The sequence below is a fragment of the Rothia sp. P5764 genome, from assembly GCF_048512965.1.
GTDB lineage: Bacteria > Actinomycetota > Actinomycetes > Actinomycetales > Micrococcaceae > Rothia.
Genome location: NZ_JBLXXQ010000005.1, coordinates 1 through 56915, shown reverse-complemented (window position 1 = coordinate 56915; position 56915 = coordinate 1). Strand labels below are relative to the sequence as shown.

The following is a 56915-nucleotide window of genomic DNA, read 5'->3' as shown; positions in this document are numbered from 1 at the left end:
CTACTTTGACCCTGAGGCTGATGATGCCGTTAATTACGGTGCAATCGGCGGTGTGATTGGGCACGAGATTGGGCACGGCTTTGATGATCAGGGTTCTAAGTACGACGGCACCGGTGCCCTCAATAACTGGTGGACGGACGCTGACCGTTCAGAGTTCACCGAGCGCACTAAGGCCCTGGTGGAGCAGTACAACGCCTACACCCCCACCGGCCTTGACCCCGAAAAGTTTACGGTTAATGGTGAGCTGACCCTGGGTGAAAATATTGGTGACCTGGGTGGTCTTTCTATTGCCTTGAAGGCCTACAAAATTGCGCTTGATCGTCAGGGCCTGACCCTGGAGACTGCCCCGGTGATTGACGGCCTGACCGCCACCCAGCGTGTCTTTGTGGCTTGGGCGCAGGGCTGGCGTATGAAGACCCGCCCCCAGACCGCAGAGATGTTCCTGGCTATTGACCCGCACTCCCCCGAGGAGTTCCGTGTCAACGGCGTAGTGCGCAATATTGACGAGTTCTATACGGCCTTTGATGTTCAGCCGGGTGATGCCCTCTACCTGGCCCCCGAAGAGCGGGTTAAGATCTGGTAGAGCTACTGCCATGAATGCTTGGTGCTAGAACGATAGCGGTTGACCTCAGGTGGCGGTTGGTAACTAGCCAACCGCGCAGAGACTATACCTGCTGTATCTAGCACCTTGTAGCTCGGCCTATTCTCACCCCCCGGTCTCCTATGGGGTCTTTTCAGCTTTTGCTGTTATATCACCCGCTCTGTGGCCCTGGCTCAATTGAGCCAGGGCTTTTTTTGGGTAAGTACTTGCCCTAGGCATCCGACCCAAAACAAGAAATTACTTTACAAAGAAAGTATTTTGGTTTAGAGTGGGGGCTATACAAGAGATAAAACTCAAAAAGAAAGGCGTCCATCATGCAATTTGGCATCTTCACAGTAGGCGACATCACCCCAGACCCCCACAGCGGCAAGGCCCCCAGCGAGTACCGGCGCCAACGCAATATCGTCGAAATGGCTCAAAAAGCCGAAGAGGTAGGGCTAGATGTCTTCGCAGTAGGCCAGCACCACAACCCACCCTTTATAGCCTCCTCTCCTACCACCACCCTCGCCTATATTCCAAATACCCAAGAAACCCTCAATGCAGGGTCCTTCTTTGGTATCGCAGGTCAGAAAAGACCCGGGCCTCAAGCCGCTCAGGTAACTCGGCCACAGGGGTCAGTTGGGCTCTCTGTCACCCCTTTTGAAGAGCTCCTGAGAGCGGATTAGGTCTCTGGTGCTCATCTGTAGCCTGTGAAGGCAACTGCCACATATGCCCTTATCTCACTTCTGCAGCAGTAGGTAAGGGCTTGTGCGGTCTCTGGGCTATTAGCTCAAAGGTGTGCCAGAACTTCTCCCCCGAAAAAGTCTTACCCCAGTAGGCCTGTTCCTTAAGTCGATGCACTTGCATGCCGCGTAGGCTCTCCTCCAACCAGGAACGCTCAACACTAGAAATATCAGATTCCTGCGCCCAACTATCATCGGGGCCAAAGAGGTCCACAGCAATCAGCCCGCCAGGGGCAAGACTCTTCAGGAGCCGACTCCACACATCACCAAAAACCTCCGGTGGGCAGTACGGCAGGGAAAAGCCTGCATAAATACAGCAAAAATACGATGATTCTAAACCCACATCTTGAATAGGCAAGGTTGCAAGTTCCCAGCGGCTCAACCACTCGGGGTTCGACCGAACTATCTCTTGTGCGATGAGTTTCCCAGAGTCAGGAGTAGGCTCCACTGACAGAACATCAAACCCTTGAGCCAACAGTGCTTTTGTTTCAATGCCAGCTCCAGCCCCCACATCAAGAGCCTTGCCCCCGCAAACATCTAGGAGTGAGAGGGCATCAGTCAGTAAAGAGCGCACAGGTCTGCCCACCTGGGCTTGATTGTACCCACTCCAGTGTCCCGCATCATGTGAAAGCATAGTTTTATACTATCCAAATTCTGTGTGATTCACGCCCCATAAAAATGCACCTGCTCTCTCGTCCCAGCGAGAAGATAGGTGCTCACCCCCCAGGGAACTAGCTCATAGCAGGTGTTTCCCACAGGTTCAGCACGGTGCCGATCCCCTTCTTGACCGCCTTGCGGTAGACCACGGTGCCCCAGGCAATATCCTTAATAGGTATACCTCCCACCGAGTAGACCGTAATTTTCTCTTCTTCATCCTCGGGGGCGGGGGGGTGGTTCAAAGCCAGCCCCATACCGCGCAGTTCAGAGGTGTCCATCTGCCCGTTATGGATACGGTCGTTGAACTTGCACCCAATAATGGACAGGTGGTTGTGCGACTTGCCTGGCTCGGTTTCCTCGGCCCAGGTATGGTACATGCCGGCATTATCCACCAGTTTGCCAATCTCAGGGCCAAACATTCCCTAGTCCAGGTGCTCGGCCAGTAGGGTAGTCACCGCGCGCCTGGAGGGCAGGGGCTTCTTCCATGGCGTCAGTGCAGGCGGCGACATCTTCAACACCAGCTAAATGGTATTCACGGTATCTAGGCAGGGTCTAACCTGCCTGGAGAAGTTTCCTCTTCTTTCGGACCCAGCCAGGTTCACTTGTGCATATTTTTGCAGGGTACAGCTGGCCAGCCGCCCTGGGCGCTAGGCTTATCTTTAGTCACCGAACTCAAGCTGAGGAGAGCTATGGCAACCCCACCCCGCGTCCTTTTTGTCTGCCAGTCCAACAAGGGAAAGTCACAGATGGCGCAGGCCCTGATGAACCTGCACGCCCAGGGGCAGGTGGTCGCCACCTCAGCGGGAACTCAGGCCGCGGTTGGTGGTGCTGTAAACGCTGAGTCTGCTGAGTCACTAGCTGAGCTAGGGGCCGATATGAGCACCGGCTACCCCAAGTACGCGAGCGAGCAGGAGCTACAGGAGGCCGACCGCATCATTATTGTTGGTACCGCCGCCCACCTTGAAGGGGTCAGCCCCGAGATTGAAGCTAAGACCGAGCGTTGGGAAACCGATGAACCGTCCCTGCGCGGGATTGAGGGAGCTGAGCGCATGAAGCTGATCCGTGATGACATCAACCAGCGTGTCCTGGCCCTGCTGGACGAGCTGACCGGCTAATACCTACCTTTCATCCGTGGTAGCAGAAGGCTCACAGCGAAGTTGCTGGCTCGGAGCGGGTGTGAATCGCCGTGTGAGCGATAGCGAACCAGGTGAGAAGGTCAGCAAGGAGCATGAGTCTGGCCTACCCCTTATAAGGGAAAGGGACTGGAAGGCACCGCATTAGCCCGGTGCTTCCAGTCCCTTTGAGCGTTAAAGGCCTACTAGCTCAGGACCTTGATGGCCATGGGGTAGTCGTAGACCTGCCCGTTATTTGCCTTAACAGCGGCAATAATGTGCAGAACAATGAGGGCTACCCAAACAGCAAGCAGGATAATCCAGGTAAATACCGCTGCTATACCAAGCGTGGCAATGGTAAGAATCCAGACAGCCACGTTGATAAGCCACATGGTGAAGGAGAAGTTAAAGGCCCCAGCCGCTGCGTAACGCACGAACTGGTAGCCGGGCTTGTCCTTGTAAATGAACCAGAAAATCAGAGGCCCAATAAAATTAAGGGATGAGACCGTAACTACCAGCCCAATCAGACCTGAAAGGTGGGCGAACAACGCCATAGATTTGGCATCAGAAGGAATCTGGTTGCCGTAGGCATCAAAGGTTGGCTGACCAACGCCCGGCTGGCTGGGGCCGGACTGACCGTAACCAGGTGCGCTGTAGGCACCAGCCTGACCGGGAGGCTGTTGGCCGTAACCGGGTGATTGCGGTGCGGAGGGGTCAGCTTGGGCAGAATCGGGTTGCCGAGCGGTGTAGTCCTGTGTCTGCTGGCTGGGCTGACCGTACACCGGGGTGTCCTGCTGGGGGGCGTTGGGGGCCTGCTCGACTGGTTCCGGCTCAGCCCGGTGGTTCGGTGACTGGGGAGCCTCACCCTCAGGGCCGATTGATGAATTGCTGTTCTGGTGGGGCAGGTGAGGATTGTTCTGCTCAGTCACGCTGAAGCCTTTCGCGGGATTTTTTACTTCTACCTAATACTCTAAGTCAACCCCGACAGGTTTATACCGTTGAGGGGCCTCATCTGCTCTGAAATCATCCTCACAGATGAGCATATAAGACCTCTTTCTCATTCTCTGGGGCTAGATAAAGCGCAAGGAGAGGGCTCCCGAGTAGCATGGAGTCATGCGCGAACTACAGGCTCACATTATTGAAGAACTGGGTGTTAAACCCACTATCGATCCCACCGAGGAAATCCGCAAACGCGTGCAGTTCCTGGTTGACTACCTCAAAATTACCGGGACCCGCGGCTTCGTGCTGGGCATTTCCGGGGGACTAGATTCCACCCTGGCGGGCAGGCTCTGCCAGCTCGCGGTGGAGGCGCTGGAACTTGAGGATATCCAGGCCGAGTTTATTGCCGTGCGCCTACCCTATAAGGTGCAGGCCGACGAGGAGGACGCCCAGGCCGCCCTGCGCTTTATCATGCCCCAGCAGACCGTGACCTATAACGTTGCGGCGGCTGTTGATGGTTTCGAGTCGGCATTTGCCGATGCCACCGGCCAGCCGATTTCGGACTTCAATAAGGGCAACGTCAAGGCGCGTGCGCGCATGATCGCCCAGTACGCCCTAGCCGGTGAGAGGAACCTGCTCGTGGTGGGGACCGACCACGGGGCGGAGGCTGTGACCGGCTTCTTTACCAAGTTCGGGGACGGCGGGGCCGACATAATGCCTCTCTTTGGCCTCAACAAGCGCCAAAACCGTGAGCTGCTCAAGGTTCTGGGGGCTGAAAAGAGGCTCTGGGAGAAGGTGCCCACCGCTGACCTGCTCGATAGCAAACCGGGCCGTACCGATGAGGACGAGTTGGGTGTCAGCTACGACCAGATTGATGACTATCTTGAGGGTAAAGAGATTGACCCTGCGGCTGCTGAGAATATTGAGGGCCGTTTCTTGCGCTCACGCCATAAACGCACCACCCCGGTCACCGTCTTTGATACCTGGTACAGGTAACACTTTTGCTTGAAGTCAGCCCCGCCCGGCTTGGTGCGGGGCTGACTTTTTAAAGTCTTATCGGAGCGGAACCTTGAGCGCTGTGCCCTTGGCTGAGCCAACTGGCTCGGGGCTGGCGTTAAGGGTCTTGGAGAGCTTGGTGTCTTGGGCGCTGTGCCCTTGGTTGAGCCAACTGGCTCGGGGCTGACGTCAAGGGTGTTGGCATAGGCCTGGTATTCAAGCTCTGTGCCCTTGGTTGAGCCAACTGGCTCGGGGCTGGCGTTAAGGGTGTTGGCGAAGCCAAGGGCACAGAGAATTAGAGGCGGTAGAAACCCTCAATAGCGCGGGCCAGGTAGGCCATATCAGCTACGGTGGTCAGCTCCCGGGCCGAATGCATAGACAAGAGTCCAACACCCACATCGACAGTTCGCATACCCAGGCGGGTGGCGGTGATAGGCCCAATGGTAGAGCCGCAAGGAACATTGTTGTTCGATACGAACTCCTGGTAGGGAACCCCAGCGAGCGCACAGGCCTGAGCGAAGATACCGGCCCCCACCGCATCGGTAGCGTAGCGCTGGTTGGCGTTGATTTTGAGCAGGGGCCCGCCACCGGGTAGGGGGCGAACGGTGGGGTCGTGGTGGCCGGTGTAGTTGGGGTGGACCAGGTGCCCCGCATCGGATGAGAGGCAGATGGAGGCGGCCAGGGTTCGGCGGTAGTCCTCAACAGTTTCTCCCCTGGCCTGGGAGAGTCGAACCAGTACGTCTTCGAGGAAGGGCCCGGCGGCACCGGAGCGGCTTTCTGAGCCGATTTCTTCGTGGTCGAAGGCGGCCAGCATGACGGTGTGCTGGGGGTTGTTCGGCTGGTGGGCGGCGTAGCGGGTGAGGGCGGTCAGCCCGGCGTGCACGGAGCTGAGGTTATCCAGACGGCCCGAGGCAAAAAGTTCCTGGTTTTCGCCGAAAACGCTGGGGGGTGTTGCATCGGCGAACATGAGGTCGTAGCCCACGATGGTGGCGGGGTCTACCGGCCCGCCATCGGCGTGTTCTGCTAGGTAGGCCAGGACGTCTCCGGTGGAGTCCCCGAAGCCCCAGAGCGGGTAGAGGTTGCCCTGCTTATCCAGCTTAAAACCGTTGTTGGCTTCTCGGTCCAGGTGGATGGCGAGCTGGGGTAGGCGGGCGATGGGTCCGGTGGCGACCAGCCGGTTTTCTAGGTGACCGTCGAGCAGTAGGGTCAGGCGTCCGGCTAGGCGCAGTTCTCTGTCGAGCCAGGAGTTGAGTAGGGGTCCGCCGTAGACTTCGACTCCTACCTGGTTCCAGGTCAGGGTGCGGATGGATGACTTAGGCTTGACTTTGAACCCCGGTGAGTCGGTGTGGGCACCGAGCACACGGTAGCCGGTATGGGATTGGGTACCAGCCCAGGCGATGATCGCTCCGTCGCGCACCACAAAGTGTTTGCCGGTTGCTGCGGAGCTATCCCAGGTTGCTTCTTCATCAAGCGGGGTGAAGCCGGCGGTGCCTAGGCGGCGGGCGGCTTCTGCGGCGGCCTGGAAGGAGGTGGGTGAGGCGGTAATAAAGGCCGCCAGGTCATCGATGTTGGTGCGGGGGTCAAGCGGGGTATCAGCCGGAAGAGTCATGGGACACATTTTACCGGACGGGGGCGGGGCGGGGTGTTGGCTGTTCTTTGACCCAGACCTGCGCGGGGCGGGTGCGGGCTAGGTTCTTCTTCTTGGCAAGGAGCACAACCACAAGCACGAAAATACCGTTGGTGATCAGTGATGAGGTAAAGCCTGCTAGGTTAGAGCCTTCTTGCAGGAAGGGGTCAGCCAGGCCAAAGACCCCGAAGGTCATAGCGACGAGGTTATTGACCGTGTGCAGGGCGATTGCGGCTTCAAGCCCGCCGGTGCGCCAGGTGATGTAGCCTGCGGCGATCCCCAGTGTCAGGACGGACAGCTGACCCCAGAGGTCGTACATGTGGCCCAGCATGAAGAGTGGGGCGGGCAGGACGATAGCCCAGGCCGGGTGTTTGAGCCAGCGGCCGATGCTTTGCATGAGAAAACCCCGGAAGACCAGTTCTTCGGCATAGGCCTGAAAGGGAACAACGAGGCCAATACAGATCAGGAGCACTATGAGGGTTGTGCCCTGAGCTTGGGGTGCGAGCTGGTAGGTGCTCCCGGTAGCTGCATCAAGGGCCAGGGGGATCAGAACCATGATGAGTGTGGACAGGCCCAGGCATACCATGAGCCAGCCCCAGCGCAGACGGCCCGCAACGGAGTGAATCAGACCCCAGGGCTTGGGGCCCATGATGAGGCGGGCCAACCAGAGGCAGGGGAACATGAGCGCTACCGACCCGAAGAGCACTGTGAAGATAAGGGGGTCTGTAAGGGCCTGGGCTTGGAGCTGGGCGGTCATGTCGCTGGCTGTGGCGGTGGCATCGATGGTCATCTGCCCGGAGGTGGCCTGCTCCTTGAGGGCGCTCATCAGGCTGGGTATGAGCAGGGCTATGCTCAAGATAAGGGCCAGAACAAGGTAGAGGGGAGCACCAATTACTGCCTCAACCAGGGGTTTCCACCAGCGGCTCTTGGGGTCGGTCAGGGCTAGGCGGTGGTAGCCCAGCTCTTGGTGCTCTTGCCGGTAGCCGGGCCGCCAGCCTACCGGGGGTAGGTAGGGTGGCGGCTGGGTGTTCGGGGTCTGCGGAGTGACGGGGGCACACCAAGGCACCGCTTGCTGTGTCTGAGCAGGGGGTGTGGTTTCTTGGGCGGGTCCGTATTGGGGAGGCATCTGCGAACTAGTCATAGTATCTACCCTAGGTATTTTTGGGGAGGCCCGTAGGGGCTTGACCCTAGATTTTGGTTTGGGTGCTCGCTAACTGTTGACGGTAGCGGAAGGCCACCAGAGCCCAGAGCAGCACCAGGGCGCTCAGGCAGATGATGGGCAGGGCGGAGAGGCTCAGCGCCAGGTGGCTGAGCTCGTCCAGGTTGTGGGTGGCCGGGTCCATGCGGATACCGATGCGCATCGGCCCGTAAATCAGACCGGCACAGCCCAGTACCGCTAGACCTGCCGCCAGCCAGCGCACCGGTTTGGTAGCTAGGGCGAAGAAGACGGGGAAGGCGTCCAGCCACAGGCCCGCCATGAGCAGGGGTAGCCAGATGTTGTGGTGGGACCAGGAAATCGGTGACATGGCCAGCATGAGGAAGCCGTTGAGGGCTATCTGTGACAGCACCATGCCCCGGCGGTGAAGAACCGGAATCAGGTAGGCAACCCCCGCCAGTAGGGCCACAATAATGCTGCCGCGCAGGGCGGTCAGCAGGGGGCCTTCGGTCAGACCTAAGTGCAGGAGCCAGCCCAGGGTGGAGATGTTGTCCACGTAGTTGATGTTTCCCACGCGGGAGGGGTCAGAAATGGCGTAGAACCAGAACTCGCGGGCGGCGGCGGGCATAAAGACGAAGCCCGCGGCTACCGTAGCCAGGAAGCTAGCGCCCAGGGTGAGCAGGCCCTTGATGTCCCGGCGCATGAGTAGAATCAGCCCAAAGGCCAGCGGGGTGAGCTTGATACCGCCGGCAATACCGATCAGGACACCGCGCGGCAGACGACTGGCAGGGCGGAGCAGATCAGCCATGACCAAGAGCAGAATCAGGGCGTTAATCTGGGCTAGGCCGATGCTGCGGTCCCAGGGGCTGAACATGGTGATACAGGTAGCCAGAACAAGAACCAGTGAGCGGCTACCGAGGAGGGCCTCACCGGGTACGGTTACCCCGCGTAAGCGGGCGTAGTTGAGCACCAGAACCGAAATCCACAGGGCTGCACTCATGGCCAGGAGCGTCATCACTCCAGCGCCGACGCCCAGGGGCAGGAAAGCAAAGGGGGCAAAGACCATGACCGCAAAGGGCGGGTAGGTAAAGGGCAGGGCAATAGGCTTGCCCTCTTGCAGGTAGTAGTTATAGAGGGTTTTACCCGGGTAAAGGTCGCCAAAGACCACGCCTGCGCCGGTGCGGTAGACCTCGAAGTCCTGGCCGTTGAGAAAGATGGAGTGGCGAATGTGCCACTGCATGACCGCTAGGCAGAAAATAGCGGTCAGGATCGGCCAGATACGGTGGCGAGCCGGTAGCGTGGCGCTCAGGCGAAGAATGTTCACAACTAGCTACTCCTGGGGGTCCGCAGCCGTTCCCCGGTCCCTGGTGGCCGAGTCTTTGCGGACGGCGACCAGCTTGGTTCCCCTGCGGGTTTTGGCTCTACCGGGTAGGCGCTTGTCCACCCCTTCTTTCTTACTGGTTTCCTTCTTGGGTAAAGCCGCTATGCGCAGGGCTAGTTCTAGCACCAGGAGCCCCAGGGCCGCGTAGAAGACGTAGTAGGAGGGGTAGAAGTAGTAGAGGCTGGCGTTCCATCCTGCAACCGTTGCGCCCAGGGCAACAACGGCCAGGGCAAGAATAATGATGTGGGCCAGTGAAAACTTACCGGTGCCCTCACGGTTACGCCAGCTGATGTAGATAGACATGAGCGCAAAGAGGACGGGGAAGAAGATTTGGCCAGAAAGCGCCATGGTGTCATCGGTGTACCGGAAGATACCGAGAGCTTGGATGATTGCGGTGGCGGCCAGGATCAGGGAGGCAGGCAGAGTTTTCACGAGAGATTACTTTACCGTTCTTTAGGCAGTGACGAAGTAGATGATGGCGGTAACGGTGAAGATACTGCCAGCGGTGAGGGCGGCGGCTAGTTCGATGAGCATACCTAGACCCATAGATTTGAGGGCGGCCCAGGTGCTTGCCAGCGAGGTAGTAAGGTCACCGCCGCTGCGGGTGGTTTCGCTCAGGAAGAGGGCAAGTGCGAACCCCACGAACAGGCCAACCACGGGGATAAGGAACATGCCGGTTACGGCACCGACCACTCCCCAGAGGATAGATGAGTTGGGGATAGCCCTGCGTTTGAGGGTGCGCCCAGTCAGGAGGGCTTGAGCCATCATACCGGCAAGGACGATGGGTGCGCCCAGCCCTAGAAGCCACCACCCTTCGGGGCTCCGCAGGGTGAGGCTCCAGAGCAGGATTCCTGCCAGGACGGCCAGGGAGCCGGGCAGAACCGGGTAAACAATACCGATACAGCCTAGGGCAATGAGCAGAGCGGCCCCGAGAGTGATAAGGAAAACGAAATACATGCCTCTAGTTTATGGAATTTTTATACAAAAAATCCTAACGTGCGTGGGGCGAGCCCAATTTCCATGATAAAATTGGTGTTTAAAATATACTCCCTCAGCTAGTATTTAAAAAAGATAAAATTAAATTTTTAAGAAATCCCAGCCACCTCCAAACAGCACCTTGAACCCTAAATATAAAACTAAGGATTTTAAATTGAAAAAAACGCTAACAACATTATTCCTCATAACTTCAACTGTCATGGCTACCGGTTGTGGTGCGGAAAATACCAATGTCAACGCAAGCCCTTCAAGCGATCAGAAAATTGGAAAAGAGCAATCTTTCGAGAATAAAAAATATGTAATTTATATTGACGAAGGTAGTATATCGAAGGATGTATCAACCCTAGGCGGTGACTACGATAAATATTATGATAAGTACATTAAATATATTGCTCCAAACGGTAAACCCATTACCATAGTTGCTGCTAGCCAAGTTACAAATGAGCAAGTTCTGAAAGCATACAATATACTGAGTTTTTATCTTACAAATACAGCAAAATACGATAAAACTGCAGTGGCTAATTCCATGGCCGACAACGGAGCGGTTCTTGTAATGCCAAACGGATCTGATGGGGATGGAAAAACACCTGAAGATGCCCTACTGGGACAACCCCTCTATCAGATGGAAACGCCTACTGCAGGCAGCAAATGGTACATGGACAATGACTATTCACACAGGGATGCCTCCTACGAAGAAATCTTTCATTTAGTCCACGGTGAAGGCATAGGCACAACTACAAGGCCTGCCGCTGAATCTGAACTAGCTCAAAAAATAAAATCGGGAATGGATAAAGCTCTCCCGCAGAATAAAGCGGACTGGGGCCAGAAAGGCCTGTGGGGGCTAAATTCTCTTGACTGGCTCAAAGAGCTAGAGGCCGAGGGTAGCTTGGAGAACGAGTATATAGTTTCTGGGATCGACTCCTATTATGGCCTCTGGGAAGCATATACCGAAAATGATAAGGGGATGTGGGGAATTTACATTCCTAAAAATAGATCTCAAGTACAAGAAAAGGACCCGGCGGCGTACGAAGTCATCACTGATTTTGTCGGCCCAGAGCTATCCTATATGGAAAGAATTTCACCGGATTTTGACGGAACATTCAAACTCTACTTGGATCAGAACGAAACTTACACCTTCAAGTCACAATATAATCAAAATGCTAGACTTACAGGTGCCAAAAATTCTAATCTTGAGGGCAACAACCTAGACAACATCTTATTGGGGAATAAAGGTAATAACATTATCGATGGCAAAGATGGCAATGATGTAGTTCAGCTATCTAGTAAATCGACTGAGTACGTTCTTACCCGAGATGGCGAGGATATCTTAATCAAAGATAAAAAATCTAGAGATGGCGAGGACACCCTCAAAAATATAGAAATTTTAAGATTCACTGATAAAGATATTCCAGTAGATGAAATTTCATAACTAAAAGCCCGCATCAGCCGTAGGGCATAGGCTTCCTATGGCGACGAACCGCCTCCAGTTGATATAATCCGCATAGGATATACGATATTTTGGAGTGATGATGGCGGAGCCCACCCCCCAGCAACCAGAGAACGCACCTAAGCCGCATCAGGCACCAGGCCCGCAGGGGTCAGGGAACTCCCCCACCGCACCCACCCGTGGCTACCGGCAGGAACTCAGCATCGGGACCCGCCCCGTAGATGCACCCGGCGCCCCTATCAGCGAGCGCCAGGCCCGCGATATAGCTACCGGCCGAGCAACATGGCACCGCAAGGCCTCCAAACCCGTCTCCCTCTGGATGTTTGCGCTTTTTGCGGTGCTCATGACCCACCGGTGGATTCCCGAGTCGCTCTGGCTGATGGTGCACATGGTGACCCTGGGGCTGATAACCAACTCTATTCTGGTCTGGTCCCAGCACTTTACCGAGGCCCTGCTCAAAAACAAGCTGCCCGACAGCGCCCGCCCGGTTCAGCTGGTGCGCATCTACACGCTCAACGCTTCGATAGTTGTGCTCATGGTGGGGGTCATCTTCAACCTCTACCCCCTGACCCTGATTGGCTCGACCGGGGTGGGGCTTGTGGTGGCCTGGCACGGGCTGGCCCTACTTCAGCAAATGCGTTCTGCCCTGCCTGCCCGTTTCGGTACCAGCATTAGGTACTACATTGCCGCCTCCTGGCTCCTGCCCCTGGGTGCTACTTTCGGTGCACTCCTGGCCTACGACGGCACCAGTGCCACCTGGCATTCCCGCCTACTTTTAGCCCATGAGGCAGTGAACGTCCTAGGCTTTGTGGGCATCACCGTGGTCGGCACGCTCATGACGCTCTGGCCCACGATGCTCCGCACCGTCATGCTCCCCGATGCTGTGGCACGTTCTTCCCGCGCGCTGGTGCTCATGTGCGCCGGGCTCACGCTCACCGTCACCGGTGCCCTCATGGGGAATGTTCCCCTGGCTACATCCGGCCTGATACTGTACGCCGCCGCCCTGATTCTGGTGGGTGTGCTCATGGTAGGAACCACCGCCGCCAAGAAACCCTCTGACTACCCCACCTTCTCGGTGGCTGCCGGTATGGTGTGGCTGCTGGTGGGTGTCCTGTGGGCCGCCGTCCTGGTACTCACCCAGGGCTTAGAGAGCCTGAGCCTACGCCCCATCACCCCCGTCTTTGTGGCAGGCTTCTTAGCCCAGGTGCTGTTGGGCGCCATGAGCTACCTGCTCCCCGCGCGGATGGGCGGTGGGCCTAAGGCTGTGCGTGCCTCTAACCGGGAGTTCAACCGCTTCTCAGCCGGCCGAGTCACCATGATTAACCTGGCTCTTCTGGTCTTTATTCTGCCCGTGAACATCACCGGCTCATGGGTACGCACAGCGGCCTCCCTGCTGGGAGCTTTCACCCTCTTCGCTTTTATCCCGCTCATGCTACGCGGGGTCAAACAGTCAGTAGCTATCCGCAAAGCCATGATTCAGGCCCGCGCCCGGGGTGAAGCCCCCGTCCCAGACCCGGAAGCCCAGCGCCCCCAACCGGTACCCCACCTGCGCCATGCCCTCATCGGTGCGCTGGCAGTGGTGCTGGTTGTAGGCCTGGGAGTGGCAGCTGATCCCGCCGCACGGGCACGACTGGCGGCAGGCGGGACCGGTTCCGCCGCTACCGGCCAGACCACCACCCTGACCGTTGAGGCAACCGCCGACATGCGCTTTACCCCCAACACCGCCGAGGTACCCGCAGGCAACCGGCTGGTCATCGAAGTCCACAACACCGATACCAAGAACGCCCACGACCTGACCTTTGCCAACGGCACCTCCACCGGGCGCATCAACCCCGGGGAAACAAAGACCGTAGAGGTCGGCACCATCACCCAGGATCTGGAAGGCTGGTGCTCCGTCATGGGCCACCGGGCCATGGGCATGACCTTTCAGGTAACTGCCACCGGCGCTACCAGCACTCAGGGCACCGGCGGTCAGCAGGCCGGGCACACCGCCGCAGGCCAGGTACTCTCCCCCACCGACATTGACCTGCAAGGCGACATCTCAGCAAACTACCAGAGCCGGGACGCCGCCCTAGCACCCATCCCCGAGGGCGAAAACATCAACGGGCGCACCGTCCACCGCCAAACCTTCGAGGTTCAAGAACTCACCCGCGAAATAGCCCCCGGCACCACCCTGAACGCCTGGACCTACAAGGGCTCCTACATGGGCCCCACCCTGCACGGCAAAGTCGGCGATATTTTTGAAATTACACTGGTCAACAATGGCAGTATGGGGCACTCCATCGACTTCCACGCCGGCACCGTAGCCCCCGACCAACCCATGCGCACCATAGCCCCCGGTGAAACCCTGGTCTACCGCTTCGAGGCTGCCGCCTCAGGCATCTGGCTCTACCACTGCTCCACCATGCCCATGAGCACCCACCTAGCCGCAGGCATGTTCGGCGCGGTAGTCATCGACCCACCGGACCTGCCCCCGGTAGACCGCGAATACCTGCTCGTCCAAAGCGAAGTCGCGCTCACCCAGGCCGGTAACACCCCCGAAGGCATACTGACCAACATCTCACCCGAAGGCCTGGCGGCAGGCACCCCCACCCTCACCCTCTGGAACGGCCACGCCACCCAATACCTACGCGACCCCCTGACAGCAAAAACCGGTGAGCGCGTGCGCATCTGGGTACTCAACGCCGGCCCCGGAGGCGACCTCAGCTTCCACATAGTCGGTAGCCAATTCGACACCGTCTACAAGGAGGGCGGCTACCTACTCCAAGGCGGAGGGGACGCTTTCGGCAGCACCAAGGGGGCCTCCCAAGCCCTTGACCTAGCCCCCGCCCAAGGTGGCTTCGTGGAGATGACCTTCACCGAGGCAGGCACCTATACCTTCGTCAACCACGACTTCGCGGCCGCCGAACGTGGCGCTCGCGGTCAGATTAAGGTCACCGACTAGTCATTCGATAAGAAACCTGATGCCCCCGGCTCTACTAGAGCCGGGGGCATCTTGTGGGGGTTGGGTACGTCACCTTCGGGGGTATCAGGGGGCTTTTGGCCCGCTCTCAGGGTCGGTTTTCAAGTAGGCTGTTACTAATGACTACTGAACGCACCAAGCCCAAAATCGCCCTGCGCATCGGCGCGGGGTTGCTTGCGCACTGGCACATTCTTTCATCAGCGGTGCTGATGGGTGTCGGTGTCGTGGGGCTTTCTGCTACCTACGAGGACTACTGCGGGCGCACCGATTTGACCTACGCCCCCACTGAGCTTCGTGATGATATTGAAGGGGCCGCTCAGGTAGCCGGTTTGCGACCGGGTGTTTTAGCGGCCCAGCTCGAAACCGAATCTGGTTGGCGGCTGACCGCGCGTTCCCACGCGGGTGCGCACGGCCTGGCCCAGTTCACCCAGGACACCTGGGACATCTGGGGCAAGGGCGATATTGATAGCCCCGAAGATTCTATTGCCGCGCAGGGCCGCTACCTGGCCTATCTTTCAGAGCGGCTAGCTCCTTACGCTAAGGACCAGACTCCTCTGCAAGATCTCGTCTTAGCTGGCTATAACGCTGGCCCCGGCGCGGTAGAAGAATACGAGGGTATTCCCCCCTACTTTGAAACCCAGAACTATGTGGCAAAAATTGATGAACTGGCCGCCACCAAATATGCAGTGACCTGCTCCCCCTCCCCTGAATTTACACAGGCCAGGCTGGTTGGCTAAAACCTGCCGCACCTGCCTGCAGAACACACTGAGCAGAGCATGAAATAGAGTGCCTAGGCTAAGTCAGCGCGGGATAATGGAGCTAAACCTACTGTAAGGAGATCCCATGACTGATTCCCTCTTCCCCCTGGGCAAGCCCGCACCCGAAGGCGCTTTTACCGGCAAAGCCTACATGCACCCGCTGGCCCCCAGTAGCCAGCTCCAGTCACTAGCCGTCACCTTTGAAGCTGAGGCACGCACTAACTGGCACACCCACGATGTTGGCCAGCTCATTGTGGTGACCTCCGGAAGCTGCATCTACCAGCTTGAGGGCCAAGAACCCCGCACCCTCACCCCGGGCGAGGCTTTCTTCTTTGAACCCGGTGTTAACCACTGGCACGGGGCCACCGCAGAAGGGCCCATGACCCACATTGCGGTGACCCCCTTCAACCAGGCCGGTGAGTTCGTCACCTGGGGTGAACCCGTGGACGACGCCACTTATCGGGGTTAGTTATACAGCAAAGGCCCCGCCCGGTCTTCTGCACCGTGCGGGTGCCAGAATAAGGGGCGGGGCCAGCTCACTCTATGAGCGCTCAGAATCTAGCGCTTCTGGTAGAGCGACTTCTTCTGAAACTTAGGGTCGCTGGTCACCAGCATGCCCAAGGAACGGAAAATACCCTCATCCACAGATCCAAGAATCGTGGTGGTGTGAACATCCACCCCACGCAGGTTCTTAAGCTGCTCTAGGGCGGCGCGGGCATCCTCATCATGGGCCGCTGACGTTGAGAGAGCAATCAGCACCTCATCGGTATGCAGGCGCGGGTTCTTGCTACCCAGGTGCAGGGTCTTGAGACGCTGGATGGGTTCTAAAGCCTCGTTGGACAGCAGGTGCTTGTTATCGTCCAGCCCGGCCAGGTGCTTAAGAGCGTTCAGCAGGGCAACAGCCGAACAGCCCAGAAGATCGGTGGTCTTACCGGTGATGATGGTGCCATCGGACAGTTCCAGGGCGGCGGCGGGTGCGCCGGTGGACTCCTGGCGGGCACAGGCAGGCTCTACCACCGGGCGATCGGTAGGCTTAAGCCCGGCCTTAGCCATAACCACAGCGGCACGATCCGACTGGGTGGAGTCCAGGCCACCGCGAGCCTCATCGACCAGGGCCTTAAAGTAGCGGCGGATAATCTCCTGCTCCGAAGCGTAGCGGCAGGCGGCATCGTCAGTGATGCAGTTACCGGCCATATTCACGCCCATGTCGGTGGGTGACTGGTAGGGGCTGGTGCCGGTCATTTTTTCCAGGAGCACCTTCAGCAGGGGGAAGGCCTCAACGTCACGGTTGTAGTTAACCGTGGACTGGCCGTAGGCGGTCAGGTGGAAGTGGTCAATGACGTTAGCGTCATCAAGGTCCACAGTGGCGGCCTCATAGGCCAGGTTGACCGGATGTTCTAGGGGCAGGTTCCAGATAGGGAAGGTTTCAAACTTGGCGTAGCCCGCCTTAACCCCACGCCTGTTCTCGTGGTAGACCTGCGAGAGCGCGGTAGCCAGCTTGCCAGAACCAGGGCCGGGTGCGGTGACAACCACCAGATCACGGGTGGTTTCCGCGAACTCGTTACGGCCCAGCCCCTCTTCGGACACAATCAGGTCGGTGTTGGTGGGGTAACCAGGAATGACGCGGTGGCGCGAGACCCTCAACCCCAGTCGCTCTAGGCGTTGCTTGAAGGCAAGAGCCTGGGAGTTATCGTCCTCCATCTGGGTCAGCACAACGTGCTCAACCAGAAAACCGCGGTCGCGGAAGACATCGACCAGGCGCAGAACATCGTCCTCGTAGGTAATGCCCAGGTCGGCGCGAATCTTGTTGCGTTGCAGGTCCTTGGCGTTTAGGCAGATCAGGATTTCTACCTCGTCGCGTAGCTGCTCCAGCATGGCAATTTTGTTGTCCGGGGTGAAGCCCGGCAGGACGCGGGAGGCGTGCATATCGTCAAAGAGTTTGCCGCCCATTTCTAGGTAGAGCTTGCCGCCGATGTGCTCGCGGCGCTCCTGGATGTGCCGGGACTGCATCTCAATGTATTTTTCACGGTCAAAACCAATTTTGTTCACCATGGAATTCAAGCCTAGCAAGCCCGCACCGCCCAGGGCAGGGACGGCGCGGTGAGAGTAGGCACTCTAACCCCGTGGTGGGTCGGGACTAAGCTAACCTCAGGCCTGTTCCGGCCTAGCTTTCCAGGTGCAGAAGCCTCTCCGGGTAGTCAGTGAAAACGCCCGTGGCACCCCAGTTTTTGAGCTCATTGGCGCGGGCGGCGCTATTGACCGTCCACACATTGACCCCGTAGCCGGCCTGGCGCAGGGCTCTCACGCTTGCGCAGGTCAGACCCCGGTCCTCCAGGTGGGCGGCTTGAGCATCAATTAGCTCTAGGACCGAGAGCCAGTCAGGTTGGAAGGTCTCGGCCACAAAGAGCGCCCCCACGGCGTACTGCGGGGCGCGGCGTTTGAACTCAGCTAAGAGCAGGTGATTGAAGGAGGACACGATAACCTGCCGTGCGGGGTCAAGGTGAGCCAGCTCAGCAATGACCCGGTCAATGAGCAGGTGGGAGCGTTCTGCCCCCTGTTCGTTGGATTTAAGTTCGATGTTGAGGCTCAGCCCGCGCTCGTTAGCCAGGGTGACGAGATGGTCCAGGGTGGGTACAGGCTCACCGGCGTAATCGGGGCAGAACCAGGAGCCGGCGTCTGCGGTGGCAAGCTGGGCGGCGGTGTAGGTGTAGAGGGAGCCGGTCAGGTTGCTGGTGCGGTCTAGGTCGGTGTCGTGCAGGAGGACGGGGGTGCCGCAGGCGGCTAGGTCTACGTCGGTTTCGACCCAGGTGGCACCGGCGTCAGCGGCGGCGGTGAAAGCGGTGAGGGTGTTTTCGGGGCGGGTTCCGGAGGCTCCCCGGTGGGCAAAGATACGCATAGCACCATTATGGGGCAGGGCGGCGGTGGGGACGCTCACGTGCGGGCAAAGCGCGGGTGAACGGTGGGTGGCAGTTCAGTGCCGGAGCCGCCTGCGCTGGCCTACCCATGCCCACATAGCTCATCTACGTCTCCTTGCAGGCTTAGCCTTCCCCCCACCCACCACAAACTGAATGCGGTGAAAACCTTCACCAGCGTGTTCAAAGCACACGCGCATGAAGGTTTGCGCCGCACACTAAGCACCGGGTCCGCAGATCAGAGCTTCGCCACGGCATCAACATGCCACAAACGAGACCCAAGTCACGCCATACTGTAGGTATGAGATCAAAAGTATCGCGTGTTCTAGCAGTTGCCTGGGTCCTCTCACTGGCTGGCATATCTGCAGGGTTCAGCTTGCTGAACCGGCCGGATGCCGACCCGAGCCTTGGCTCTTTCCTCGCTGTAGCCTCATTTGGCCTGGCTTTTGCCACAACCCTGGCGGTGGCCTTGGTCGCCCCATCATCACACCAGGCTCCGGAGCTGTAAGCTCCCAGAAACCCAGGTGTCTTCCCCTCTTACGAAAGGTTGGCCTCATGCATCAGAAACTGGATATGGGCCACATGTTTACTTACTCAGCTTTTCTTGCGGCCGCAGTGATTGCACTACTGGCGGTTGAGTGGCTGCTTATTTCTGCCATAGCCAGTGACCCGGTCGCTATTTTTACCCCCGTCTCGGTCATCTCTGCGATGGGGCTGGGGGTCGTCTTTGCTCCCTCTCTCCGGAAGCACGCGCAGAGATCGGAGCGGACTCCTTAAAACACCGCATGAAAGGATGTAGGTATGCGCAAACCGTATATGTTCTACGTTCTCTGGACTGCCTTCATTTTGGCAGGCTTTTCACTCCAGATGATTATCCGCGACCCCGGCCACGGGCACATCATTTTTGGGATTCTCATGACGGCTGCCGGAACCGCAGTTGTGTATGCCGTTGGCAGGCTATCAAGCAAAGCAAGAAACCGGGACTCATAAAATGTTAGCGGTAGCTCCCGCCCTCCCTTTACCTGCCGCTACCTAGAGCCAGCCCTTCACATAGGCCATCAGACCCAGAACTGCACCGACTGCCATACCGAAGTAAATCGGGCCGTTACCTTCCCCGTGAGGCTCTTTTGGGGTGACCTCCGGCGTTTCTGTTTCAACAATCCGGAGGTAATTTTTTACTCCCCCAATAGCGCTACCCGATAACATGCTAGGTATGAATGAAAAGAATCGGGCCAAGATCAGCAATAGTATTGTTGCCTGGGTTCTTGTTGCCCTCCTGGCAATAATCTTTGTCGTTGTTGCTTTTGTTGACCAAAGCTACAGGTCTGTTGTCCTGTATGTTGCCTGCCTTGCCTCTCTTGTTGCTCTAGCTTTCATTGCTTACCGGAACCGGCAGGACACCTAGCAGGTAAGCTACGGGAGCCCTGGGCTCCCCCGCTCTTTGAAGTTTGCGTTGCCCACGGATATGGAGGTCCTCATGGGTGCTCCCACCGCTGCCTCCCGCGTGTGGAAAGACCGTTCCCTGCTACCTATTGCCCTAGCAACTGTCGCAGCGGGATTTTCCTTCTACGTCCCGGTCAGCGCCCTGTTCCTGACATCCAGGGGGCTGTCCCTAGAGGATATTTTCCTGCTGGAAAGCATCCTACTGGCCAGTATTCTCGTAGCCGAGGTGCCTTCTGGCCTGGTGGCAGACCGGGTAGATCGGCGTTGGGTCATCCTGACCGGTTTTGTGTTCAACGCGGTGGCCGAGATACTTTTTGCCGCTGGGCACTCCCTAGGCGCTTTTGCCTTATCCTTCGTATTCAGTGGGCTGGGCATTGCCATGCTCACCGGTGTGCAGGACGCCTATATTTATGACTCGCTGGGTGAGACCGCCGACGATATTTCGGTAGGTGTATGGGGTCATTTGAGTTCCTTAGAACTGGGGGCCGGGGTGGTTGGGTCTGTTGCCGGCGGTTTAATGGCGGCGCATAGCCTTTGGCTACCGGCTACCGTCAGTGCTGTCTTTGCGCTTGGTGCCGCTGTGGCTGTTGCTTTCCTGCCCGGCCAGCAACCTACAAAGGCTAATGGCCCGGAGCCTGAGAACACTTGGGCAAGCCTTAGAGGTGGTACCGGCTTGCTTTTGACCAACCCTGTTCTGCTCTATACGGCGGTTGCCTCCAGCGCGGCCTTCGTCATTTTTAACGCTGTTTTTACACTCAACCAGCCACTGTTCCAGGCTGCGCAGGTACCGGTCGCCACCTGGGGAATCATCGGCGGTTCGGCACAGTTGCTGGCCGCTCTCTATAACCACTATGCCAGTTCGGTGGTTGATCGTTTGGGCCGCAGGAACAGTCTGCTCTTGGCTATGGGCTACGGGGTTGCAGGGTTCGGTTTGATGGTTGTCCCGCACCCTGCTGCTGTGATTGCGGGGTTTGTGCTGGTGGTTCTTGGTATGCACGCGCGAGGCCCCATCACACGGGCTGTGGCTAATAAGGTTATCCCGGCGCACCGTCGAGCCACGGTACTCAATGTTGCTAGCACTCTTGGTAGCCTGGTGGGTATAGCTGTGAACCCACTGATTGGGTGGGGTGCCGGAGCCAGCCCGGGCGGTACTGTTGCCGCACTTGCGCTTGTGCTGGCGCTCATGGCACTCCTGTGGCTACCAATCGCTCACCGCTACCTTGATGAGGACACTAGCACCCCCGGGACTACCGAAAGTTGAGTGACATGGGTAAAAAGTACCTTGCCCGTCCGGCCACCATGGTTATAGCCTCCTTAGGTCTTGTATCTCTTGTCCTTGCACTATCTCTTGGACTTCCCTTATTTCTGACGGACAGGACGGGGAACATTTTGCCCGCCCTGTTGTCCTCGATCTTTGTGCTAGTACTCCTGGACGCGGCCTACCTTTCCCTCTTTAAGGTGCAGGTGCACCTCGGCTCCGCCCTGGAAATCAGGGCACCCCTGTGGCGCAGGGACATAGCCTACTCGGATATCGTGGCCGTCCAGACGGAAGAAGATTCTGGGCTCAATTCCGGGGCTATTAACTGGCCTGTTGTCAAGACCGCGCAGGGATACCGGGTCAATATGGGCGGAAAGTTCCGCGTGAGTCTCACCGTGAAGGACGGTAGCGCCTATGAGGTTGTCATGAAGGATCAAGCGCAGGCCCTAGACCTCGTGCAGACCCTGGAGCAGGTCAGAAAAGACAGCGGCCACACAGGCTCTTAGACCCCACCAGATATACCTGCCCTCACATGTGGAGAGATATCATGAACGACTACCACCGCATTTGGCTGGGTGCGTTCCTAATTTTCCTAGCACGGAGGGGCATTCCCGGCATTTAGAGCTCTACGATACACCGGCTAACAAGTAGCCCTACATATCTATCAGATAGTGCCATAGATATTGAACTTTAAGTTCAATAAATAAAACCTTTATCAAAGTGCGCCCTTCATCCACTTATAGAAAATATTGACATTTTATATCCCTGTTAGTAGCTTCTAAGCCCAAAAAATGCTCAAATAGATATTGAATTCAGTGATAACCCTTTGCACACATGGGGGGTAAACCTGTTTCACGCACACAACAATTTTCATTTACACACGTCAAAGGCACAGTTCGCATGAAAAATATAAAGAATAAACTTATCGGCGCCCTGCGCACAGCTAGTTTAGGAACGTTCATCTGTGCAACGGTAGCATCAAGTCTCTTGACAGTAGGTGCAAACACATCCCCCGCAGCTGCAGTCACAGCGTCTGGAACCTATCAATCCTACGGTGCTTCTCAATACCACGTGTACGCCCACGGCATTGACTGGTCACAACCGGTTGGTGTGGTCTATTACTTGGACGGTGACTACTGGTATAACTCCCAGTCAAAAGTTCATTCACCCAATTCAAATAGCGATTTATTGAATATGGCGCGTATTGCAAATGAACGCAATATGGTATTTGTACCTGTAATTTCTCCAGACAAGAATTCTTCAATCAACGGTATCACCTGGTGGGAGGATCAAGACGCTAACGGCGATTATTTCCGCTCCTTTGCGCAGTGGTTTGAGTCCCACGCTGGTATCGATCGGAACCGTATCTGGACTATTGGCTACTCTGGTGGGGCCGAATTCCAATCTTTTGAACTCAATTCCGACCAGCAGGAATCCTGGCGTAGCGGTGGCGGCTCAATTATGGTGGGAGGCGGTGGATATGGACAGATGCAGACCATCGCTTCTGAAAATTTTAAAGCTCAACCCATGTACTGGTTTGTGGGCAAAAACGATGGTATAGGCGTTACCTGGCCTCACAACTGGTCCGCCTTAGGCGCTGCCCGGTCTGGTTATACGAACTACCGTAATCAGGGTTTCTGGAATACCCAGATTACCTACACCGAGGGAGATCATTATGCCTATAACTTCCCGTGGATCCTGGAGACCTCTCTATCTCGTGCAGGCGTGCAAAAACGCAATTCCAGCACCGTTAACGGCTTTAAGCTCCAGGGGGCCATCGGCAACTACTACTGGTCAAAAGGTGGGCCTAGCGCATTAGGGAACCCCACGACCAACGAATTCAGTGTGACATACGGCGGTGTGGCCCAGGAGTTCTCTTCGAACAGCACTATTTACTGGCACCCATCTATTGCTACTGCGCGGGTATGGTTCTCCGGCGGTATTGGTGCACGGTACCGTCAGCTAGGTTACGAGAATGGTATAGGTTACCCCCTGTTTGACGAAACAGCTATATCTGGCGGTGCTGTGCAAAAGTTTAAAATTCCTAATGGTGGGGTAACAGCTCTATACTGGGCTGCTCATTCTGGCAGGACAGTTACGGTATGGGAACCCGGCGGTATAGGTAGAAAGTTTACTGCCGGCGGAGGCACGGGTGCCTTCGGTTTCCCGGTTGAAGATGAGACTGTCTATTCATACGGTGCCCGCCAAGTCTTTGAGCGGGGCTGGGAGCAGTCCCGTTTCTACTGGTCACCTGCTACCGGCACCCATGTGATGAACGGTCGTGGAGGTATCTTCTGGCGATGGGCCGGTAAAGGTGCCGCTAACACTGTAGGGTTTCCCAGCTCTGATGAGTTAGGGGTCCGCGGTGGTGGCGCAATCCAGTTCTTTAGAAACCGTTCAGGTTTTGAATCAGCCTTCATTTGGTCCCCCAACACCGGAACTCACGTGCTAAGTGCTCGTGGTGGCTTGTATTTTGCCTGGCTGAATCACGGGCATACTGACAAGTACGGTTTCCCCTCCAGCGATGAGACGGCGAACTCCGACGGTTCTTACTTTGTTGATTTCAGCAAGGGGTACAGGCTGACGTGGACTCCTGACGGGCGCATTACTGAGTCCCGCATCTAAGACGTACACGGGTAAAGCACGGGTTAGCTGTTGAGCTAGCCCGGGCTTTTTGAAACCTTCACCAGGAAATCTGCACGGAACAGGGGTACATCCCGGGAGTATAGGAATTTTCAGTCGGTTGAAAGTATCTGAGGCCAACATTTTTCTGTTGTCTCCTCTACCTCAGCCCCAAGAAGACAGCCGCGAGCGCGACCCCAAAGAGCGTGCCCAGGGCCAGCTCAGGGACGGTGTGTTTGCGCAGGTAGTAGCGGGAGTAGACGGTGCTAGCCCACACTCCTGCACCCACCGCGTAACCCAGGGTGGGCAGGGGCGTGTAGAGCGGGAAGACCAGGGCGAAGAGGGCGGCCACCAGTGCGTGCATACTGGCCTTAATTTTGAGGTTGACCAGGGCAACGACCAGCAACATAGCCACCGACAGGTTGAGGGCCAGGGGCACCTGGCTACTGGTATCCACGAAGTTCAGGGCCAGCGCCCCGGCGGCGAAAGAAAGCAGGGTGCCCGCATAGAAGGGGGTGCGCTGTGCCCGGTCTTGGATGAAGCGGTCCCCTACCCTGCCGGTGCGGTGCATCCAGAGGGAAAGGGCCAGGGGGATAGCCACGATAAAGAGGAGTGAGAGCGCCACGGGTACGACCCAGGTGGGGTCTGTGGCGATCGCAATGATGGCCAGCAACAGCCCGGAGAGCACAAAGGGCGAGAAGATTTCGGTAGCGGCTTTGCTGGCTTTCTCTAACATAGGCTCCACCTCTTCTCCTGCGATCTGCTGCGAATAATATAAAGGTGCGGGGCGCAAGCCTCACCCTGCGCCCGCACCTATTACCCTCGGCGGGGATTACCCGGCAAGCACCTCAGCCAGTCTCTTGACGCCTTCGGTCAGAGCCTCTGGCTCGATAGCGGAGAAGGCGATGCGGAGCTGGTTAGCGCCGGGATTGACCAGTTTCCCCTCGATTTCTACCGGCTCGTAGAAGGCTGAACCGGGGATAAAGACCACACCGGCTTCAATGGCCGGGGCTAGGGCGTCAGTGGCGTCGGCGTACTTGCACCCTTGGGGCAGGGTTAGCCAGGTGAAGAAACCTCCCTCAGGCACTGTCCAGGTGGTGCCTGCGGGCATGTACTTCTGACAGGCATCCAACACAGCCTGGCAACGGGCCTGGTAGAGGGCGGCGGTGCGGCGGGTATGGGACTCCCACAAGCCCTCACTCATAAAGCCCAGCACCAGGCGCTGAGAGAGCACCGAAGGGCAGATGGTGACGGCTTCACCGGCAATCTGCAAGAACTTGCGGACGCGGAAGGGCGCGACCATCCAGCCCACGCGCACACCGGGCGAGAAGACCTTAGAGAAGGAGCCCAGGTAGAGCACGTTCTCGGGGTCCAGGGAGTAGAGGGAGCGGCGGCGCACCCCGTCAAAGGAGAGCTGGCCGTAGGGGTTATCTTCCACAATCAGTACGTCAGCTTCGCGGCAAATACGCACCAGCTCTTGACGGCGCTCATCCGAGAGGGTGATGCCGGTGGGGTTCTGGAAGTTGGGGATGGTGTAGAGGAACTTGACCTCTTTACCCTCAGCGCGGATGTCAGCAATGGCTTGGGCGACAGCGGCGGGGTCCAGGCCGTCCTGGTCGAGTGCGACCTGGCGCACATCAGCCTGGTAGCCCTCAAAAACGCCCAGGGCACCGGTGTAGGTGGGGCCTTCTGCCAGAATGACATCCCCGGGGTTGACGAAAAGTTTGGTGGCCAGGTCCAGTCCCATCTGGGAGCCTGCGGTCATCTGAACATCGTCCACGGATGGGCGGGCACCTTCAGATTCCATGAACTGGCAGACCAGCTCAGCCAGTTCTTCCAGGCCCGCGCCGGAGCCGTACTGCAGAACTTCTAGGCCCTCTTCTTGAATGATGCGGGCACTCATAGCACCGAGCTGTTCCAGCGGCAGCAGGTCCAGGTCGGGGTTTCCACCGGCCAGGGAGATGATGCCGGGGCGCATGGCGACCTCAAAAACATCGCGCACTGCCGAGGGGCGGAAACCGGCGGCACGGTCGGCAAAGTGGTGCATGATGCGGGCTTCAGCGGGGGTCGCTTCTGCCAGCAGGTTAGCTATTTTACTCAAGGGTCTGCCTTTCTAGCCGTTGTAGGTAGTGCCAGCAAGGCCAGCTGCCGGTGAGGCGGGCTGGTCGGTGGCACCGATTGCGTGCAGGCTGATGAGTTCGTAGACCACGTGGGCGGCGGCGATACCGGTCAGTTCGGCGTGGTCGTAGGGAGGGGCTACTTCAACAACCTCAGATCCGACCAGGTTGAGCCCGCGCAGACCGCGCAGGATTTCCAGGAGTTCGCGGGAGGTGATGCCGCCCGCTTCGGGGGTGCCGGTGCCGGGGGCGTGGGCGGGGTCGAGCACGTCAATGTCGATGGAGACGTAGAGGGGTCGGTCGCCAATGCGCTCACGGAGCAGTTGGACGACTCTCTCAACGCCCAGGTAGTAGACGTCGGCGCTGGTGACGATGCCAAAGCCGAAGCGGGCGTCGTCTTCTAGGTCTTCGGTGCCGTAGAGGGGGCCGCGAGTACCTACGTGGCAGAGAGCGTCGGTGTCCAGTAGTTCTTCTTCAAAGGCGCGGCGGAAGGGGGTGCCGTGGGTGTATTCGGCCCCGAAGTAGGTGTCCCAGGTGTCCAGGTGGGCGTCAAAGTGGAGCAGGGCGATTTTGCCGTGTTTCTTGTGCAGGTTGCGCAGGTTGGCCAGGGCGATGGTGTGGTCACCGCCGATGGTCACGAGCTGCGCGCCGTCCTTGGTGAGTTCGTGGGCACCGGCCTCGAACATTTCGAGGGCTTCTTCAATGTTGAAAGGGTTGCCGATGATGTCCCCGGCATCTGCTACCTGGGCTTCTTTGAAGGGGGAGATGTTGGCGGCGGGGTTGAAGGGGCGGAGCAGGCGGGAGGATTCGCGCACGTGGTTGGAGCCAAAGCGTGCGCCGGGCCGGTAGGAGACACCGGAGTCCCAGGGCATACCGGCGACTACGATATCTGCTTTTTCTACCTCGTCCAGGCGGGGTAGGCGGGCGAAGGTGGCAGTTCCGGCCCAGCGGGGTACTTCTGCGGCGTTGACGGGGCCAAGGCGTTCTACGCCGTCAGCGCCGGTGGCGATGACGCGGTTGGGTTTGGACGAGAAAAAGGCTTCTGCCATGGTGAGGGCTCCTTGGGGCAACGGAAGAGGGGGTCAAGCAGGCTCCTGTGAGCGCTGACACGAGATTTCACTCAACTATAACCCGTTTGCGGGGGCCTTTTGAGCTGTTTGCCCTGATTATTTATACCGGCGCTCATACATATACAGGTGGGGGCAAACCTAATACACGACGGCTTTGAAGCACTGCTCCCTGGCACAAGGGGGGCCGTATCTTTTTGCACCGAAGGTCTGCAAAAATGAAAGCTAGTTAAGACGCTTACACAGGAAGCAGTTCAGCGCAAGCAGATCCCCCGAGAGGTTATGACCATGCAACCACGCAAGACAGCGCTTACAGCTTCACTGCTTGGGGTCTTTGCCGCCCATAATTGCGAGGAAGTAGCGCACTTCTACCAAGATATCGAAGCTCTCCCCCACCGCATTAGAGAGTGCGGTCCCTGGTCAAGCCAGCAGGATTTTGCCCTAGCTACGGCCCTTCTCACCGGAGCATCTGCTCTTGCACTGGTAGCAGGGGCCTGTCTGCCCCACGGTAAACTTCAGCAGGTTCTCGTGCTAGCCCCCCCATCTGCTCTGGTGGGTAACGCGATGAGCCATATCTGCCGGAGCCTTATCCAGCGCCGCTATAACGGTGGGCTGATGACCGCACCCCTCATGGCGGGCATAGCGGGTCGGTTGATCACCAAGGCAGGGGCGGGGCTTCCTGCCCGCACCCGCTGGGGCATCTACATCGGGTCTAACGCAGCAACTCTTCCCTTGATTTTTGTGGCTCTTGCAGCGGGCAAAAGAGTCCGCCCGCTCTTACCAATAGCTCTTTCGCCCCAGACCTATTCAAAGTAGGTAAAAGGTATCCCATACCGCCCCTCCCCAAAGTACGAGCCGGGGTCAATGTGCATGTTTTTTCAAGAGACGGCTACAATAAACTGTGGCCTGCAACTCACCACCGTGAGGGCTTAGCCACATCAACCAACCCACTGGTCAAGCACACACGGCCTCAACACAAAGGAACACGCATGAACCTGGCCATTATTCTGCTGTATTTGGCAGCACTCATCCTCTTTGGCTACATCGGCAAACGAAAAGCCAAGAACGCCGAAGACTTCCGAGTAGCAGGCCGCAGGCTGGGCCCCGCACTCTACACCGGCACCATGTGCGCCGTTGTCCTGGGCGGCGCATCCACTGTGGGCGGCGTGGGCCTGGGCTACAAGTTCGGCATTTCAGGCATGTGGCTGGTTGTGGCTATCGCGGTCGGTGTACTCTTACTGTCCCTCATCTTTGCACCCATCATTGCCCGCCTGAAAATCTACACCGTCTCCCAGATGCTCTCCCTGCGCTACGGTGTGCGGGCTACCCAGGTTTCCTCCATCGTCATGCTGGCCTACACCGTCATGATTGCCGTGACCTCCACTGCAGCCTACGCCACCGTCTTCAGGGTCCTCTTAGATATGGACCGTACCAGCGCTATCCTATTGGGCTCCCTGGTCGTCATCGGCTACTCCCTCTTAGGCGGTATGTGGTCCATTACCCTGACCGACATGATGCAGTTCGCCATCATGACCGTGGGTATTTTCTTGCTCATGCTCCCCTTCTCCCTGAACAAGGCCGGTGGCTGGCAGGGCCTGACGGAACGCCTGGACTCCAGCTTCTTTGCCCCCGGGGCCATGGGTATGGACACCATTATCACTATGTTCGTGATTTACACTTTGGGCATCCTGGTGGGCCAGGACATCTGGCAGCGAGTTTTTTCCGCTCGCTCACCGCAGGTAGCCCGCTGGGGTGGGGCCGGTGCCGGTATCTACATTGCCCTCTACGGTATTGCTGGCGCTGTCATCGGTATGGCTGCCGCCGCCCTGGCTCCTGGGCTTGAGAGCAAGGACGACGCTTTTGCCACCGTTGCCCAGAACTTCCTGCCCGCAGGTATCGGCGGTATTGTCCTGGCGGCAGGTGTTGCTGCCATGATGTCCACCGCATCCGGCGCTCTGATTGCAGCAGCTACCGTAGCTCGGGTCGATGTCATCCCCTTCCTCACCGGTAAGCCTGCCATGCAGGAAGAGGACCCCGAAAGCGATACAGCCCTCAAGGCTGACCGTATCTACCTGCTCATCCTGGGTGTCATCACCACCGCTCTTGCTATTGCCCTGACCGATACGGTCACCTCCCTGACCATTGCCTACGACATCTTGGTTGGAGGGCTCATGGTAGCTATCCTGGGTGGCCTGCTCTGGAAGCGGGGTACGGGGGTAGCTGCAGCCCTGTCCATGGCGGTTGGCTCCCTGGTGACCCTAGGTTGCATGCCGATCTTTGGGGTACTGGCTAACGAACCTATCTACTACGGTATCGCGGTGTCCCTGGTGGTCTATGTGGTGGCCTCGCTGGCCACCAAGCCCACCGATCCTGCTGTCATCAAGACCTGGCATGAGCGGCTAAAATCCTAAGGTCCTGGGCGAACTGCCCCGCACCCTAGCTAGCCCGGCTTACCTTCTCACATGGCCATCTTAGGCCTGGGGAAGGCATAGGCCGGGCTCTTGCTTTCTTACTGGTAGGTCACCACAAAGGGTTTAGGTTCCAGGGCGTAGGTTTCTGCCGGGCTTAGCATGGGGGTATCTTCGTCATAGAAGTTTTTCCAGGAGGGCTTAATCTCGGGGTTCAGACCGGCTAGTAGCTGCTGATAGGTTGCCTCTTTAAGTTCGGGGCTACCGTGCCCATCGGCGTGGAGGGTCAGGGCCAGCTCAGAGTGCTTGCTCTCAAGCTGGGATCTATGAGCGATCATGGACAGGGTGAACTGGTGCAGAACCACCATTTTTTGGGGCAGGTGATTTTGCTGGGTCAGCTCAGCTAGATAGTCCAGGGTCTCATTGATTTCGCTGGCATCTACGCTCCCGATCTGTTGCAGGTGAACCTGGCCGGGGTAGATTCTCCATTCAGCATCTATACCAATGCCCACGTGAGGTTCTTTGAGCAGTTCTTCATAGTCTTTGACCTGCTCTGTAAAACTGCTATACCCGGGCTGGAAATCAAGAATGACGTAGATCCCCTCCTTGGCGGCCAGGTCTACGAGGGGGCGCAGGCTCTCCAGGCTGGCTTCGTCTGAATAATCGCCGTCCACACCCGCTGCCGAGCTGGCGACGGTAGCAATGATCTCAAAGGCCGGGATAACTTTCTCCTGGCTGTACCCCTGGTATTGGCTAGCTAAATCTTTGACTCTTGTAACCGACTCTTCTGGGCTTTGCTCCCCCAATGCCCCCAGAGAGGGGCCGCTGGGGTTGCCGTAAAGGGCAACATAGCGGTGAGCAAAGATTTCTTGGACACCGCCCATGACTTCCTGGGGTTGGGCCTGCGGTCTTGGTGATGTTTGCTGGGCTTTCTGGGTGGAAGGCGCCGGGCCCTGAGGGGTTGAGGGATCTTCTGTTCCTTGCCCAGGACCACCGCAGGCGGCCGCGGCTAAGAGCGTGCAGGTGGTAAGGGTGAGTATCCTGAGACGACGTGGGGTGGAGAGGGGCATGGCATCCTGGCTATCTTGGGGGAGGGGGACCTGTTTGACCATTTTCATAAGTCTACTTAATATTTTATCCCTCTCTGCCGCCCACCTGCCTGACTCACCCCACAGAACCTCATAAGAATACTGTGCTGTGCATAACATTTCACAGGTCAGCCTCCCGCCCCGAGACCTTAAAAACCCGTATGCTAGAGCGGACGTTAAAAGAATATTTCAAGCTGAAAGGTACCCATGACCCACCCCTCCCTGCCTGACCGTAGCACCGAAGTAACCGAGCCGCGCCGCAACGCTGGCTACGCCATCCTGGCAACCCTGCGTAACTACGGCGTCGATACCGTCTTTGGTATTCCCGGCACCCACAACTTAGAGTTCTACCGCCATCTCGAAGAACTCGGCATCCACCCGGTCACCACCCGCCACGAGCAGGGTGCCTCCTACGGTGCCGATGGCTGGTCACAGACCCGCAACCTGCCCGGCGTTGTCATTACAACCTCCGGCCCCGGTCTCTTGAACTCCCTCTCGGGAGCCGCAACCGCCTACGCAGAGTCCCGCCCCATGATTATCCTCTCCCCCGGCCGCCCGGTAGGCCAGGAGTTCCGCGATATCGGCGCCCTGCACGAGACTAAAAACCCCACCGGTGCCGTCAACTCCATTGTGGAGTTCTCCCGCCGCGTGAACTCAGCAGAAGAAGCGGTAGATATTATCCACAACGCTTTCCGCTCCTTCACCCACAACCGCCCGCGCCCCATTCACATTGAGGTGCCCCTGGATGTCCTCGAAAGCGAAGTTGAGCTTGACCCCGCAATTCTGCAGGCCCGCCCCCTGGGCAAGCCTCAGCCTGCACCGGTCGATGATGTGCGCGAAGCCGCCCGTATTCTGGCAGAAGCTAAAGCGCCGCTGATTGTGGCCGGTGGCGGTTCTATCTCTGCCGCTGATGACCTGCTTACCCTGGCTGAACTTCTCGAAGCACCGGTTATTACTTCCGTCAATGGTAAGGGCGCTATCCCCGAGAAGCACCGTCTTTCCTTGGGCGCTGACCTGCGCCTGAGCGCCGCTCACGCTTTCTGCCGGGAAGCCGATGCCATGCTTATTATTGGCTCTAAGATCGGTGAAGCTGAGCTCTGGGACGGCGATATCCACCCCGCAGGCCCGGTCATCCGCATTGATATTACCCGCGACCAGATGCTCACCAACATCACCCCGGACCTTGAGCTACCCGGGAACTCTCGGGCTGTTATCCCCCAGCTCCTTGAAGCTCTGGCGGAGCAGGGTGTCACCCCCGGTTCCCGCCAAGAGCGCAATCTCCAGGGCATCTTCGATGCCCTGGATAACGAGGGGCGCGCTATCGCCCCCGAGCTGGCAGAGCTTAACGAGCGCATCATGGAGATTCTGCCCCAGGACACCATCATTGCCGGTGACTCCTCACAGGTAACCTACATGGGCACCACCACCTTCTACCGGGCACCCCGGCCTAATTCCCTGCTCTACATGGCAACCTACGCCACCCTGGGCTACGGCCTGCCTGCTGCCATTGGCGCTAAGGTGGCAGCGCCCGAGCGTCCGGTGGTCTGTCTGCTCGGTGACGGTGCGCTCATGTTCGCTATCCAGGAGCTCATGACCGCTGTTGAGCAGCAGTTGGATCTGCCCATCATTTGTGTAGAGAACGGTGGCTACGGTGAGATTCGCCAGAACGAACGCGACCGTGGCATCGCGCCGGTTGCGGTAGACCTGGTTCAGCCTGATTGGGTCAAGCTGGCTGAGGGCTTCGGTGCCACAGGTTTCACCGCCACCATGGACACCCTTACGGAGACTGTTCAGAAGGCCCTGGAAACCCGCGGCCCCTCGGTGGTTCACCTTAAGATCGGTGAAACCCTGCGCTAAGGCAGATACTCTCAGCGCACAAAAGCACCCCCTGTTCTCTTTGGCAAGTATGCGGAAGAGAACAGGGGGTGCTTTACACTGCGGCTAGGGATCTATTCGTATCTCAAGGCGTCAATGGGGTCCAGCTTAGCCGCCTTATTGGCCGGGTAGTAGCCAAAGAAGAGGCCGATAGCTAGCGAGAACCCCAGGGACAGGGTGACAGCGCTCAGCGGCGGGAGCACAAAGGTCCCCAGCATATTTGAGCCCAGCATACCGAGCCCTCCGCCGACCAGTACGCCCAAGATGCCACCGACCAGGCAGACAATCATGGCTTCCACCACGAACTGCAGACGGATAGCTCCCCGGGTAGCGCCCAGGGCCTTACGGATGCCAATTTCGCGGGTACGTTCGGTCACGGTCACCAGCATAATGTTCATGACACCGATACCACCGACCAGCAGTGAGATACCGGCAATAGCCGAGATAGCTGCACTAATACCGGCCAGCACATCGTTGAAGGACTGTGTGGCCGCTGAGTAATCCATAATTTCAGCCATGAACTGCTCATCGGAACGATACATATTGGTGAGGTGCGCCTGAAGCAGAGCCTTGACCTGGGCCAGGTCTTTACCCTCCGCCGGGCGTACACTCAGGTAGGACCAGCCATCTGCATTCATGCTGCTGAACTGACCCTCAAAGGTGTAAGGCATCAAGACCGCGCCTGGCCCCGACATGCCCAAAAGACCGCCAGTATTATCTGGTTGGTAAACACCTACAACAACAGCATAGATGGTGCTGGAGCCACCCGAGCTAACCTCTACTTCTTGCCCCACCGCCTGAACCGGGTCGCCTCCCAGAAGTGACAGCTGGTCGGTAGAAATCATGATGACCGGTCGCTTGTTATCAATATCGGTCTGGGTGATAGCCCGGCCGGCCACCAGGTTCTTGGGGTTAAGCTCCAAGTAGTCCATATTGACGAAATTTATGAGACTCTCCGAGTTGGTCTGGCCCTCATAGGTAAGCTCAGCACCATAGGAGGCTGAGTTCCCCAGGGGAATACCGGCGATATTATCACCCATAACCTCTTTGAGGGTGTTAATGTCATCAATGCTGATAAGGGAGTCCCCGGTGGGCATTTGGCCTGAGCTACCCATCATTCCATAGGGGCTAGATATGTTTGCAGAAGTTTGGCCTTCGTCCTCACGGGGCCGTTCTTTCACCTGGATATTGAGGTCATTGGCTCCCGAACTCACAACAGCTTGGTTAGCCTGGGTTTGCAGGGAGTGACCCAGGGTCAGAATCGCAATCACTGAGGCGATACCCATGATGATGCCCAAAAGGGTCAAGAAAGAGCGCATTTTATTGTTGCGCAGGCTACCCAGCGCTAGGCTGATTGACTCTTTGATGTTCACGGCTGGACCTCCTCGGGGGTGGGCTCAGTGCCGCCCGGTGCGGGCGGAACTACCGCTGCGCTAGCCACCGGAGCCGATAGAAGACCGGTAGGGTCTGTAAGTCCATTGGCGCTCATATAAGGGGCGGCGGCCTCTTTACCGGCGACGATACGGCCATCAACCATGGTGACAATGCGGTCAGTTTCTGCGGCCAGCTCGGGGTTGTGGGTAATAAAAACGATGGTCTTACCCTGCTCTTTGTTGAGCTGATGAAAGAGGTCCATGACCATGCGCCCGGTCTGGCTATCGAGAGCACCGGTAGGCTCATCGGCCAGGAGCAGGGGCGGGTCATTGGCCAGGGCACGGGCAATGGCTACACGCTGTTTCTGGCCGCCGGAGAGGGCCGCTGGGCTGTTCTCCATCCGGTCAGCTATGCCCATCTGCTCCAGCAGGTAGGCGGCTCGTTCCCTGCGGTCACGAGCATTCATGCCCGCGTACATCATAGGCATCTCAACGTTCTTGAGCGCCGAGATGCGCCCAATCAGGTTGAAGCTCTGGAAGATGAACCCGATATTCTGGCTCCTGTAGAAAGCCAGTTCATCATCGCTCAGGTTGGGGATGTTCTCGCCATCAAAGGTGTAGTAGCCGTAGGTGGCTCGGTCCAGCAGACCAATGATGTTCATGAGGGTGGTTTTACCGGAACCGGACTGCCCCACAACCGATACGAACTCCCCACGATTGACGTGAAAGTCAATGCCAGGTAGAACGGTGATTTCGCTGGGGGTGCCCAGGTTAAAGGTTTTGACGATGCCCCGCATATCCAGCAGGGTTTCTGGAGGCTGTACTAGTTGCTGGCTCATGGTTTTACCAGCCGTAGCTCACGCCGGCGTCCAAAGTCACTGTCTCGCCCACACGGTAGCGGTAGTTCTCACCGTAGGTCAGAACCATATCCCCTTCGGCCAGCTCACCGCCGGTGATAGCAATATCGATGTCGTTGGCAAGGCCGGTTTCTACAGTGCGTTCTTCAAGGACGTAGTTCCCGCCGTCCTGGGGTACAGCTACCACGACACTCTTGGCCCCCAGGTCATTGGTGTACACGGCGTCTACGGGTACAGCCAGAGAATCAGTTTCCTCGGCGGTAATGATGTTGGCCTTGACGCTGGAGCCCAGGTAGAGGCCCTCGCGGTCGCCGGTGACCTCGATAGTGACGGTGAAGGTGGGGCTACTGCCGGTACCCACACCGCTTACGGCAGTGCCTGCGGCTTCGCTACCGGCCTGCTGGGCTGAGTCCGCAATAGAGGCTACCGAGGTAACAGTTCCGGTGTATTCTTTGGTGCCACTTGAGCCTGCAGTGAAGGTGACCTTGTTGCCTTCTTTGACCTTGGGGAGGTCAGATTCGCGCACACTTGAGGTAATGGTCAGTTTTGAATCGTCGCCGATAGTGACTACGGGGCCGGTTGCGGGGGCACCGGGCTTAGCAACGGTCATGACTACACCGTTAATGGGCGAGGTGATGGTTGCGCCATCAATGTCCTCTTGCAGGGAGGTAAGTGCCTGGTCGCGGGCCCTTTCGGCGCTGGTTAGGGAGGTCCGGGCGTTACCCAGTTCCGCTTCGAGGGTTGCAAGCTGGGTTGAGGCGGCGTTACGGGCAGTGCTAACACCGGAATCCGCGTCGGACTTTGCGCCAGCGGCCAAGCGCTGGGCTGACTCGGCGGCTGCGAGATCGGCGTTTAGAGCGGTCAGGTCAGCACCTTCGGCAGCTGCTTGGTCGCGTAGTGTCCGAGCAGTCGCCAGGCTGTTATTAGCCTGGGTGAGCTGCTCAGCCGCAGTGCGCTGGGCGGCGAGTGCAGCAAGGATTTCGGGGTTGGTACCGTTGTTAATGCCCTGGTTGTGCTGGTCGTAGGCGGTTTGTGCTGCCTTAAGCGCCGTCTGGGCGGTGGTGACCGCTCCTTCAAGCTGAACGCGCTGGGTGTCTAGTTCCCCTTGCAGAGTCGAGGTATCAATGGTGGCTAGGGTCTGGCCCATCTCAACCCGGTCGCCCACAGCCACGTTGACGGCGCTGATGGGTGAGGTCAGGTGGGTGGTGACGCTACGGATTTCACCGGGCTGGATTGTGCCCTCCACACGAACTTTGTTGCTGACCCCTTCTTTGCTCAGAATCATGTAGTCGGTGGCGGGGATGGCTCCGCCGGAGGCTGTCGAGCTAGCACCGAAAAGACTGCTGAAGACGAGAACCCCAACCAGGATGAGGGCTACGACACCGGCTGCGATAGCGATGAGGACCTTGGTGAGAGTAGACATCTTCTTTTTCTTGCGTGGCCGGTGGGCGGGAACCGGAGGGGCGGGAGGCTGATCCATTGGCAGGGTAGGAGTGTCCATCGTCTGACCCTTCTGAGCGGGGGTAAATGTGGTGTATCTATCTTTTAGTGTAGATTCCACCTACCCAGAAAACACCGAGTGGATACTCAGAAACCCATAAATCATCCCGCAGAATGATTTATGACGTGAGACGCCCACCGAGCTCCGGCTGAGGGCATAGAAAAGGGGGGCTCTTTCCGGTCCGCCCTCAACACGCACTCCTTGCCCCCTCACGGCTAGCGCCCTTTGCAGAATGAAACACATTTTTCTGAGGCAATAGGTACACACATCTGGAGTTCTTCGCTTATCTCCGCCCGACAACTCTTAGTACCAGTACGGCCCAGCAGTCTATGCCCTAACCCTGCCATGCCTGTAGATAGGCTGTGGGTTTTGGAGCGGTCGCTAGTCCATAGTTCTTCCGGCGGTTTCGGGCACAGCGCGGCGGGTAAAGGCAATCAGCCCCACACCGATGACCGCGAAGACCGCAAAAGTTGCCCCCAGCCCCAGGGCGGCAACCATCTGGGGGAAGAAGAGGGAGACGCAGAAGTTCGCCATCCAGGAGACAAAGGTGGCAACACCCATACCGGCACCGCGCACTCGGCCCGGGAAGAGTTCGCTCATGAGCACCCAGGTTACAGGGGACACCGCCCCCTGCTGGAAAACAAGGAAAATAATCGAGATCAGCAGGGTAGCCCAGGGGCGGGCAGAGGCATCAAGGAACTGAGAGGTCAAGGCCAGCAGCATCAGAGACACCGTGGTGCCTGCCAGACCCAGGGTGAGGACGAGGCGGCGGGGGAAGCGGCCCACGAACCAGAGCCCCACCGCCGCACCAATGACAGAAAGAACACCGTTAGAGATGTTGGCGGTCAGGGCGGCATCGGTAGAGAACCCGGCTTCGCGGAGTACCTGGGTGCCGTAGTACATCAGGGCGTTCACGCCGGTTGCCTGCTGGACGATACCGATAGCGCAGGCCAGAAGCAGGGTGGTACGCAGGGCCGGTTCTTGCCAGAGCTGGCCAAGTACCCCCCGGGCGGTAGCCGTAGACTTCCTATAGCCGGGCGACTCGGGAACTAGGAGCATACCCAGGAAAAGCACTAGGGCAGGGACCACGGAGATAGCGAACATGACCCGCCAAATCATGACGTTCTGGGCAAAGAGATTACCCAGTACGGCGTTCATAACGTAGGCAGCAAGCTGGCCGAAAACAATCATGAACTGGTTACGGGTAACGATAGCCCCGCGCCGGTTAACGGGGGAAATCTCTGCCAGGTAGATAGGAACCACCGCTGAGGCCGCACCGACAGCCAAGCCCACCAATACACGGAAAGCGATGAACACCGCCAGGTTGGGGGCAGATGTCAGCCCCAAGGAACCAGCCGCAAAAACAACCGCCAGCACCAGCAAAATACGGCGGCGGCCGAACCGGTCAATCAGCTGGCCCGCAGTCAGCGCACCAAACGCCGCGCCCAGCGTCAAGGCGGAGGTAGCCAACCCTTCAGCCGCCGGGGACAGAGTGAAATCCTGCTGGAGGAAGGGCAGGGCACCGTTGATAATGCCGGTGTCATATCCGAAGAGGAAACCACCGACCGAGATGATCCAGGTGTAAAGGGTGACCCGGCGGGGGTCGGCAGTCTGTGTCATATGCACTCCTTGGTAGAGACCAGAGCAATTCTAGCCCCTACGCCCCGGTGATAAAAGAGGTAGCTTGTGTGCCAGGTAGGCTAGGAGTATGACTGCTCTTTCCATTGACCTCAATTCTGACTGCGGGGAGTCTTTTGGCTCCTGGGTCATGGGCGATGACACTGCAATGATGCAGACCGTCTCCTCTGCCAATATCGCCTGCGGTTTCCACGCGGGCGACCCCAGCGTAGCCCGCTCCACCGTCCGAGCCGCCCACCAGAAAGGGGTAACCATTGGGGCTCACGTTTCCTACCCCGACCTGGCTGGCTTTGGCCGCCGGTTCATGGATATGACCGCCACCGAACTCACCGATGCCGTCATCTACCAGGTGGGGGCGCTCCAAGCTATCGCGCAGGTGGAGGGCGCACAGGTGAGCTACTGCAAGCCGCACGGGGGCCTCTATAACGCCATCGTTCACCACACAGCACAAGCACAGGCGGTTGCCACTGCCCTGCACGAGCTGGGAGACCTGCCTATCCTCTGTCTGCCCGGTTCTGCGGTAGCGAGCGCCGCCCGCGCCTTGGGCCTACCTGTCTTCTATGAGGCTTTTGCCGACCGGGGCTACACACCCGAAGGCAGCTTGGTGTCCCGGAGGGAACCGGGTGCGATCATCCATGACCCCGAGGTGGTTGCTGAGCGGGTGGTCCGTATGGCCGTTGACGGTGAGGTGATCGCTGTGGACGGCTCACGCGTGACCCTGGACGCGGCCAGCATCTGCGTCCACGGGGACACCCCTGGGGCTGTTGCTATTGCCCAGCAGGTACGGGCCGCCCTGGAAGGGGCCGGGGTCCGTATCGAGGCCTTCATCTAAACCTCAAGTGCGGCGCAAACCTTCATCTGCGTGTTCTTTGAACGGCATTTGGAAGGTTTACGCCGCGTTCACAAGCCATCAGCGCACACCGGCCCGCACTAGCTTTGCCCGCAGATTCTCGGGGTTACGGGCAACATCCTCCCACTGGGCTCGGATAACCGTATACCCCAGCAGCTCCAAATGATGCTGACGACGGCGCTCTTTCTGAATGACCTCAACGGGGCTCCCATAGGTTCCTGAGTATTTGACCATTCCATCTACCTCCAGAATCACCCTGGTATCCTCCCACAGAAAATCCGGTCTATATACATTCCCCTTAACCCAGAGCTGAACCTGCTCTACAGGGGCAGTAAAACCCCAGAGCAGAATCCAGTAACGGGCTAAGGACTCCGCAGGTGATTCGGCTTTCGCGCTCATATATTTAGTGATCTCTCGAGCTCTCAGAGCACCCCTCCCCTCCAAAGTTTTCAGAGCTTGAGATAGTTCCCCTTCCTGCACAAGATCGCGGTGAAGCAGATCATCAATGATGCACAGAGCATCGGGGCACGGGAGCACCCGCGCACAGTCCAGAGCTGTTTGCAGAGGGGTTGTGACAAAAGCACCTGACCGGAAAACAGCTTGCTCACATACCTGCAAACGGTTACGGCTCAAATGCACATTCCCTGCAACCTTGGCTGACGGGTGAGGGTGGCTTACCCAAACTTTTAGGGGCAGATCTAGGGTAGGTGCCCGCCACCAAAGTGCCGCTGAAACATGGCTCAGCACATATCCTCGATGAGTTTTGAGAAAACCCACATGACGGGCCAAGCAACGGCGAGTGGCATCCCATGTTTTCCATTGGTTGGCTTCAACATAGGCGTTGAAGCATATTTTGATGAGCTCGCCGTTTTTACTTTTTCGTGTAATTGCGGCGGAGCTTACGCCTTGATGCCGTAGCTCAGCCGATGTTTTGATGGTGGTAAAGAGGTCTTCCATAGGACCCAAAATTGTTCAGAAGATGTGCCTTGACAAGGGGTCTGGAGGAAACTGTGGATAAGTCTGCCCTGGTGCAGTAGCTTGTGCGGCGCAAACCTTCATCTGCGTGTTCTTTGAACGGCATTTGGAAGGTTTACGCCGCGTTCACTCCGTATTAGGTACCGCATGGGTAGCTGGCCTTGCGTGGGCACCGCCACACCTGCCAGAATTGTTGAACAATCTACGGTTTTGATGGACGGACGCAAAGGGGTGCCCATGATTCACCGCCCACACGACGGCGCAGACATCTACACGGTCAAGCCCTTTGGCGCCCTCGCAGCCCTGGTGGACTGCCGCACCCTCGAAAATGCCCTGTACCTGCACGGGCACCTCAGCAGGTACCCCGCCGCAGGCCAAACTGAGCTGATTCCGGCCGCCCGCACCGTCCTAGTTCGCTTTAGCACTTACGACTACACCGCCGCCTTTCTGGCCGCTCCCGACCTGCCGCCGGTAATCGGTCATGTGCGCGCCCACGGTCGCACGGTCACCATTCCCGTGATCTATGACGGCCAGGACCTGGCCGATCTTGCCGCCCACCTGGGTATGAGCGAGCAGGCTCTTATCTACGCCCACACCACGGGCCGCTGGTCGGTGGCCTTCGCGGGTTTTGCTCCCGGCTTCTTCTACTTACACCGGAACGATAAGGTGCTGGATGTTCCCCGCCGTGCCAGACCGCGCACCTGCGTCCCGGCGGGTTCGGTGGGGTTGGCCGGTGATTTTTCGGGTATCTACCCGCGCTCTTCGCCGGGTGGCTGGCAGTTAATCGGGCACACTAATGCGCCCCTATGGGACTTAGCGCAGAACCCTCCGACGCTTTTGGAGCCGGGTATGCAGGTCCAGTTTGAGGCGGTCCGGGAACTGATTACGGTAGCCGGTAGGTCCCCAGCAGAAGAGCACCCGGGTAAGCCTGCACTTAGCGAGCTGGCTGCGGGCTTGAAGGTGCGCTCCCCCGGTATGCTTACCCTTTTTCAGGATGCCGGCCGCAGCGGCCTGAGCCACTGGGGTGTTTCCCCATCAGGGCCGGTGGACCGCGCCGCCGCTGCAGAAGCTAACCGGCTGGTAGGTAACCAGTTGCAGGCAACCGTCCTGGAGAATCTTGCCGGTGGGCTGGCCCTTACGGCCCACCGCGATGTGGTTCTTGCCCTTACCGGAGCGCAGGTTCCTGCGCGGATCAGCGAAGATAACCCGGTAGATGCAGAAAGCCCTGCCCAGGAGGAACCGCTAGCTGTCACCTCCTACCGCCCCTTTGCCCTCAAACCGGGGCAAACTCTGACTCTAGGGGCTACCGAACGCGGCCTGCGCACCTACCTGGCTGTGCGTGGGGGTTTTGCGGCGCCCCAGCAGGCGACAAGTTCTTCCCGCGATACCCTAGCTGGCCTGGGCCCGGAGCCCCTAGCCCCCGGTGACCTACTGGCCCTAGCAGCAGAAAGTTCAGCGCTAGTGGGCAACCCCGTTCCCCCGCTCCCTCTACCCGGCGAGCAGATATTAACGATTCGTGCGGTGCCGGGGCCCCGCCAGGACTGGTTCACCCCGGAATCGCTGACCCGTTTCACAGAGGCAATCTGGGAGATTTCGCAATCCAGCGACCGTATCGGTGCCCGCCTGGTGCTATCCGAGTCTGAGGGTGGCGGTGAAAGGCCAGAACCCACCGAGGTCCTGGCCCGTCTCAGCGACAAGGAGTTACCGAGTGAGGGCATGGTGGCGGGAGCTATGCAGGTTCCCCCCAGCGGGGAGCCTGTTATCTTCCTGGCCGATCACCCGGTTACTGGCGGCTACCCGGTGATTGCAACGGTTCATCCCGATGACCTGCGCCTGATAGCCCAGGCCCCTCCCGGCACTAAACTCCAATTCTGCCTCGTTCCCTTTGACCATCTGACCCCACAGAAGTGAGTTCTACAATGCGTAAAGTTTTGATTGCTAACCGCGGCGAGATTGCCGTCCGTATCATTGGCACCTGCGCGCAGCAGGGGATCGCTTCTGTGGCTATCTACGCAGATTCCGATGCCGAAGCTCTGCACACGGCTTTGGCTGATGAGGCCTACGCCCTAGAGGGGTCGACACCGGCTGAAACCTATCTGGATATGCATAAGGTTCTAGAGATTGCCCGTATTTCTGGGGCCACCGATGTTCACCCCGGCTACGGTTTCTTGGCTGAGAACGCTGATTTTGCCCGTGCGGTCATTGACGCTGGCCTCACCTGGATTGGCCCGGCCCCCGAGACTATTGAGGCTCTGGGCGATAAGGTCAAGGCCCGTGAGCTGGCGCTGTCGGTGGGTGCGCCTTTGGCTCCGGGGTCAGACGGGCCAGTAGCCAGCGCGGCAGAAGCCCGTGCCTTTGCGCAGGAGAACGGCCTGCCTTCCATCATTAAGGCGGCGCACGGTGGCGGCGGGCGCGGTATGCGTATCGTGCGGCACCTGGATGAGGTTGAAGAGGCTTTCACCTCTGCAACACGCGAAGCCCAGGCCGCTTTTGGCAATGGGGAGTGCTTTATTGAGCGCTTTTTGGAGAGGCCCCGCCATCTTGAGGCGCAGGTGGTTGCTGACTTCCAGGGCAACGTCCTGGTAGTGGGCACCCGCGATTGTTCCCTACAGCGGCGCAACCAGAAACTTATTGAGGAGGCCCCGGCCCCCTTCCTGACCGATGACCAGCGGGCCGCTATTGAGCGGGCTTCTGCCGATATCTTCCGGGCGGCGGGCTATGTGGGTGTGGGTACAGCTGAGTTTATGGTGGCCCAGGACGGCACTATTTCCTTCCTTGAGGTCAATACCCGTATTCAGGTGGAGCACCCCGTGACCGAGGAGGTCACCGGCCTAGACCTGGTGGCTCTCCAACTGTCGGTGGCCGCCGGGGAGCCTCTGCCCATGACCCAAACCCCTGTAGCACACGGGCATGCTTTTGAATTCCGTATCAACGCGGAGGACCCGGCCCGGGGGTTTCTACCTGCCGCTGGCAGAATCGAGTCCATCAGCTTGCCCTCTGGCCCCGGTATCCGCTGGGACGCCGGTGTGCGCCCGGGTTCTGTAGTCAGCGGGGATTTTGATTCTATGCTGGCTAAGCTCATTGTTTCTGGTGCTACCCGCGAGCAGGCGCTACGGCGGGCGCGGTTTGCCCTGCGTCAGCTTGAGATTTCTGGGGTGGCTACCGTGCTCCCCTTTGATCGGCAGGTCTTAGAAGCGCCGGCTTTTACCGCCGAGGGAGGCGAATTCGGGGTCTACACCACCTGGATTGAGGACGTCTTCCTGGCAGAGGGTAGCGGTGAGCCAGATGTAGCCTACCGCCAGCCCCTGCTGCCGGTGGGTGCTAGGACCTTCCCGGGGAGCGGGGTCACCCGTTTTACCCTGGAGATCGACGGTACTCCGCACCGGGTGGGCCTACCCGATTCTGTTTTTGCGTCCCTGGGGAGCGCAGGGGCACCGGCAGGTACAGCCGAGGTAGAAGGGCCCGGTCAGGTTCTTGCACCTATGAGCGGGTCGCTTTTGCGCTTTACCGTGCAGCTAGGAGACCGTGTGGGGGCAGGCACCCAGGTAGCTCTGCTGGAGGCCATGAAAACCGAGGTTCCGGTGCTGGCGGAGTCTGCGGGAACCGTGGCTGAGCTACTGGCTGAGCCTGGTGAGCGTGTCAGCGCGGGTTCTGCTCTCATCCGTTTTGACTAGGGGCACCCGTAGGATAGTGCTGTGACTTCCCAATCCCTTGATGCCGCCTTTACCCCGGAGCTGAGCACCCTAGCGACCCATCGGCCCGCCGATATGCAGGCTCCCCAGTGGGCGGCTTCTGCTTTGCGTTCCGCTATGGATGCCGCTGCGCTGACCCCCGGCACCCAGTTGGTCGAAGAGCATCTAGCCGCCCTGCTCGATGTTTCCCGCAACACCCTGCGCCAGGCTTTTACTGAGCTTGAAGCTGAGAACCTGGTGCAGAGGATCCCCTACCGGGGAGTCTTCGTGATTCAGCCGGATGCTGAGCAGGTGCGGGAGCTCTTTATTGAGCGGTGGGCTGTTGAGTCCGCCGCGATTGGCCTCGCCCCGCTTGGGGAGAACAGTGATGCCCGTGCAGCTATTGACCGGGCCCGTACCGCCCAGGCCCGGGGGCAGGTGCCCCAAATGGCGAGCGCTAACCAGGATTTCCACCGTGCTCTGGTGGCTTCGGCTCGGTCGCAGCGGCTGAATCGGGCTATGTCCCGTATTTTGGCGGAGATGCGGCTGATTTTCTTTGAGTTGTCACATGATATGGGTTTTCATGCGCCTTTTATCGAGAAGAACGCCGAGTTGCTTGCCCTGGTTGAGGGTGGGCAACGGGAGGCGGCGCATCGGGCTTTGCGGGCCTATTTGGATCTTTCGCGTGACCGTTTTTTGCAGGAGCCTGTACTCTAAGGGCTTGTGCCAAAGCAGTGCTACAGGGTTTAACTCAATCAGCCTTTTTAACACAAAAGCACCGTGCCTGTCGGCTAGTTGAGCGCTGACAGGCACGGTGCTTTTTGAGCGGGTTGGTTTTAGCCGGCCCAGAGCTTGGCGATACCGCTGAGTGAGTTGAAGCCCAGGTAGATGGTCAGGAGCCAGGAGGCCCAGCCAATCACAATCAGCCAGATGGGGTACTTGTAGCCGTCTAGCAGGGTCTTGGCACGGAAGGTTGCCACAAAGAGGATCACACCAAAACCAAGGGGCAGAATCAGACCGTTGACGGCACCGGCCACAATCAGCAGGGTGGAGGGTGCTTTACCGGCAATGATAAAGACGACAGTTGAAATAACGATAAAACCGATGGTCAGCGCGTTCTTGACGGTGACGGAGGTCTTAGAGCTGGTCACGAAGGAAACGGAGGTGAAGGCCGCACCGATGACCGATGAGATAGCGGCTCCCCAGAGAATTAGGCCGAAGATGCGGGTACCCACTTGACCGGCGGCAATGCCGAAGGCTTGGGCGGCAATAGATTTTTCGGTGTCCATAGTAACGCCGGTGGCGACGACACCCAGGATGGCGAGGAAGAGCAGGAAGCGCATCACACCGGTGATGATGATGCCGGTGACCGATGAGCGGGAGATGTCTTTGACGTGTTCTGCGCCGTGGATTCCGGCCTCCAACATACGGTGGGCACCAGCGTAGGTGATGTAGCCGCCTACGGTGCCGCCGACCAGGGTGGTGATAACGGTGAAGTCAACCTGTTCGGGCAGTACGGTGTTTTTGAGGGCGTCCCCTACGGGCGGGTTGGAGACAGCGGCAACGTAGAGGGTTGCCAGGATCATGATGGCACCCAGAATAACCACGATACGGTCCAGGGCCATACCTGCCCGCTTGGAGAGGAAGACACCGATAGCGAGGACGGCGGTGAGGATGCCGCCGGTGGTGGCGTCCATGCCGAGCATGGAGTTCATGCCCAGGCCGCCACCTGCTACGTTGCCCACGTTAAAGACGAAGCCACCCAGGGCTACCAGGATAGCTAGGAAGATGCCCAGGCCGGGGATCAGGGAGTTAGCCAGTTCTTGGGCTTTGCGTCCGGAGACACCGATGACGCGCCAGACGTTGAGCTGAACGGCGACATCGATCAGAACTGAGATCAGGATGGCAAAGGCAAAAGCCGCGCCCATTGTGTAGGTGAATTGCCCGGTTTGGGTGATGAAGCCGGGGCCGATGGCGCTGGTGGCCATGAGAAAGAGTGAGCCGAGTAGGGCGGTGCGGCGGCCCTTGGCGGCTTGCTCTTGGTCAGTGATCAGGGCTTGTGCATCTGCCATGTCTCTCCTTGGAGGTTGTCATGCCCCGGTAAGGGAGGGCATGAGTGCTCGGTTTATAGACATAGATTACAGAATGACTGCTTATTGGCGTGGGAGAAAGCTGCGAAAGCGTGGACCCGGAGCTGCCGGGCGGTCTGTTTCTTAGCGTGTAGCCACCCCTGCTCAGGGGTGGCTACATGCTCTGGTTTTATCTTGAGGGTTTAGCCTTGCGGTAGCTTCGGCATACTGCTCCTGTGAGCAGGGCCAGGGCGGCAAGACCCACCAGGAGCCCCACTGCTGATACGCCTGTGGATGCTAAGGATGGTGGAAGCTGAGCTCCCCCTTCTTGAGCTTGCTGAGCCGGTTCCTGCTCCTTATGAGGGGCCAGCAACTGTGTCTTCCCGGGTTCGCTTGGGGCTGCGGGGGACGTGCTGGTTGGTTGCTGATCCATAGTGCCACTGGTCTCTAGCTGGTGGAATTTATGGTGACTTTCCTCCTTGGGGCTGGGACTTTCGGGTCCGCTAGCTCCTTGGGTTTTACCGCTGGGGCCTTCCCCCTTGTCCGCGGGGCCTTGCAGGGTTTTGGTTTCGCTTCCCTGCTCTGGGGTTTGGGCTGAGGGGTCAGGAGACGGAGCTGAGGGATCTGGAGACGGGGCTGGTGCGGTAGCTCCCTCAGAAGGAGCCGGGTCCGTGCCAGTTTCGCCCGGCTTTCCATCCTGCTGGCAGTCCTCAATAGCCTGATCCCCTACAAGGAATACAAGCTTTTGGGGTTGGGATGCTTTCTGCTCACCGTCAAGGGTTCTGGCACTGTAGTAGGCCTCAAATTCATAGATGCCGGGGGCCGTGAACACCCAGTGAGCGTGTACGTGGGTGGGGAAGTCTACCGGGATGAGATAATCACCTTTACGGGAATCCGCAAGTAGGTTCACCCCGGTAAAGGGGGACTCTTGATAGATAGCGAAGTTGCTACCGTCCGGTTTGTGAACCGGGTTCAGGTGTAGCTCAACCGGGCCTTCAAGACGTGAGTAGTCAATATCTTGTGTATTCCACCCTGGCCAGATGATGCCCGGCTCTTGATTTTGAGGTAGGCCATAGAAGGAGTCTCCAGCTTTACCCAGAAAATCTAGCTCCGGGGCTGTGAGCGGTCCTTGACGTAGATTTCTTGCCTGGTTACCTACGGCAAAGACGACCTCATCAAGTGATCGCTCAGTTGCCTGACGGGAGATCTGTCGGGTTTCATCTTTTAAGAATGTCTTGAGTCCCTGCTCTCCGAGCTGAGCCTTAATATCTACATGGCCCTCTGTCAGGATGTACCTTCCCTTGTAGGGTTCTATGGAACATTGTGGGGCTGAAGCTGGGGTCTCGGGGGCAGGATCAGCCGGCGCAGGGTCAGCCGGGGCAGGATCAGCTGGGGCAGGGTCAGCCGGGGGTGCCGGGTCTGGCTCATCAAGCAGGGTAATACTTCCTTGAGCCTGATAGCTCTTCCCCTGGGCATAGGAGTCTGTTACCTGAATACTTGCTGCTTGAGCCTGCATATCGGGGTGGGGGATAATTTGAGCAATAACACTTTCCCCATCATAGAACCAGCTATCTTGGTAAACGTATTCAGCGATACCGTTGACAAAATGCCCCTCAAAAGTGGAGTCATAGTATTGGCTGTCAGCCTCCTTAAAACCACCAGCTAGGAAGCCTCGGAAGTTGGGGTCTTTCGCTTGCACTATCAGCTTGCTGTACCCCTCCCGCTCTGTAGGCTCAAGGGTAAGGGTAAAGTCCCCGCTACTGGGTCGGTAAAGTTCACCGGTCATCGTGAAGTTATCTGGGTCCCTGTGCTCTTGCGGCCAGCTCCCTTCTCCTTCCGAGGAATCTCTGGAGGCTTCTACACCGGGGGCATAGTCAAGAGGCTGAGAGATCCAGCGCGCCGCCTGATCATGCTCACTACTTGGGGTAAAGACAGCCTGTAGCTGCCCAGGTGTGCTCCCCAGAAGCTCATCCCAGCTGGCCCTACCCTGCGAAACCGGCAAATCCGTCAAAAAGTATCCGTTGTTAAAAAGCGTTAAAGTCCCTTCAAGAGAGCTGTTATCAGCCTCAAAAGCAATATGGGTGAGGTTCTGATCGCCGGAGCGTTGGCCTTCCCTGTAGGGGCGAATGCTGAGCCTGTAGTCCATATCTGCCAGCTTGCCTTCTGGAGCCTGCTGGTAGCGTTCGAGAGTGCTAAGACCCTGGGGGATGCCATCTCCCGGCTGGGGGGATCGGCCTCCGACCTGCCAAATAATTTTGGTGGGTTCTGATTGAATTAGCTGGCCCTCAAGGCCACGGGCAACGGTCCGATAAGTCACCTCATAGCGACCAGCGGTCGTAAAGGTGGTTGCGTTGTGGGTATGGCTACCGGGGCGAAGCAAGGACGAATTAAGGCCGGGAGTTTTGGAGCTCATCATACGCCTGAGAGCAGATGGATCCCACTGATGGTGGTAGCGGAAGAGTTCCATTTCGCCCGGGCCGTTAACATCCATGATATCCAGGGCGAAAGTTCCATCTCTAAAGTCCTCTACGGGGATATCAGTCTCTGCACCAAAACCAACCCAAGCAGGGTCATGGTTCCCCTCCGGCAGGCCCGGTGCCATGTAGAGAGTATCGCCTGGCTTACCCAAAAAGCTCTGCTCTGCCGATTCATCGACGGTAAAGGTGTACTGGCTCCTACCTGTCATTTCTGACCAGCCCTTGCCTAACCAGATGATGCTTTCATCAGCGCTATAGGGGCCCTCTTTATCCCCTTGAGCAGGGGCTTCATTACGGAGCACAAAATGGTTATCGATCCAGGCTGTCTTGGGAGCATCAATGTGTGCCCGACTTGTAATAATTTTTCCGTCATCAGGCCCGGCTGTAGCCGGGAGCGAGCCTGCCACAAGAGAGGCCAGCACGAGTGAGGACAGGGTCAGAAGACGGGCCTTAGAAAGGCTCTTGCGAGGTGTATGTTTCTTGACTATCACGGTGTATTTTCTGTGTCGCTTGCCGGGAGGGTGTATCAACAACCCACCCTTATTTGAGAATGATTATCATTAAAGATAAACTGACTTCTGATAAAAATCAAATGATTTCCCCTCAGAACCCATCCGTCCCATACTTAGGCAAATAGAAAGCACACCCATGTACCGCCCTCAAAGCCCCCTCTCTATAACAGCCCTGGCTCTTGCCCTCAGCCTGAGCCCTCTCACCCCAGCACTTGCCCAGGATCAACCTTCCCCCCTAGAAATCAACAGCTCATCTTCCATCCAGGGACAAGACATAAACCAAGCATCGAAGACCGTCCTGCACACTGAACATACGGATGCCCTGGCCCTAGCTCTAGGCCAGGACGGCCTTGATATATTTACCTACGCAGACCTCCCCCAGGCCCCCAGAAGTAGGCTCGACCCTGCAAGGACAGTTTTTAACCTTGAAGATAGAGAAGAGACGCGCCTACCCATCCCTGAGGGGTTCGACTTTCTTGGAAAACCGGGTGAAACTATCTGGCTAGCCCCCCAAACCCAGGTCAAAGGTGTCCTCTGGCCCGGGTGGAACACTGAAGATATCCGCCCCGGGCAGCTCTCAGGGGATAAGCTCAACCTTGAACTTATCCAGGCGCGGACCCCTGAAAATGGTGCTGTAGAGGTCTTCCAGTCATCACTCACTGGAACCACCCGAATATTTAGCTCCCAGCAGAGGCTAGCTGCCCACCAGCAAGCTGTCGGCTCCCATGTTCATGCCAATTGGGCCTTTACCGCCCCCGGAACCTACCAACTAACCTTCCGGGCCAGTGGCTCCTACCCAGACGGTAGCCCTGTTTCTGCAGAACAGACATACACCTTTGTCGTAGGAGAACTTTCAGCAAATCCCGAAGGGGAAGATGCCAAGGACCACAGCACTCCAAGAAAACCTGACCCCTCACAGCCAGCAACCCCAGAGCCCACCAAGCAGGTAGCTGAACCCGCTGCAGTTGAACCCCCTGTAGCTGCCGCCGCTCCACCTCAGCCTGAAGCTGGTGAGCAAGCAAGCACCACCGCTGGCCAGAAAGAAGCTAGCAGGCTCCCGGCAGCCAGCCCACAAAGCATGGAGAAGGATCTTGCCGATCCCCCGGCACCCCACCCGGTACCCCAAACCCAAGAGCACGTTGACGAAGAAGCTACAGTCTCCCAGCAGGCCAACCCGGCCGCCCAGCCCTCCCCTGCACAAACATCCCATTCCCAGCCAAGCGCTCAGGAGCAAGGAACTAGAGCTGACAGGCAACAGGCCACGATCGCGCCCCAGTGCTATGCCACTGAGGAGCAGGTTCATACAGCAGTAGCATCCAAGGGTAGGCCAACCTCTGCACAAGCTAGGGCCTCTTCTACCTCACCCCAGAAGCCAGCTCTTAGTGTGATGCGAGCTGTGAACACTAAGGCCGACCGCGTTTCAAGCGGGCATTTCGATTTTGGGCCGGTCTTGAAGTCAGGTAGCCTCTCTGCCCGCGTCAAAGATGACCGCACCTCCCCTGCCCGCTGGAAAGAACCCGCCGCTCTGACCTTTATCCTTGGTCAAGATGCCAAGACCTCCTTACCTGCCGGGATGGAACATATCGCCCCAGCAGGCAGTGAAATTTACCTAATCGGTGCCACCCAAGAACCCCATGTTCCCTGGCTAGGTTGGAACACCCAAGACCCTGAGCTCGTCACCCAGGCCGCCGGCCCCGTGGAGCTAAAGCTCAGTGAGCTCCAAGGACCTGGACAACTATCAGTCTTCCTCTCGGGCAACTTCGGGGCCGCGGGAACCACCGTCTTCAACAAGGTGGGGGACACATATTCGGTGCCGCTCAACACCCACCAGCACGGTAACTGGATCTTTACAGAAGAGGGTGTGTATACCGCCACCCTCACCTGGTCAGTACCACTCAAAAATGGGCAGAGGGCAACAGCCTCCGGCACCTTACGCTTTGAAGTAGGTGATACCTCACAGAGTGCAGATCAGAAACCAGAGCAGCAAGCCGATCAGAAGACAGAGCAGAATAAGAGCTCAGAGGCCATCAAGAATGAGGCAGATATCGTCACCCGCCCCGATGGAACCAAGGTACGCATTGTAGGCAAGACCGCTCAGGGCGAAAACTGTGATCTAAGCGCCGAACAGCTAGCGAGCGCACAGCGAAAATCTGCCCGCGGGGAGTTAGCCTACACCGGCTCCACAGCCAAGAGCTTGCTGGCGGGTGGGCTTACAACCGTAACCTTGGGCACCTTGCTACTGCTGATCAAACGCCGTTCAGCCCGCCGGGTCAGCACCCATGAATAGGTCCTACCCTGTGGTAGCTAGCATCCTAGCTCTCATCCTGCCCTTAGTGGCAGGATGCAGCGCTGGGGATGCTGGGCAGCAAAAAGGGTTCCATATAGTAACTTCAACGCCCATTATGGCTGACTTGGCTAGAGCCGTGGCCGGCGATAGGGCCCAGGTTACTTCACTGATTCCGGCGGGGGCTGACCCCCATACCTATGAGCCCTCCTTGAGGAACGTGCGCGATATAGCCTACGCAGATGTAGCTTTTACCAATGGCCTGCTTCTTGAGCAGCAGAAACTCGTCCGTACTATAGATGCCAACCTGCCTGCAGGAGCCACTTCGGTAGCTATAGCGGAAAAAATTGAAAGCTACGGTGGGACCCTGCTGCCTCTGGTAGAAGATGCTTCGCTGGATTCCATCTGGCTGGGGCTACGCACATCAGGATCACCTAAGGATCTAGACCTGGCAAGAGATGCGTCTGTCGCCTTCCGGGCAAGTCGCGCTCAGGGTCCCGGGCAGTTAGCTGCTTTTATTACCGGCACCTTTGGGTCGGTAGAAATGGTGGCAGACTCAACCCATATGGAGACATCCGACGAGAACCAGCAGTTGGAGACCACCCTCCCCTTGCAGGCCCACACCCACCTGTCATGGTCATATGCAGAACCTGGTATATATGAGCTTGATCTTGAAGCCAGCGCCCACACAGCCCAGGGGGAAAGCCTCACCGGCCTCAAAGAAGTACCTGCCACCACTATTCATTTTGCGGTGGGGGTTGATCCCCAGGAGTTAGCTCAGCAGCTTCAAGAACAGACAGGTAGCCCCGTGACCGTACTCAGTAATGGCCATGCCGACCTGAATGCTGATCTGGCCACCGGAACCCTAACAATACGCACAGATTCAGATGGCCAGATAGAGAGCCATGATCCGGCAACCACTGTTATCGCGGTACCTTCACGCACTTTGCAAGAAGTACCCGCTGGCAGCCAGTACCGTTTTCTTGGCAAGCCGGGGACCAAGGTGTACCTGCTGGCCCAGGCTGTACTCGGCAAGCATGTTCACGGTGAGATAGACCCCCATATCTGGCATTCAGTACCTAACGCCATGGCAGCTGTTGAGTTGATGCGAGACACCCTCAGCACAGCAGATCCAAGCGGTGCCTCCACCTACCGAGCTAATGCCCATGCTCTTCTCGAAGAGCTCTCCTCCACCCACCAGGAACTCACAGCAATCTACGGAGGGCTTAACAGTAGCCAAACTAACTTGGTGACCACCCACGACGGCTACCGTTATCTTGCCTCAACCTACGGCCTCACCGTAGCCGGGTATGTCTCTGCCGGCCCGGGGGTAGAACCCAGTATCCAGCAACGAGAACGTCTCCGCCGCACTATCACCGACTTAGGAGTACCGGCCCTTTATACAGAACACAAAAACCTTACAAGGACGCCGGTACTCCAACAGGTCAGTGAAGAGCTAGGGGTAAAAGTATGTGAACTCTACTCCGACACCATAGACTCTGCCGCCCCGACCTACAGCCACATGATGTTAAAAAACGCACACACAATTGCTCAGTGCTCCGCTAGATCCTGAGCCTTGCACCACCAGCCCACCTGCACCCCTACCGAGGACAGTTATGAACCGTATATCTCGTCTCGCTACAGCGCTCACTCTTACTACTTTTCTCCTCCTGCCAGGCACACCTCTAGGGTCAGCCTCCTTTGCCGCAGAAGATAACAGGAGCGCACAGGAGCGCGCACTAGAACAGACCCTTTCGTCCGATGAACCCACCGTGACAGGCCAACACGAAATTTCGGAAGGTCATATCGACTTAGGCCCTACTTTATTTGACGGTTCTTGGGAACTCATGTTTCGCGATGATTCCGGTCTCTCACCTGTCTGGCGTGATCCGGCAGAGGTGGTGCTTCGTGGCAATGACACTTCTCTCATGGCTGTACCCGATGATCCCCGCTATTCTTTTGTCCATGCTCCACCGGGTGAGCAGGTCTACGTCATCCCCCAAACCGAAGCGGCTGGGGTAGTGTGGCCCGGCTGGAATACTCAGAACCCGCAGGTTGTGGAAGAGCTTGGGCGCGGGGTCACCCTCACCCTGGAAAAAGTTGAGGGCCCTGGAGATTTTTTCCTCTACCTTGAGAACGGTAATTTTGCCGCTCCCGAGGTCCTCTGGGACTCAAACAGTGCAGGACCTCAAGATATTTTTGTGGAACCGAATACTCATGTTCACGCCAATTGGGTTTTTACCCGCCCCGGTGCCTACTACCTTACGGTGCGGGCGCACGCTGAACTATCAGATGGAAGGCAGGTTAGCGATACCGCCCAGCTACTCTTTGCAATTGGCTCCGAGGTAGAGACAGAACAGGTATTCTCTGGGGCGAGAGCCCTCAGCACAAAAGACCAGCATAAAGATTCGGGCACCAACCTAGCAGCACCCTCAACTGTACCGGCTCAGGCTAGTAAGACCCCTAGAGAAGATAGCTCTGTCAGCCCACAGCAGGCTCTTTCCCCAGCGCTCCTTACCGGCATAGGGCTGCTGGTGCTCTTCCTGCTTGCTGGCTCACTCTACCTGCTCCGGCGCTCTGTAGGTGCCCGTTCAAGGGCCCTCAGTGAGAACTCTGGGGAGCGATCATGACTCTCCCTCTATCCATCCGCAACCTCACCGCAGGCTACCCTCAGCAACCGGTCTTAGAAGGTCTTAACCTGGATCTGGAAGCCGGTGAATTTGTGGGTCTTATCGGCGCTAACGGTGCGGGCAAGACCACCCTCCTGCGCTCAATTTTAGGTTTGGTACCAATCCACTGTGGCAGTATCCAGGTACTCGGGAAACCCCCCATCACAGCCCGCACCCAGATTGGTTATGTGCCCCAAAAGCATCTCTTCCAGTGGGACTTCCCCATCACCGTTGAGCAAGCTGTACTCAGCGGTCGCACCAAAGCTATAGGTTGGTTCCGTAGGGCAGGCACATCTGACTGGCGGGCTGTCTACTCGGCATTAGATCGGACTGAACTGACTCCTTTGAGGAACCGGGTTATAGGTGAACTCTCAGGCGGGCAAAAGCAACGTGTTCTGCTAGCACGAGCGTTAGCATCCGATCCGCAATTACTTTTACTGGATGAACCTTTTACAGGGATTGATGCCCCCACCCAGACCTGTCTCAACCGTCTCTATCAAGAACTAGCCGCCAGCGGGTTGGCTATTCTCATGTCCACTCATGACATGGTGGCAGCCCGCGCCTACTGCTCACGCATTATTGGGCTTCAGCGGTGTCTCGTTCTTGATGCTCCCGCCTCCCAGCACAGTGTAGAAGAACTCTATACCTTCCTCCATCACGACAGAGTGAGCCCAGCATGATTAGCCCCTTTGAGTTTGTCCAAGATCTTTTTAATCCAAACTTAGCCTTTTTAACTCGCGCCTTGGCCGCAGTGGTTATCGCCTCGGTGGTAACCGGAATTGTTGGTTGCCATGTGGTCATGCGCGGCATGGTTTTTATTGGTGATGCAGTGGCGCACTCTGTCTTTCCCGGCCTAGCTATTGCCTTTGTGATGGGAGGCTCTTTAGCTCTGGGAGGCCTGCTAGCTGGGGTTATTACCGCAATAATGGTCGCGCTTTTTAGCCAGAATCAAAAGCTTAAAGAGGACTCGGTCATCGGTATCTTCTTTGCCGGTTCATTTGCTTTAGGTATCACGCTTATTTCGCTGGCACCGGGGTATTCAGGATCGGTTCAGGATTTTCTCTTTGGTTCAATCGTAGGCATTTCAGGGTCAGATGTTGCTCAAGCAGCCGGTATTGCAGCTACGCTCATACTGGTCTTAGGTGTTTTTCATCAGGAGATTGTAACGGTATCTCTCGATAAGGAGAGCGCGCGGGCAGCAGGCCTGCCTGTCCTGGCCCTCGATGTCTTGCTCTATGTGGTGGTAACGGTATCTGTAGTTATTTCCTTGCAGATCCTGGGCAATGTCTTGGTTCTAGCTCTGCTAGTAATCCCTGCGGCCAGCGCTCGACTGGTCTGCCGAACGCTGGGGCGCATGATGGTTTTTGCGCCGCTCTTTGGCGTGCTGACATCAGCTACCGGGCTTTACTTCTCCTGGGCTTTTAACCTGCCAACCGGAGGCGTGATTGTACTGACCATGATTGCAGGGTTTTTGGTGAGCTCTGCTGTCAGCGCCTTGAGAGGAAAACTAAAAGGGCCAGCGCTCATGACGGGCTGACCCTTAGCCTGTGACCGGTATGGAGATGGCTACCCCGCTTTCTCCGCGGGGTAGCCATGAGCTACAGACACCCGGTGAACTGTTATTTCAAGGCTTCACGGGAGATGACAACCTTGACGGCCTTGTTCTCTGCGGCATGAGCAAAGAGGTCGTAGGCTTCTTCGAACTGGTCAAAGGTGAAGTAATGGGTGGCCATAGCCTTAGCGTTCAGGCGACCTGAGCGCACCATGTTGAGCAGGTTTTCCACGGTATTGCAGTTAACCAGGCCCATGTTGATGCAGACGTTGGAGATCCACATGTCCTGGATGGGTAGTTCCACAGCCTTACCGTGGACGCCGGCGTTAGCGATTGTGCCGTAGGGCCGTACGATTTCGGTGCAGGTTTTAAAGGTTGCGGGTACACCCACGGCTTCAACAGCAACGTCCACGCCTAGGCCATCTGGGGATAGAGCCTTGATTTTTTCGACAGCATCGGGCTCTGAAGCATTAACCTTATGGGTTGCCCCCAGTTCTAGGGCGGTGTCCATACGGTTTTCATCCATGTCCACGGTAATAACGGTACCGGCACCGGCCAGGTTAGCGGTCATGATCGCGCCCAGACCAACGGGACCAGCACCAACAACAGCCACGGTGTCACCGGGCTTGGTGTTGCCGTTGAGGATTCCAATTTCAAAACCGGTGGGCAGGGCATCGGTCAGGAAGAGTACTTGGTCATCGGCCAGGCCTTCGGGAACCCGGTAGAGGGAGGTCTCTGCGTAGGGTACGCGGACATACTCAGCCTGAGTGCCATCGATCAGGTGCCCAAAGATCCAGCCGATACCGCCCACGGTCTGGCAGTGGGAGTACTGGCCCTTCTTGCAGTAGGAGCACTTGCCGCAGTTGGTGACGGCGGGGATGATGACGCGGTCCCCGACTTTGAGCTCTGTGACGGCGGAGCCGACCTCGGTGATGGTTCCTACAGCTTCGTGGCCTAGGATTCGACCGGGCTCGACGGCGGGTACGTCGCCTTTGAGAATGTGCAGGTCGGTTCCGCAGATGGTGGTGGTATCTACTCGTGCGATGACGTCAGTAGGTTCAATGATGGTGGGGTCGGGTACTTCTTCCCAGCTGCGCTTGCCGGGGCCGTGGTAGACGAGGGCTTTCATGGGTTCTCCTTGGGACAAAAGGAAGCAGGGATGTGCTCCCAATCACCATTGTAAGGGCATTGGTATGGCTACACATCAAAAATTTTTTATATTAAGGCTAGTTCCACCCTAAGAGAGCGCCTGAGCGCACCCCCTAATTACCTTCTTCCTCCAGTTGGGCATCCAGGCGCTGGCGGTCCCGTTGGCGCTGCTTGGTAGAAATATCACGCAGTACAAAGAGACTCCCTATGGCGCCCACTACACCACCAACAATCATTCCGCGTGACATATCGGGGTCTACAAGCCCCAGAATGTTGCGGTAGATTCCGCTCATCATGAGCATGGAAACCACAAGGGCGAACACCAACCCAACTTTTGAGTATGGGGTAATTCGAGGCCTGGGAGCGTGCTGACGTAGCCAGAAGTCTCTGATCGTCATTGAGAAGATAAGCACCCCCATGGGGAGCACAGCCCACATGGCATACCAACCGGGCAAGACCCAGGCCAGAACTGCGCAAGCCCCAAACATTAAGTTGATGACCCAGGCATAGGAAATTGCGATAGCCCTATAGAGGGCCTGCCGCTCAAATTCATCATCCATAGATGCGTCATAGCGGTCCAAGATTCTCTGGTTGATACTCATGTTTAGTCACCTTCTCGGGGGTCAAAGATGTCCTCCACCGACCTGCCCAGAATCTTTGAGATCATCAGGGCCAGGTAGACCGAGGGAGCATAGTTGCCCTTTTCAATATTGGCGATGGTCTGGCGGGACACCCCTGCCCGTTGGGCAAGTTCTGCCTGCGATAGTTCCTTCCACCGCCGGTACTTTCGCACCAGGTTGGTGCTTGGTTGTGGTGTCATAGTGTTCTTTCGGGTTGAGGCCTCTCCTTAAATGTAAACTATTCTTTACATAAGAACAACTATCTTTGACTGAGAGGTGGCGGGCTCCCTCAGCGCCTGTAGCCTTTCCCCACACCCCCGACTTAAGGCTTGAGCCAGATACCCAGTAGATCTAGGGTTAAAGGTGCAAGACACCATCAAGCAAAGGACAGCCGAGCATGATTTTTATTGTGGTTAAATTCCAGGTTAAAGACGGCAAGCGTGAAGAATTCCTAGAAGCCGCCCGCGACTTCACCCTGGCCACCCGCGCAGAGCCGGGCAACAAGTGGTACGAATGGTCCCTGAGCGTTGAGAACCCCAACGAGGTAGTCCTGGTCGAAGCCTTCAAGGACGAC

The 56915-nt window shown here is 57.7% G+C and carries 51 protein-coding genes and 1 pseudogene (1 of these 52 running past the window's edge); 28 read left to right on the top strand and 24 right to left on the bottom strand.

The window, feature by feature from the left end; genetic code table 11:
- Both ACN08Y_RS08215 and ACN08Y_RS08210 read left to right on the top strand, forming a co-directional pair.
- Positions 1-583: the 3' end of a M13 family metallopeptidase gene (locus tag ACN08Y_RS08215; RefSeq protein ID WP_419112377.1), read on the top strand. It extends 1394 nt beyond the left edge of the window; the window shows 583 of its 1977 coding nt (coding positions 1395-1977); its start codon lies off the left edge, out of view; it ends in the stop codon at positions 581-583.
- Positions 584-915: 332 nt separating this feature from the next.
- Positions 916-1137: pseudogene (locus tag ACN08Y_RS08210) on the top strand (LLM class flavin-dependent oxidoreductase); the annotation flags it as partial.
- Between the two features lie 178 nt (positions 1138-1315).
- Here ACN08Y_RS08210 and ACN08Y_RS08205 read toward each other — a convergent pair.
- Positions 1316-1897, bottom strand: a complete 582-nt coding sequence (locus ACN08Y_RS08205; RefSeq protein ID WP_419112376.1) for a class I SAM-dependent methyltransferase — start codon at positions 1895-1897, stop codon at positions 1316-1318.
- Positions 1898-2054: 157 nt separating this feature from the next.
- The gene (locus ACN08Y_RS08200; protein ID WP_419112375.1) at positions 2055-2399 is read right to left on the bottom strand and encodes a hypothetical protein; all 345 of its coding nucleotides are present in this window, start codon (positions 2397-2399) and stop codon (positions 2055-2057) included.
- A 270-nt stretch (positions 2400-2669) separates the two neighbouring features.
- Between ACN08Y_RS08200 and ACN08Y_RS08195 the strand changes: the two genes are divergently transcribed.
- Positions 2670-3095 carry a low molecular weight phosphatase family protein gene (locus ACN08Y_RS08195; RefSeq protein WP_419100282.1) on the top strand — a complete coding sequence of 142 codons (426 nt, stop codon included), beginning with the start codon at positions 2670-2672 and terminating at the stop codon, positions 3093-3095.
- Positions 3096-3298: 203 nt separating this feature from the next.
- Here ACN08Y_RS08195 and ACN08Y_RS08190 read toward each other — a convergent pair whose 3' ends face one another.
- On the bottom strand, positions 3299-4021 hold the full coding sequence (locus tag ACN08Y_RS08190; protein WP_419112374.1) for a DUF4870 domain-containing protein: 723 nt from the start codon (positions 4019-4021) through the stop codon (positions 3299-3301).
- Between the two features lie 184 nt (positions 4022-4205).
- On the opposite strand from ACN08Y_RS08190, the gene nadE reads away from it, so the two are divergent.
- Entirely contained in the window at positions 4206-5027 is an 822-nt protein-coding gene (nadE, locus tag ACN08Y_RS08185) for an ammonia-dependent NAD(+) synthetase (RefSeq protein ID WP_419100284.1), read from the top strand.
- Between the two features lie 295 nt (positions 5028-5322).
- Here nadE and ACN08Y_RS08180 read toward each other — a convergent pair whose 3' ends face one another.
- Genes ACN08Y_RS08180 through ACN08Y_RS08160 form a run of 5 tightly spaced genes read right to left on the bottom strand, consistent with a single transcriptional unit; the run spans position 5323 to position 10148 of the window.
- On the bottom strand, positions 5323-6636 hold the full coding sequence (locus ACN08Y_RS08180) for a M18 family aminopeptidase (protein ID WP_419112373.1): 1314 nt from the start codon (positions 6634-6636) through the stop codon (positions 5323-5325).
- A gap of 10 nt (positions 6637-6646) precedes the next feature.
- Positions 6647-7795 (bottom strand): lysostaphin resistance A-like protein, encoded by a 1149-nt coding sequence (locus ACN08Y_RS08175; protein WP_419112372.1) that lies wholly within the window; start codon positions 7793-7795, stop codon positions 6647-6649.
- Positions 7796-7841: 46 nt separating this feature from the next.
- On the bottom strand, positions 7842-9134 hold the full coding sequence (locus tag ACN08Y_RS08170; RefSeq protein ID WP_419104943.1) for a glycosyltransferase 87 family protein: 1293 nt from the start codon (positions 9132-9134) through the stop codon (positions 7842-7844).
- A gap of 6 nt (positions 9135-9140) precedes the next feature.
- The gene (locus tag ACN08Y_RS08165; protein ID WP_419112371.1) at positions 9141-9623 is read right to left on the bottom strand and encodes a hypothetical protein; all 483 of its coding nucleotides are present in this window, start codon (positions 9621-9623) and stop codon (positions 9141-9143) included.
- Between the two features lie 21 nt (positions 9624-9644).
- Positions 9645-10148 carry a DUF456 domain-containing protein gene (locus ACN08Y_RS08160; protein WP_419104945.1) on the bottom strand — a complete coding sequence of 168 codons (504 nt, stop codon included), beginning with the start codon at positions 10146-10148 and terminating at the stop codon, positions 9645-9647.
- Between the two features lie 193 nt (positions 10149-10341).
- On the opposite strand from ACN08Y_RS08160, the gene ACN08Y_RS08155 reads away from it, so the two are divergent.
- The 4 genes from ACN08Y_RS08155 (at position 10342) to ACN08Y_RS08140 (ending at position 15823) form a co-directional block, all read left to right on the top strand.
- The gene (locus ACN08Y_RS08155) at positions 10342-11616 is read left to right on the top strand and encodes a hypothetical protein (protein WP_419112370.1); all 1275 of its coding nucleotides are present in this window, start codon (positions 10342-10344) and stop codon (positions 11614-11616) included.
- Positions 11617-11716: 100 nt separating this feature from the next.
- Positions 11717-14578, top strand: a complete 2862-nt coding sequence (locus tag ACN08Y_RS08150; protein ID WP_419112369.1) for a multicopper oxidase domain-containing protein — start codon at positions 11717-11719, stop codon at positions 14576-14578.
- A gap of 137 nt (positions 14579-14715) precedes the next feature.
- Complete coding sequence (locus tag ACN08Y_RS08145) at positions 14716-15333, top strand: lytic transglycosylase domain-containing protein (protein ID WP_419100291.1); 618 nt, start codon at positions 14716-14718, stop codon at positions 15331-15333.
- A gap of 106 nt (positions 15334-15439) precedes the next feature.
- Positions 15440-15823 (top strand): cupin domain-containing protein, encoded by a 384-nt coding sequence (locus ACN08Y_RS08140; protein WP_419100292.1) that lies wholly within the window; start codon positions 15440-15442, stop codon positions 15821-15823.
- 89 nt (positions 15824-15912) lie between these two features.
- Here ACN08Y_RS08140 and ACN08Y_RS08135 read toward each other — a convergent pair whose 3' ends face one another.
- Both ACN08Y_RS08135 and ACN08Y_RS08130 read right to left on the bottom strand, forming a co-directional pair.
- On the bottom strand, positions 15913-17406 hold the full coding sequence (locus ACN08Y_RS08135; protein WP_419112368.1) for a DUF1846 domain-containing protein: 1494 nt from the start codon (positions 17404-17406) through the stop codon (positions 15913-15915).
- Positions 17407-17518: 112 nt separating this feature from the next.
- Positions 17519-18250: a glycerophosphodiester phosphodiesterase family protein gene (locus ACN08Y_RS08130; protein ID WP_419112367.1), complete on the bottom strand. Its 732-nt coding sequence runs from the start codon at positions 18248-18250 to the stop codon at positions 17519-17521.
- Positions 18251-18567: 317 nt separating this feature from the next.
- Here ACN08Y_RS08130 and ACN08Y_RS08125 point away from each other — a divergent pair, with 317 nt between their 5' ends.
- From ACN08Y_RS08125 to ACN08Y_RS08095, 7 genes are all read left to right on the top strand, one after another.
- Positions 18568-18774 carry a hypothetical protein gene (locus tag ACN08Y_RS08125; protein WP_419112366.1) on the top strand — a complete coding sequence of 69 codons (207 nt, stop codon included), beginning with the start codon at positions 18568-18570 and terminating at the stop codon, positions 18772-18774.
- A gap of 47 nt (positions 18775-18821) precedes the next feature.
- A complete protein-coding gene (locus ACN08Y_RS08120; RefSeq protein WP_419104951.1) occupies positions 18822-19043 on the top strand; it encodes a hypothetical protein in 222 nt (73 codons plus the stop codon).
- Between the two features lie 24 nt (positions 19044-19067).
- Entirely contained in the window at positions 19068-19256 is a 189-nt protein-coding gene (locus ACN08Y_RS08115) for a hypothetical protein (protein WP_419112365.1), read from the top strand.
- Positions 19257-19479: 223 nt separating this feature from the next.
- A complete protein-coding gene (locus ACN08Y_RS08110) occupies positions 19480-19671 on the top strand; it encodes a hypothetical protein (RefSeq protein ID WP_419100295.1) in 192 nt (63 codons plus the stop codon).
- A 72-nt stretch (positions 19672-19743) separates the two neighbouring features.
- On the top strand, positions 19744-20970 hold the full coding sequence (locus tag ACN08Y_RS08105; RefSeq protein ID WP_419100296.1) for an MFS transporter: 1227 nt from the start codon (positions 19744-19746) through the stop codon (positions 20968-20970).
- 5 nt (positions 20971-20975) lie between these two features.
- Positions 20976-21473, top strand: a complete 498-nt coding sequence (locus ACN08Y_RS08100; RefSeq protein WP_419112364.1) for a hypothetical protein — start codon at positions 20976-20978, stop codon at positions 21471-21473.
- A 715-nt stretch (positions 21474-22188) separates the two neighbouring features.
- Positions 22189-23592: an LGFP repeat-containing protein gene (locus ACN08Y_RS08095; RefSeq protein WP_419112363.1), complete on the top strand. Its 1404-nt coding sequence runs from the start codon at positions 22189-22191 to the stop codon at positions 23590-23592.
- Between the two features lie 157 nt (positions 23593-23749).
- Here ACN08Y_RS08095 and ACN08Y_RS08090 read toward each other — a convergent pair whose 3' ends face one another.
- The 3 genes from ACN08Y_RS08090 to speB form a co-directional block, all read right to left on the bottom strand.
- Positions 23750-24325, bottom strand: a complete 576-nt coding sequence (locus ACN08Y_RS08090) for a hypothetical protein (protein ID WP_419112362.1) — start codon at positions 24323-24325, stop codon at positions 23750-23752.
- A gap of 96 nt (positions 24326-24421) precedes the next feature.
- Complete coding sequence (locus tag ACN08Y_RS08085; RefSeq protein WP_419112361.1) at positions 24422-25690, bottom strand: PLP-dependent aminotransferase family protein; 1269 nt, start codon at positions 25688-25690, stop codon at positions 24422-24424.
- A 12-nt stretch (positions 25691-25702) separates the two neighbouring features.
- Complete coding sequence (gene speB, locus ACN08Y_RS08080; RefSeq protein ID WP_419111153.1) at positions 25703-26755, bottom strand: agmatinase; 1053 nt, start codon at positions 26753-26755, stop codon at positions 25703-25705.
- A 300-nt stretch (positions 26756-27055) separates the two neighbouring features.
- Here speB and ACN08Y_RS08075 point away from each other — a divergent pair, with 300 nt between their 5' ends.
- Together ACN08Y_RS08075 and ACN08Y_RS08070 are read left to right on the top strand one after the other, a co-directional pair.
- A complete protein-coding gene (locus tag ACN08Y_RS08075; protein WP_419112360.1) occupies positions 27056-27589 on the top strand; it encodes an HXXEE domain-containing protein in 534 nt (177 codons plus the stop codon).
- A 173-nt stretch (positions 27590-27762) separates the two neighbouring features.
- A complete protein-coding gene (locus ACN08Y_RS08070) occupies positions 27763-29184 on the top strand; it encodes a sodium:solute symporter (RefSeq protein ID WP_419112359.1) in 1422 nt (473 codons plus the stop codon).
- Positions 29185-29282: 98 nt separating this feature from the next.
- On the opposite strand, the gene ACN08Y_RS08065 is transcribed toward ACN08Y_RS08070, so the two are convergent.
- Positions 29283-30299 carry a hypothetical protein gene (locus tag ACN08Y_RS08065; protein WP_419112358.1) on the bottom strand — a complete coding sequence of 339 codons (1017 nt, stop codon included), beginning with the start codon at positions 30297-30299 and terminating at the stop codon, positions 29283-29285.
- Between the two features lie 177 nt (positions 30300-30476).
- Between ACN08Y_RS08065 and ACN08Y_RS08060 the strand changes: the two genes are divergently transcribed.
- A complete protein-coding gene (locus ACN08Y_RS08060) occupies positions 30477-32126 on the top strand; it encodes a thiamine pyrophosphate-binding protein (protein WP_419112357.1) in 1650 nt (549 codons plus the stop codon).
- A 92-nt stretch (positions 32127-32218) separates the two neighbouring features.
- On the opposite strand, the gene ACN08Y_RS08055 is transcribed toward ACN08Y_RS08060, so the two are convergent.
- The 4 genes from ACN08Y_RS08055 to ACN08Y_RS08040 all read right to left on the bottom strand — a co-directional run bounded on the left by ACN08Y_RS08055 (position 32219) and on the right by ACN08Y_RS08040 (position 37495).
- Positions 32219-33517: an ABC transporter permease gene (locus tag ACN08Y_RS08055; protein ID WP_419112356.1), complete on the bottom strand. Its 1299-nt coding sequence runs from the start codon at positions 33515-33517 to the stop codon at positions 32219-32221.
- The gene (locus ACN08Y_RS08050; RefSeq protein ID WP_419111159.1) at positions 33514-34356 is read right to left on the bottom strand and encodes an ABC transporter ATP-binding protein; all 843 of its coding nucleotides are present in this window, start codon (positions 34354-34356) and stop codon (positions 33514-33516) included. The genes ACN08Y_RS08055 and ACN08Y_RS08050 overlap by 4 nt, the downstream gene beginning before the upstream one ends.
- Positions 34357-34360: 4 nt before the next feature.
- Positions 34361-35875 (bottom strand): efflux RND transporter periplasmic adaptor subunit, encoded by a 1515-nt coding sequence (locus ACN08Y_RS08045; protein ID WP_419112354.1) that lies wholly within the window; start codon positions 35873-35875, stop codon positions 34361-34363.
- Positions 35876-36256: 381 nt separating this feature from the next.
- Positions 36257-37495, bottom strand: a complete 1239-nt coding sequence (locus tag ACN08Y_RS08040) for an MFS transporter (protein ID WP_419112353.1) — start codon at positions 37493-37495, stop codon at positions 36257-36259.
- Positions 37496-37583: 88 nt separating this feature from the next.
- Here ACN08Y_RS08040 and ACN08Y_RS08035 point away from each other — a divergent pair, with 88 nt between their 5' ends.
- The gene (locus ACN08Y_RS08035; protein ID WP_419112352.1) at positions 37584-38345 is read left to right on the top strand and encodes a LamB/YcsF family protein; all 762 of its coding nucleotides are present in this window, start codon (positions 37584-37586) and stop codon (positions 38343-38345) included.
- A 78-nt stretch (positions 38346-38423) separates the two neighbouring features.
- On the opposite strand, the gene ACN08Y_RS08030 is transcribed toward ACN08Y_RS08035, so the two are convergent.
- Positions 38424-39320 (bottom strand): DUF559 domain-containing protein, encoded by an 897-nt coding sequence (locus ACN08Y_RS08030; protein ID WP_419112351.1) that lies wholly within the window; start codon positions 39318-39320, stop codon positions 38424-38426.
- Between the two features lie 165 nt (positions 39321-39485).
- Between ACN08Y_RS08030 and ACN08Y_RS08025 the strand changes: the two genes are divergently transcribed.
- Genes ACN08Y_RS08025 through ACN08Y_RS08015 form a run of 3 tightly spaced genes read left to right on the top strand, consistent with a single transcriptional unit; the run spans position 39486 to position 43726 of the window.
- Positions 39486-41249: a carboxyltransferase domain-containing protein gene (locus tag ACN08Y_RS08025; protein ID WP_419112350.1), complete on the top strand. Its 1764-nt coding sequence runs from the start codon at positions 39486-39488 to the stop codon at positions 41247-41249.
- An 8-nt stretch (positions 41250-41257) separates the two neighbouring features.
- Entirely contained in the window at positions 41258-43012 is a 1755-nt protein-coding gene (locus ACN08Y_RS08020; RefSeq protein ID WP_419112349.1) for an acetyl/propionyl/methylcrotonyl-CoA carboxylase subunit alpha, read from the top strand.
- 21 nt (positions 43013-43033) lie between these two features.
- Positions 43034-43726 (top strand): GntR family transcriptional regulator, encoded by a 693-nt coding sequence (locus tag ACN08Y_RS08015; protein WP_419112348.1) that lies wholly within the window; start codon positions 43034-43036, stop codon positions 43724-43726.
- Between the two features lie 119 nt (positions 43727-43845).
- Here the strand turns inward: ACN08Y_RS08015 and ACN08Y_RS08010 are convergent, their stop codons facing one another.
- A complete protein-coding gene (locus tag ACN08Y_RS08010; protein WP_419112347.1) occupies positions 43846-45081 on the bottom strand; it encodes an NRAMP family divalent metal transporter in 1236 nt (411 codons plus the stop codon).
- Positions 45082-45268: 187 nt separating this feature from the next.
- The gene (locus ACN08Y_RS08005) at positions 45269-48046 is read right to left on the bottom strand and encodes a choice-of-anchor M domain-containing protein (RefSeq protein WP_419112346.1); all 2778 of its coding nucleotides are present in this window, start codon (positions 48044-48046) and stop codon (positions 45269-45271) included.
- Between the two features lie 157 nt (positions 48047-48203).
- Between ACN08Y_RS08005 and ACN08Y_RS08000 the strand changes: the two genes are divergently transcribed.
- From ACN08Y_RS08000 to ACN08Y_RS07980, 5 genes are read left to right on the top strand one after another with little or no spacing between them, the layout of a single operon-like run.
- Positions 48204-50354 carry a TIGR03773 family transporter-associated surface protein gene (locus ACN08Y_RS08000; RefSeq protein WP_419112345.1) on the top strand — a complete coding sequence of 717 codons (2151 nt, stop codon included), beginning with the start codon at positions 48204-48206 and terminating at the stop codon, positions 50352-50354.
- The gene (locus ACN08Y_RS07995; protein ID WP_419112343.1) at positions 50347-51924 is read left to right on the top strand and encodes an anchored repeat ABC transporter, substrate-binding protein; all 1578 of its coding nucleotides are present in this window, start codon (positions 50347-50349) and stop codon (positions 51922-51924) included. Before ACN08Y_RS08000 ends, ACN08Y_RS07995 begins: the two co-directional genes overlap by 8 nt.
- A 43-nt stretch (positions 51925-51967) precedes the next feature.
- Complete coding sequence (locus tag ACN08Y_RS07990) at positions 51968-52981, top strand: choice-of-anchor M domain-containing protein (RefSeq protein WP_419112342.1); 1014 nt, start codon at positions 51968-51970, stop codon at positions 52979-52981.
- Complete coding sequence (locus tag ACN08Y_RS07985; protein ID WP_419100323.1) at positions 52978-53700, top strand: anchored repeat-type ABC transporter ATP-binding subunit; 723 nt, start codon at positions 52978-52980, stop codon at positions 53698-53700. Before ACN08Y_RS07990 ends, ACN08Y_RS07985 begins: the two co-directional genes overlap by 4 nt.
- The gene (locus ACN08Y_RS07980; RefSeq protein ID WP_419112341.1) at positions 53697-54557 is read left to right on the top strand and encodes an anchored repeat-type ABC transporter permease subunit; all 861 of its coding nucleotides are present in this window, start codon (positions 53697-53699) and stop codon (positions 54555-54557) included. Before ACN08Y_RS07985 ends, ACN08Y_RS07980 begins: the two co-directional genes overlap by 4 nt.
- A gap of 82 nt (positions 54558-54639) precedes the next feature.
- Here the strand turns inward: ACN08Y_RS07980 and ACN08Y_RS07975 are convergent, their stop codons facing one another.
- From ACN08Y_RS07975 to ACN08Y_RS07965, 3 genes are all read right to left on the bottom strand, one after another.
- A complete protein-coding gene (locus ACN08Y_RS07975) occupies positions 54640-55701 on the bottom strand; it encodes a zinc-dependent alcohol dehydrogenase family protein (protein ID WP_419100325.1) in 1062 nt (353 codons plus the stop codon).
- 133 nt (positions 55702-55834) lie between these two features.
- On the bottom strand, positions 55835-56323 hold the full coding sequence (locus tag ACN08Y_RS07970) for a hypothetical protein (RefSeq protein WP_419112340.1): 489 nt from the start codon (positions 56321-56323) through the stop codon (positions 55835-55837).
- A gap of 2 nt (positions 56324-56325) precedes the next feature.
- On the bottom strand, positions 56326-56541 hold the full coding sequence (locus ACN08Y_RS07965) for a helix-turn-helix transcriptional regulator (RefSeq protein WP_419100330.1): 216 nt from the start codon (positions 56539-56541) through the stop codon (positions 56326-56328).
- A 197-nt stretch (positions 56542-56738) separates the two neighbouring features.
- Here ACN08Y_RS07965 and ACN08Y_RS07960 point away from each other — a divergent pair.
- Positions 56739-56915 (top strand): putative quinol monooxygenase (locus tag ACN08Y_RS07960; RefSeq protein WP_419112428.1); only part of this gene is annotated, 177 nt, incomplete at its 3' end.

What these genes read in the sequence shown, in the direction of transcription:
- ACN08Y_RS08110 (WP_419100295.1), top strand. Translation starts at nt 19,480, where the DNA reads ATGAATGAAAAGAATCGGGCCAAGATCAGCAATAGTATTGTTGCCTGG.
- ACN08Y_RS08105 (WP_419100296.1), top strand. Translation starts at nt 19,744, where the DNA reads ATGGGTGCTCCCACCGCTGCCTCCCGCGTGTGGAAAGACCGTTCCCTG.
- ACN08Y_RS08030 (WP_419112351.1), bottom strand. Translation starts at nt 39,320, where the DNA reads ATGGAAGACCTCTTTACCACCATCAAAACATCGGCTGAGCTACGGCAT.
- ACN08Y_RS07965 (WP_419100330.1), bottom strand. Translation starts at nt 56,541, where the DNA reads ATGACACCACAACCAAGCACCAACCTGGTGCGAAAGTACCGGCGGTGG.
- ACN08Y_RS08045 (WP_419112354.1), bottom strand. Translation starts at nt 35,875, where the DNA reads ATGGACACTCCTACCCTGCCAATGGATCAGCCTCCCGCCCCTCCGGTT.
- ACN08Y_RS08150 (WP_419112369.1), top strand. Translation starts at nt 11,717, where the DNA reads ATGGCGGAGCCCACCCCCCAGCAACCAGAGAACGCACCTAAGCCGCAT.
- ACN08Y_RS08130 (WP_419112367.1), bottom strand. Translation starts at nt 18,250, where the DNA reads ATGCGTATCTTTGCCCACCGGGGAGCCTCCGGAACCCGCCCCGAAAAC.
- ACN08Y_RS08095 (WP_419112363.1), top strand. Translation starts at nt 22,189, where the DNA reads ATGGTATTTGTACCTGTAATTTCTCCAGACAAGAATTCTTCAATCAAC.
- ACN08Y_RS08075 (WP_419112360.1), top strand. Translation starts at nt 27,056, where the DNA reads ATGACCATGCAACCACGCAAGACAGCGCTTACAGCTTCACTGCTTGGG.
- ACN08Y_RS07975 (WP_419100325.1), bottom strand. Translation starts at nt 55,701, where the DNA reads ATGAAAGCCCTCGTCTACCACGGCCCCGGCAAGCGCAGCTGGGAAGAA.
- nadE (WP_419100284.1), top strand. Translation starts at nt 4,206, where the DNA reads ATGCGCGAACTACAGGCTCACATTATTGAAGAACTGGGTGTTAAACCC.
- ACN08Y_RS07980 (WP_419112341.1), top strand. Translation starts at nt 53,697, where the DNA reads ATGATTAGCCCCTTTGAGTTTGTCCAAGATCTTTTTAATCCAAACTTA.
- ACN08Y_RS08020 (WP_419112349.1), top strand. Translation starts at nt 41,258, where the DNA reads ATGCGTAAAGTTTTGATTGCTAACCGCGGCGAGATTGCCGTCCGTATC.
- ACN08Y_RS08200 (WP_419112375.1), bottom strand. Translation starts at nt 2,399, where the DNA reads ATGTTTGGCCCTGAGATTGGCAAACTGGTGGATAATGCCGGCATGTAC.
- ACN08Y_RS08115 (WP_419112365.1), top strand. Translation starts at nt 19,068, where the DNA reads ATGCGCAAACCGTATATGTTCTACGTTCTCTGGACTGCCTTCATTTTG.
- ACN08Y_RS08125 (WP_419112366.1), top strand. Translation starts at nt 18,568, where the DNA reads ATGAGATCAAAAGTATCGCGTGTTCTAGCAGTTGCCTGGGTCCTCTCA.
- ACN08Y_RS07995 (WP_419112343.1), top strand. Translation starts at nt 50,347, where the DNA reads ATGAATAGGTCCTACCCTGTGGTAGCTAGCATCCTAGCTCTCATCCTG.
- ACN08Y_RS08100 (WP_419112364.1), top strand. Translation starts at nt 20,976, where the DNA reads ATGGGTAAAAAGTACCTTGCCCGTCCGGCCACCATGGTTATAGCCTCC.
- ACN08Y_RS08175 (WP_419112372.1), bottom strand. Translation starts at nt 7,795, where the DNA reads ATGACTAGTTCGCAGATGCCTCCCCAATACGGACCCGCCCAAGAAACC.
- ACN08Y_RS08000 (WP_419112345.1), top strand. Translation starts at nt 48,204, where the DNA reads ATGTACCGCCCTCAAAGCCCCCTCTCTATAACAGCCCTGGCTCTTGCC.
- ACN08Y_RS08010 (WP_419112347.1), bottom strand. Translation starts at nt 45,081, where the DNA reads ATGGCAGATGCACAAGCCCTGATCACTGACCAAGAGCAAGCCGCCAAG.
- ACN08Y_RS08195 (WP_419100282.1), top strand. Translation starts at nt 2,670, where the DNA reads ATGGCAACCCCACCCCGCGTCCTTTTTGTCTGCCAGTCCAACAAGGGA.
- ACN08Y_RS08090 (WP_419112362.1), bottom strand. Translation starts at nt 24,325, where the DNA reads ATGTTAGAGAAAGCCAGCAAAGCCGCTACCGAAATCTTCTCGCCCTTT.
- ACN08Y_RS07990 (WP_419112342.1), top strand. Translation starts at nt 51,968, where the DNA reads ATGAACCGTATATCTCGTCTCGCTACAGCGCTCACTCTTACTACTTTT.
- ACN08Y_RS08070 (WP_419112359.1), top strand. Translation starts at nt 27,763, where the DNA reads ATGAACCTGGCCATTATTCTGCTGTATTTGGCAGCACTCATCCTCTTT.
- speB (WP_419111153.1), bottom strand. Translation starts at nt 26,755, where the DNA reads ATGGCAGAAGCCTTTTTCTCGTCCAAACCCAACCGCGTCATCGCCACC.
- ACN08Y_RS08025 (WP_419112350.1), top strand. Translation starts at nt 39,486, where the DNA reads ATGGGTAGCTGGCCTTGCGTGGGCACCGCCACACCTGCCAGAATTGTT.
- ACN08Y_RS08040 (WP_419112353.1), bottom strand. Translation starts at nt 37,495, where the DNA reads ATGACACAGACTGCCGACCCCCGCCGGGTCACCCTTTACACCTGGATC.
- ACN08Y_RS08160 (WP_419104945.1), bottom strand. Translation starts at nt 10,148, where the DNA reads ATGTATTTCGTTTTCCTTATCACTCTCGGGGCCGCTCTGCTCATTGCC.
- ACN08Y_RS08135 (WP_419112368.1), bottom strand. Translation starts at nt 17,406, where the DNA reads ATGGTGAACAAAATTGGTTTTGACCGTGAAAAATACATTGAGATGCAG.
- ACN08Y_RS08065 (WP_419112358.1), bottom strand. Translation starts at nt 30,299, where the DNA reads ATGAAAATGGTCAAACAGGTCCCCCTCCCCCAAGATAGCCAGGATGCC.
- ACN08Y_RS08120 (WP_419104951.1), top strand. Translation starts at nt 18,822, where the DNA reads ATGCATCAGAAACTGGATATGGGCCACATGTTTACTTACTCAGCTTTT.
- ACN08Y_RS08180 (WP_419112373.1), bottom strand. Translation starts at nt 6,636, where the DNA reads ATGACTCTTCCGGCTGATACCCCGCTTGACCCCCGCACCAACATCGAT.
- ACN08Y_RS08035 (WP_419112352.1), top strand. Translation starts at nt 37,584, where the DNA reads ATGACTGCTCTTTCCATTGACCTCAATTCTGACTGCGGGGAGTCTTTT.
- ACN08Y_RS08050 (WP_419111159.1), bottom strand. Translation starts at nt 34,356, where the DNA reads ATGAGCCAGCAACTAGTACAGCCTCCAGAAACCCTGCTGGATATGCGG.
- ACN08Y_RS07970 (WP_419112340.1), bottom strand. Translation starts at nt 56,323, where the DNA reads ATGAGTATCAACCAGAGAATCTTGGACCGCTATGACGCATCTATGGAT.
- ACN08Y_RS08145 (WP_419100291.1), top strand. Translation starts at nt 14,716, where the DNA reads ATGACTACTGAACGCACCAAGCCCAAAATCGCCCTGCGCATCGGCGCG.
- ACN08Y_RS08060 (WP_419112357.1), top strand. Translation starts at nt 30,477, where the DNA reads ATGACCCACCCCTCCCTGCCTGACCGTAGCACCGAAGTAACCGAGCCG.
- ACN08Y_RS08140 (WP_419100292.1), top strand. Translation starts at nt 15,440, where the DNA reads ATGACTGATTCCCTCTTCCCCCTGGGCAAGCCCGCACCCGAAGGCGCT.
- ACN08Y_RS07985 (WP_419100323.1), top strand. Translation starts at nt 52,978, where the DNA reads ATGACTCTCCCTCTATCCATCCGCAACCTCACCGCAGGCTACCCTCAG.